Annotated in this window: 56 protein-coding genes and 5 pseudogenes (2 of these 61 cut by a window edge); 60 read left to right on the forward strand and 1 reads right to left on the reverse strand. The window is 29.7% G+C overall.

Going from position 1 to position 57671, the window contains the following annotated elements:
* The 60 genes and pseudogenes from fliM to OW763_RS05000 all read left to right on the forward strand — a co-directional run.
* Positions 1 to 333: the 3' portion of a flagellar motor switch protein FliM gene (gene fliM, locus OW763_RS04705; protein ID WP_268039927.1), read on the forward strand. Its footprint begins 663 nt before the window's first position; 333 of the gene's 996 nt are visible here — the last part of the coding sequence; its start codon lies beyond the left edge, outside the window; the stop codon is at positions 331 to 333.
* On the forward strand, positions 326 to 1540 hold the full coding sequence (fliY, locus tag OW763_RS04710; RefSeq protein WP_268039928.1) for a flagellar motor switch phosphatase FliY: 1215 nt from the start codon (positions 326 to 328) through the stop codon (positions 1538 to 1540). Before fliM ends, fliY begins: the two co-directional genes overlap by 8 nt.
* A gap of 482 nt (positions 1541 to 2022) precedes the next feature.
* Entirely contained in the window at positions 2023 to 2301 is a 279-nt protein-coding gene (gene flgM / locus OW763_RS04715; RefSeq protein WP_268039929.1) for a flagellar biosynthesis anti-sigma factor FlgM, read from the forward strand.
* 143 nt (positions 2302 to 2444) lie between these two features.
* Positions 2445 to 2909 (forward strand): flagellar protein FlgN, encoded by a 465-nt coding sequence (locus OW763_RS04720; RefSeq protein ID WP_268039930.1) that lies wholly within the window; start codon positions 2445 to 2447, stop codon positions 2907 to 2909.
* A gap of 20 nt (positions 2910 to 2929) precedes the next feature.
* Positions 2930 to 5941: a flagellar hook-associated protein FlgK gene (flgK, locus tag OW763_RS04725; RefSeq protein WP_268039931.1), complete on the forward strand. Its 3012-nt coding sequence runs from the start codon at positions 2930 to 2932 to the stop codon at positions 5939 to 5941.
* 36 nt (positions 5942 to 5977) lie between these two features.
* Positions 5978 to 7369: a flagellar hook-associated protein FlgL gene (gene flgL, locus OW763_RS04730; protein WP_268039932.1), complete on the forward strand. Its 1392-nt coding sequence runs from the start codon at positions 5978 to 5980 to the stop codon at positions 7367 to 7369.
* Positions 7370 to 7523: 154 nt separating this feature from the next.
* Complete coding sequence (gene fliW, locus OW763_RS04735; protein WP_268039933.1) at positions 7524 to 7955, forward strand: flagellar assembly protein FliW; 432 nt, start codon at positions 7524 to 7526, stop codon at positions 7953 to 7955.
* A complete protein-coding gene (gene csrA / locus OW763_RS04740; RefSeq protein WP_268039934.1) occupies positions 7955 to 8176 on the forward strand; it encodes a carbon storage regulator CsrA in 222 nt (73 codons plus the stop codon). Before fliW ends, csrA begins: the two co-directional genes overlap by 1 nt.
* A 51-nt stretch (positions 8177 to 8227) precedes the next feature.
* Positions 8228 to 8626 (forward strand): flagellar protein FlaG, encoded by a 399-nt coding sequence (locus OW763_RS04745; protein WP_268039935.1) that lies wholly within the window; start codon positions 8228 to 8230, stop codon positions 8624 to 8626.
* A gap of 35 nt (positions 8627 to 8661) precedes the next feature.
* Positions 8662 to 8940 carry a hypothetical protein gene (locus tag OW763_RS04750; RefSeq protein WP_268039936.1) on the forward strand — a complete coding sequence of 93 codons (279 nt, stop codon included), beginning with the start codon at positions 8662 to 8664 and terminating at the stop codon, positions 8938 to 8940.
* Between the two features lie 214 nt (positions 8941 to 9154).
* On the forward strand, positions 9155 to 9541 hold the full coding sequence (gene fliS, locus OW763_RS04755; protein WP_268039938.1) for a flagellar export chaperone FliS: 387 nt from the start codon (positions 9155 to 9157) through the stop codon (positions 9539 to 9541).
* Between the two features lie 28 nt (positions 9542 to 9569).
* Entirely contained in the window at positions 9570 to 11246 is a 1677-nt protein-coding gene (gene fliD / locus OW763_RS04760) for a flagellar filament capping protein FliD (protein WP_268040630.1), read from the forward strand.
* A 24-nt stretch (positions 11247 to 11270) separates the two neighbouring features.
* A complete protein-coding gene (locus tag OW763_RS04765; protein ID WP_268039939.1) occupies positions 11271 to 11615 on the forward strand; it encodes a flagellar protein FliT in 345 nt (114 codons plus the stop codon).
* Between the two features lie 229 nt (positions 11616 to 11844).
* Positions 11845 to 12265: pseudogene (locus OW763_RS04770) on the forward strand (flagellin N-terminal helical domain-containing protein); the annotation flags it as partial.
* A gap of 1517 nt (positions 12266 to 13782) precedes the next feature.
* Positions 13783 to 14181: a flagellin gene (locus OW763_RS04775; RefSeq protein ID WP_272507360.1), complete on the forward strand. Its 399-nt coding sequence runs from the start codon at positions 13783 to 13785 to the stop codon at positions 14179 to 14181.
* Positions 14182 to 14517: 336 nt separating this feature from the next.
* Positions 14518 to 15984 (forward strand): annotated as a pseudogene (locus OW763_RS04780) (flagellinolysin); the annotation flags it as partial.
* A gap of 1707 nt (positions 15985 to 17691) precedes the next feature.
* A pseudogene (locus tag OW763_RS04785) lies at positions 17692 to 17964 on the forward strand (flagellin); the annotation flags it as partial.
* Positions 17965 to 18079: 115 nt separating this feature from the next.
* A complete protein-coding gene (gene fliB, locus OW763_RS04790; RefSeq protein ID WP_268039940.1) occupies positions 18080 to 19321 on the forward strand; it encodes a flagellin lysine-N-methylase in 1242 nt (413 codons plus the stop codon).
* A gap of 252 nt (positions 19322 to 19573) precedes the next feature.
* Positions 19574 to 19729: a carbon storage regulator gene (locus OW763_RS04795; protein WP_268039941.1), complete on the forward strand. Its 156-nt coding sequence runs from the start codon at positions 19574 to 19576 to the stop codon at positions 19727 to 19729.
* Between the two features lie 509 nt (positions 19730 to 20238).
* Entirely contained in the window at positions 20239 to 20394 is a 156-nt protein-coding gene (locus OW763_RS04800; RefSeq protein ID WP_268039942.1) for a carbon storage regulator, read from the forward strand.
* A 198-nt stretch (positions 20395 to 20592) separates the two neighbouring features.
* Positions 20593 to 20793 (forward strand): annotated as a pseudogene (locus OW763_RS04805) (four helix bundle protein); the annotation flags it as partial.
* Positions 20794 to 21017: 224 nt separating this feature from the next.
* Positions 21018 to 22241, forward strand: coding sequence for a flagellin N-terminal helical domain-containing protein (locus tag OW763_RS04810; RefSeq protein ID WP_268039943.1), 1224 nt, complete (start codon positions 21018 to 21020; stop codon positions 22239 to 22241).
* Between the two features lie 166 nt (positions 22242 to 22407).
* On the forward strand, positions 22408 to 22659 hold the full coding sequence (locus OW763_RS04815) for a hypothetical protein (protein ID WP_268039944.1): 252 nt from the start codon (positions 22408 to 22410) through the stop codon (positions 22657 to 22659).
* Positions 22660 to 22662: 3 nt separating this feature from the next.
* Positions 22663 to 24471: a motility associated factor glycosyltransferase family protein gene (locus tag OW763_RS04820; protein ID WP_268039945.1), complete on the forward strand. Its 1809-nt coding sequence runs from the start codon at positions 22663 to 22665 to the stop codon at positions 24469 to 24471.
* Between the two features lie 35 nt (positions 24472 to 24506).
* Positions 24507 to 25193, forward strand: coding sequence for an acylneuraminate cytidylyltransferase family protein (locus OW763_RS04825; protein ID WP_268039946.1), 687 nt, complete (start codon positions 24507 to 24509; stop codon positions 25191 to 25193).
* Positions 25194 to 25204: 11 nt separating this feature from the next.
* Positions 25205 to 26809, forward strand: a complete 1605-nt coding sequence (locus OW763_RS04830) for an aldolase catalytic domain-containing protein (protein WP_268039947.1) — start codon at positions 25205 to 25207, stop codon at positions 26807 to 26809.
* A 146-nt stretch (positions 26810 to 26955) separates the two neighbouring features.
* Positions 26956 to 27999, forward strand: coding sequence for a glycosyltransferase family 2 protein (locus OW763_RS04835; RefSeq protein WP_268039948.1), 1044 nt, complete (start codon positions 26956 to 26958; stop codon positions 27997 to 27999).
* Positions 28000 to 28249: 250 nt separating this feature from the next.
* Entirely contained in the window at positions 28250 to 30109 is a 1860-nt protein-coding gene (locus OW763_RS04840; protein ID WP_268039949.1) for a flagellinolysin, read from the forward strand.
* Positions 30110 to 30414: 305 nt separating this feature from the next.
* Complete coding sequence (locus tag OW763_RS04845; protein ID WP_268039950.1) at positions 30415 to 30666, forward strand: hypothetical protein; 252 nt, start codon at positions 30415 to 30417, stop codon at positions 30664 to 30666.
* A 136-nt stretch (positions 30667 to 30802) separates the two neighbouring features.
* Positions 30803 to 31702 carry a flagellin N-terminal helical domain-containing protein gene (locus tag OW763_RS04850; protein WP_268039951.1) on the forward strand — a complete coding sequence of 300 codons (900 nt, stop codon included), beginning with the start codon at positions 30803 to 30805 and terminating at the stop codon, positions 31700 to 31702.
* Positions 31703 to 32255: 553 nt separating this feature from the next.
* A complete protein-coding gene (gene flgB / locus OW763_RS04855; protein ID WP_268039952.1) occupies positions 32256 to 32663 on the forward strand; it encodes a flagellar basal body rod protein FlgB in 408 nt (135 codons plus the stop codon).
* 1 nt (position 32664) lies between these two features.
* Positions 32665 to 33096 (forward strand): flagellar basal body rod protein FlgC, encoded by a 432-nt coding sequence (flgC, locus tag OW763_RS04860; protein ID WP_268039953.1) that lies wholly within the window; start codon positions 32665 to 32667, stop codon positions 33094 to 33096.
* Positions 33097 to 33107: 11 nt separating this feature from the next.
* Positions 33108 to 33407: a flagellar hook-basal body complex protein FliE gene (gene fliE / locus OW763_RS04865; protein WP_268039954.1), complete on the forward strand. Its 300-nt coding sequence runs from the start codon at positions 33108 to 33110 to the stop codon at positions 33405 to 33407.
* A gap of 17 nt (positions 33408 to 33424) precedes the next feature.
* Positions 33425 to 34993: a flagellar basal-body MS-ring/collar protein FliF gene (gene fliF / locus OW763_RS04870; RefSeq protein ID WP_268039955.1), complete on the forward strand. Its 1569-nt coding sequence runs from the start codon at positions 33425 to 33427 to the stop codon at positions 34991 to 34993.
* Positions 34994 to 34999: 6 nt separating this feature from the next.
* On the forward strand, positions 35000 to 36013 hold the full coding sequence (fliG, locus tag OW763_RS04875) for a flagellar motor switch protein FliG (protein WP_268039956.1): 1014 nt from the start codon (positions 35000 to 35002) through the stop codon (positions 36011 to 36013).
* On the forward strand, positions 35997 to 36764 hold the full coding sequence (locus tag OW763_RS04880) for a fliH protein (protein ID WP_268039957.1): 768 nt from the start codon (positions 35997 to 35999) through the stop codon (positions 36762 to 36764). The genes fliG and OW763_RS04880 overlap by 17 nt, the downstream gene beginning before the upstream one ends.
* Before the next feature lie 91 nt (positions 36765 to 36855).
* Positions 36856 to 38166, forward strand: coding sequence for a flagellar protein export ATPase FliI (gene fliI, locus OW763_RS04885; RefSeq protein ID WP_268039958.1), 1311 nt, complete (start codon positions 36856 to 36858; stop codon positions 38164 to 38166).
* An 83-nt stretch (positions 38167 to 38249) separates the two neighbouring features.
* Positions 38250 to 38687, forward strand: a complete 438-nt coding sequence (gene fliJ / locus OW763_RS04890; protein ID WP_268040632.1) for a flagellar export protein FliJ — start codon at positions 38250 to 38252, stop codon at positions 38685 to 38687.
* A gap of 20 nt (positions 38688 to 38707) precedes the next feature.
* Positions 38708 to 40183 carry a flagellar hook-length control protein FliK gene (locus OW763_RS04895; protein ID WP_268039959.1) on the forward strand — a complete coding sequence of 492 codons (1476 nt, stop codon included), beginning with the start codon at positions 38708 to 38710 and terminating at the stop codon, positions 40181 to 40183.
* A gap of 12 nt (positions 40184 to 40195) precedes the next feature.
* Positions 40196 to 40912: a flagellar hook capping FlgD N-terminal domain-containing protein gene (locus OW763_RS04900; protein WP_268039960.1), complete on the forward strand. Its 717-nt coding sequence runs from the start codon at positions 40196 to 40198 to the stop codon at positions 40910 to 40912.
* Between the two features lie 86 nt (positions 40913 to 40998).
* A complete protein-coding gene (locus tag OW763_RS04905) occupies positions 40999 to 41391 on the forward strand; it encodes a TIGR02530 family flagellar biosynthesis protein (protein WP_268039961.1) in 393 nt (130 codons plus the stop codon).
* Positions 41392 to 41478: 87 nt separating this feature from the next.
* Positions 41479 to 42696, forward strand: coding sequence for a flagellar hook-basal body complex protein (locus OW763_RS04910; RefSeq protein WP_268039962.1), 1218 nt, complete (start codon positions 41479 to 41481; stop codon positions 42694 to 42696).
* 228 nt (positions 42697 to 42924) lie between these two features.
* Complete coding sequence (locus tag OW763_RS04915; protein ID WP_268039963.1) at positions 42925 to 43116, forward strand: flagellar FlbD family protein; 192 nt, start codon at positions 42925 to 42927, stop codon at positions 43114 to 43116.
* Between the two features lie 12 nt (positions 43117 to 43128).
* Entirely contained in the window at positions 43129 to 43935 is an 807-nt protein-coding gene (locus OW763_RS04920; RefSeq protein ID WP_268039964.1) for a motility protein A, read from the forward strand.
* On the forward strand, positions 43928 to 44659 hold the full coding sequence (locus tag OW763_RS04925) for a flagellar motor protein MotB (RefSeq protein WP_268039965.1): 732 nt from the start codon (positions 43928 to 43930) through the stop codon (positions 44657 to 44659). Before OW763_RS04920 ends, OW763_RS04925 begins: the two co-directional genes overlap by 8 nt.
* A 1-nt stretch (position 44660) precedes the next feature.
* Positions 44661 to 45140, forward strand: coding sequence for a flagellar basal body-associated FliL family protein (locus OW763_RS04930; RefSeq protein ID WP_268039966.1), 480 nt, complete (start codon positions 44661 to 44663; stop codon positions 45138 to 45140).
* Between the two features lie 12 nt (positions 45141 to 45152).
* Positions 45153 to 45506: a flagellar biosynthetic protein FliO gene (gene fliO, locus OW763_RS04935; RefSeq protein WP_268039967.1), complete on the forward strand. Its 354-nt coding sequence runs from the start codon at positions 45153 to 45155 to the stop codon at positions 45504 to 45506.
* Complete coding sequence (gene fliP / locus OW763_RS04940) at positions 45506 to 46276, forward strand: flagellar type III secretion system pore protein FliP (RefSeq protein ID WP_268039968.1); 771 nt, start codon at positions 45506 to 45508, stop codon at positions 46274 to 46276. Before fliO ends, fliP begins: the two co-directional genes overlap by 1 nt.
* A 10-nt stretch (positions 46277 to 46286) precedes the next feature.
* Positions 46287 to 46556: a flagellar biosynthesis protein FliQ gene (gene fliQ, locus OW763_RS04945; RefSeq protein WP_268039969.1), complete on the forward strand. Its 270-nt coding sequence runs from the start codon at positions 46287 to 46289 to the stop codon at positions 46554 to 46556.
* Positions 46557 to 46569: 13 nt separating this feature from the next.
* Positions 46570 to 48414 carry a fused FliR family export protein/FlhB family type III secretion system protein gene (locus OW763_RS04950; RefSeq protein ID WP_268039970.1) on the forward strand — a complete coding sequence of 615 codons (1845 nt, stop codon included), beginning with the start codon at positions 46570 to 46572 and terminating at the stop codon, positions 48412 to 48414.
* A gap of 20 nt (positions 48415 to 48434) precedes the next feature.
* Positions 48435 to 50507, forward strand: a pseudogene (gene flhA, locus OW763_RS04955) (flagellar biosynthesis protein FlhA).
* On the forward strand, positions 50504 to 51670 hold the full coding sequence (flhF, locus tag OW763_RS04960; RefSeq protein WP_268039971.1) for a flagellar biosynthesis GTPase FlhF: 1167 nt from the start codon (positions 50504 to 50506) through the stop codon (positions 51668 to 51670). The pseudogene flhA and the gene flhF overlap by 4 nt, the downstream one beginning before the upstream one ends.
* Complete coding sequence (locus OW763_RS04965; protein WP_268039972.1) at positions 51667 to 52542, forward strand: MinD/ParA family protein; 876 nt, start codon at positions 51667 to 51669, stop codon at positions 52540 to 52542. Before flhF ends, OW763_RS04965 begins: the two co-directional genes overlap by 4 nt.
* Before the next feature lie 12 nt (positions 52543 to 52554).
* Positions 52555 to 53211 (forward strand): flagellar brake protein, encoded by a 657-nt coding sequence (locus OW763_RS04970; RefSeq protein ID WP_268039973.1) that lies wholly within the window; start codon positions 52555 to 52557, stop codon positions 53209 to 53211.
* Between the two features lie 2 nt (positions 53212 to 53213).
* A complete protein-coding gene (locus OW763_RS04975) occupies positions 53214 to 53942 on the forward strand; it encodes a FliA/WhiG family RNA polymerase sigma factor (protein ID WP_268039975.1) in 729 nt (242 codons plus the stop codon).
* 81 nt (positions 53943 to 54023) lie between these two features.
* On the forward strand, positions 54024 to 54506 hold the full coding sequence (locus OW763_RS04980; protein WP_268039976.1) for a hypothetical protein: 483 nt from the start codon (positions 54024 to 54026) through the stop codon (positions 54504 to 54506).
* Between the two features lie 77 nt (positions 54507 to 54583).
* Positions 54584 to 54751 carry a hypothetical protein gene (locus OW763_RS04985; RefSeq protein WP_268039978.1) on the forward strand — a complete coding sequence of 56 codons (168 nt, stop codon included), beginning with the start codon at positions 54584 to 54586 and terminating at the stop codon, positions 54749 to 54751.
* A gap of 1 nt (position 54752) precedes the next feature.
* Positions 54753 to 55529, forward strand: a complete 777-nt coding sequence (locus OW763_RS04990) for a flagellar hook-basal body complex protein (RefSeq protein WP_268039979.1) — start codon at positions 54753 to 54755, stop codon at positions 55527 to 55529.
* A 39-nt stretch (positions 55530 to 55568) separates the two neighbouring features.
* Complete coding sequence (locus OW763_RS04995; protein ID WP_268039980.1) at positions 55569 to 56408, forward strand: flagellar hook-basal body complex protein; 840 nt, start codon at positions 55569 to 55571, stop codon at positions 56406 to 56408.
* A 111-nt stretch (positions 56409 to 56519) separates the two neighbouring features.
* Positions 56520 to 57197 (forward strand): hypothetical protein, encoded by a 678-nt coding sequence (locus OW763_RS05000; RefSeq protein WP_268039981.1) that lies wholly within the window; start codon positions 56520 to 56522, stop codon positions 57195 to 57197.
* Positions 57198 to 57394: 197 nt separating this feature from the next.
* On the opposite strand, the gene OW763_RS05005 is transcribed toward OW763_RS05000, so the two are convergent.
* Positions 57395 to 57671, reverse strand: the 3' portion of a protein-coding gene (locus tag OW763_RS05005; RefSeq protein ID WP_268039982.1) for a putative manganese-dependent inorganic diphosphatase. The gene runs 1367 nt beyond the window's last position; the window shows 277 of its 1644 coding nt (coding positions 1368-1644); its start codon lies beyond the right edge, outside the window — the gene reads right to left on this strand; it ends in the stop codon at positions 57395 to 57397.

Raw genomic sequence — 57671 nt, forward strand, 5'->3', positions numbered from 1 at the left:
ATAGAAAAAATTCTTGATAAGCTAGTTGTTCAATATTGGTTTAGAGAAAATGATTTAGATATAATAAAGGAATCTAAAGAAAAGCTCAGAAATAGAATAGATGCTGTTGAATTGAATTTAACAGCGATGCTAGGGTCTGCAAGTGTAACTGTAGAGGATTTCTTGAAGTTATCTATTGGTGATATAGTAACTTTAGATACTGTGACTACAGATGCTATTAAAGTTAACGTAGAAGATCAACCTTATTTATATGCTAAGCCTGGAATTATTGGCAAGAATAAGGGCGTTCATATACTGGATATTATTAATAAGGATGTGGAAAAAGATGAATAGTGATAATGGATTTCTTTCTCAAGAGGAAATAGATGCACTATTAAATGGAGGAAGCAGCTCTGAATCTATAGAAGAATCAAGTGATTCTAATAGTGGAACTAATGTTACAACAGAAAATGCATATAATGAAAATAGCATCAACACTGCTACAAATAATTCAGTGGGTGGAGTTGTATCTAACATAGAAAAAGATTTGTTAGGCGAAATAGGAAATATTTCTATGGGTTCAGCTTCAACAGCACTTTCTACAGTGATTGGTCAACCTGTAAATATAACAACACCTAAAGTTGAGGTTACAACTTTAAAGGAATTAAAAGGTACTTTTGAAGTACCTAATATAGCTCTAGAAGTAGAATATACAAGTGGAATAGTTGGTCAAAATTTACTTATAATGAAAATTCCTGATGCTGCTATAATTGCTGATTTAATGATGGGTGGAGATGGAAAGCCAGATTCATCAAAGGAACTTACAGAAATAGAAGAAAGTGCTGTTTCGGAAGCTATGAATCAAATGATAGGCTCAGCAGCTACATCAATGGCTACTATGTTTGCTCGTGAAGTTAATATATCGCCTCCTAAATTTAAAATTTGGGAAGATGTTACATTTCCATTAACTGAGGATATATCTGAAGATGAAGATGTAATAAGAGTATCATTTAACATGAAGATTGGTAATTTAGTGGATAGTACTATTATGCAAATTTTACCACAAAAAACTGCTAAAAAAATAGTATCAATAATGATGGGGCAGGAAGAGGTTCCTCAAAATACTCAACCACAGCAACAACTTCATGAAGAAATAGCTCCCAAACCTCAAGTACAGCCTAAACCACCAGAAATTCATTATGAACAGCCAACGTATAATTCTGTACCTCAACCGGAAATCAATGTACAGAAGGCTTCATTCCAACCACTTAAAGAGGTGGCGGTTAATGAATTGCCTAAAAATATTGATTTGATACTTGATGTACCACTTGAAATTTCAGTGGTGCTAGGAAAAGCTAAAATGAATATAAAAGATGTGTTAAATCTTGGAAACGGTTCTCTTGTTGAGTTAGATAGATTAGCTGAGGAGCCAGTAGAAATTTTAGTTAATGGCAAAAAAGTTGCTTATGGAGAAGTGGTTGTTGTAGATGAAAATTTTGGTGTGAGAATAGTTAATATAGTAAGCGGTGAGGAAAGAGTTAGAACTCTTGGGGGAAAATAGCTAATTTTAGTGTTTAGATGTCGAGAATAATGTTATAGGTTCTTAAATGTTGAAAAATATAATGTTTTTTATAAATAGCAATACAAAAAAGGTAATTAGTTTTTCTAATTACCTTTTTGTATTACTATTGTAAAATATTAAATAGATATACAACGAAACTTAAAGGGTAGTTTTAAGTAAAGCTAATATTTGAAGTCCTTTGTATATAATTGTTAAGGAAAATAAATGCAAATTTGAGTATATAAAACTGCATTTTATTAATGTTTTCAACTTTAATTTTAAAAATGCACTTATGCTGTCTACTTTACTTCATAAGCTATGGAAGAATTTTAAATAAAATTTTAATACAGTACAAATATAAATTTAAAATGAATTTTTTCCTGCAATTTGCTTATTTTTTATTAAATTTGTATAAACTTTAATATATCTAAATCGATAATATTAACATAGAAATTAGTGAGAAGTATTAAGGAGTGTAAAATATGAAGGTTACAGGAGCAAGTGGAAGTAAAATTATAAATATATATGGAAAAAATAGCAATAGGATTCAAAAAAACCATAAAAGTTCGGTTAAAAAAGATTCTTTAGAAATTTCTAATGTAGCTAGAAGTCTTAGTTCTTTGGTAGATAACGAAAAAAATTTAATTTCAAAGAAAAGATTAGAAGAAATAAAAAACCAAATATCAAAGGGAACATATAATGTAGATTCTAAATTAATTGCAAAAAAAATGTTAGACATTATGAAAGGAAAAGATGTTTAAATAATAAATTTTGAAATTTAAAACTTATTTTCTTAATTTTATATTAAAATATCTATAAATAAGTTTGGGTTTAAATATATAGTATATTAAGTTAAAGAGTATAAATTTAAGTTGACTATTAATTAGAAAAGAGGATGGGGAAAATGTATAATGAACAATCAGTAAAAACTAATGAAGAATTAATTAATAATCAGCAATTCAAGACAGAATTAGAGGAAGTAATGAAAGGGCAGTTTAAGTCGCTAGAACAACTTCTATTGGTTTTGGAACAGCAGCATGAATATATAGTAAAAAATGATGTTTTTAATATGGAATCTTGTGTAAAAAAAGTGCAAGAATGTAGTAAAAAAGTGGCTAAAGTAGAATTGAAACGAAGGGACTTAATTCAAGGGCAAAATATGGGTAAATTAATTAAAAAAATGAACGATAAAGAACTAGATGAAAGTTTTAGAGAGTTACAAATGCTTTTAAATGAAGTTAAACTTCAAAAGGATACTAATGAATTGCTTATAAAGCATGGACTTAGTTATGTGAATAAAATGCTTGGAGTATTAAATCCAGATAGACAGGCAAAAACATATAATTCATATGGAAACATGAGAAGATAAAAAAGAATGAGGTGAATAGAATGCCAGGGTTATTTTCGACATTTAATATAGGAAGAAGAGGGTTAACAGCTCAACAGGCAGCTATAGAGGTAACGGCACACAATATATCTAACGCTAATACTGAAGGATATACAAGACAAAGAGTTACTTTAGAAACTACTAGACCATATTGTAATCCTTCAATGAACAGTGCTGTGGGACCAGGGCAGATTGGTACTGGAGTAGAAGTAGCTGCAATTACTCGTGTAAAAAATAAATTTATGGATTATCAAGTAAGAAGAGAAACAAGTACCCTTGGACAATATGAAGCAAGAGATAAATTTTTAAGTGAAATAGAAAGTATATTTAATGAACCATCAGATACGGGATTATCAACTTTGATAGGAAAATTTTTCGATTCGTGGCAGCAGTTATCAAAACAGCCTCAAAGTTCAAATGCAAGAACTGTAGTAGCACAACAAGCAGCAGCCTTTGCAAATGAATTGAATCATGAATATAATCAACTTAAAACCATGAAGGGCAATGTTCATGAGGTTATAAGTGATACTGTATTTAATGCGAATAATATATTGAATCAGATAAGTCAATTAAATCAAGAAATAGTTAGTGTTAAAGTTTCAGGAATGGAACCAAATGACCTAATGGACAGAAGAGATTTACTTATAGATAAATTAAGTAAGAATTTTAATTTGGATATTAGTCCGGATGATTATAATTCACTTAATTTAACACCAGTAGATACAGCTGCATCTGATGATGTTGCAGGGGTATTTGAATATACATTTGATGGAACAACAAACTTAACTGAGGGACAAACAATTGTAATCGATGGTGAAACATGGACAGCTAAATCTATATCAGCAATTCCACCAGCAGATTCTTCAAACAAAGAGTTTGAAATAGGGTCAGATTTAAATGATACTTTAGGAAAATTAAAAGATTTAATGAATGATTCTACAAATGGTTCTAATAACTATATAGCGGAATATGATGTTGTTACTAATAAATTAACATTAACACAGAAAACACCAGAGAGTGTGGCAATAGCACCTAAAATTACAGGAACTTATATGGATGATAATAAAATTACAGAAATAAATGTTGATGTTACTGTAAAAGGAAAGGCTGAAAGTAGTACCAATGGTGTATTTGAATATACGCTTAATGGAGAAAATTTGAGCCCTGATCAAACAATTGTAATTGATGGTGAAACATGGATAGCTAAAGATACAGCAGCAATTCCAGCAGCAAATCCTGCAAACAAAGAATTTGTAATAGGAGCAGATTTAAATGATACTTTAAATAACTTAAAAGATTTAATGAATAATTCTACAAATGGTTCTGCTAAATATACAGCAGAATATGATGCTAATAAATTAACATTAACACAGAAAACACCATCTAATGCAGCAATAGCACCAGAAATTACAGGAACTTATATGAATGCTAATAAAATGACAGAAGTAAATGTTAATGTTGCTGTAGAAGGAACGTTTGATAGTGGTACTAAGGCTATATTTGAATGTACATTTGATGGAATAACAAACTTAACTGATGGAAAAACAATTGAAATTAATGGTGAAACATGGACAGCTAAAACTGCACCAGTAGATGCTTCAAACAAAGAATTTGAAATAGGTGGAACATTAAATGATACTTTAAATAACTTAAAAGATTTAATGAATGATCCTGATTCTACAAAGGGTTCTGCTAAATATACAGCAGAATATGATGCTACTACTAATAAATTAATATTAACACAGAAAACACCAGCAGATGTAGTTTTAGCACCACCGATTACTGGAACTTATATAGGGGTATCTTCTAATGTTGTTGCAGAAGGAGTTAATGTTGAAAAATCTTTTGTTAAAGCTAAATATCCTGATACCGCAAGTAGACTTTCTTATATAACTAGCGTAGAACATGATTCTGATTATGAAACAATAACTGTTAGGTATGCAAAAAATGGAGATATAAATAATGAAGGAAAAGAAATAAAACTAGATTTAAGGTCTATAACAGATAAGTCAAAACGTCAAGAAATGTTTGCAGAAATAGATCAAACTAGAGTAATTTGGGCCCAAAATGATGGAACAACGTATGGTGAAGATGAAGATATTGATCCTACTTCAATTAATATAAAAATTGAGGAACAAGCTGATTTGAATGAAAAACTTCATTTGTTTAGACCATCTAGCGGTGAACTTAAAGGATATATGTCTGTACAGAAAGATGCAGATAAATACATAAATCAACTTAATAATTTAGCAAAAGGATTTGCATTTGCTGTTAATACTATTCATAGTGGAGTATCAGATGTTTCAGAGGTACCAACAACAGATCCTTTAACGAGTCCTAATACGGATTATATGCCTTTTTTTGTAAATTCGGATGCGGCTGAAGGTCAATATACAAATCATGAAATTACAGATAATACAGCACTAAAAAATATTTTAGATGGTGAAGCTGAAATAACAGCAGGAAATATATCAATAAATGAGCAAATATTAAATGATGTTATGCAGATAAAAACAAGGACTAATGATAATAAATATGCTTATGCAGGAGAGAACAATGAGGATGGAGAGGTTGATGGAAATAGAGCACTTGCTATAGCACAGCTTAGAGATACATTACTTGAAACTCAGCATATGAAAACTGACACAACAAGAAAAACTTTTATAGAAAGTATGACAGGTGGAGATTCTTTAAAAAATGGTGGACTAGTAATGTCTGAAGAATTAGGACTTTATACAATTAAAAGTAATACAAATGGAATGAACATGGATAATTATTTTAAAAGTACAGTAGATAATCTTGGTATAGGAGAACAAGAAGCAAGAAGAATGGTTAAAAACCAACATACAATGCTTGCAGGATTTGAGGAAAGAAGAGCTTCTATTTCAGGAGTATCACTAGATGAAGAAATGTCCAATTTGGTTCAATATCAGCATGGATATCAAGCAAATGCTAAAGTGATTTCTACAGTAGATGAACTTTTAGACGTACTAATCAATGGTTTAAAGAGATAGCACCTAAAACTTAAAAATGAACGGAGTGAGTTTAAAATGCGTGTAACAAATAAAATGCTTTCTAATAGCTTTTTAAATGATATGAGGACTAATCTTGAACATATGAAAACACTTCAAGAACAGTTAACATCAGGGAAACAGATTAGAAAACCTTCAGATGATCCATTTAAGGTTGCAAGGACAATGCAGCTTCATACAGAAATAGATGCCAATAAACAGTATAATGAAAACATTAGCGATACTATAAATTGGCTTGATACAACAGATACAGCAATAGGTCAATTAGGAGACGTAGTTCACAGAGTAAGAGAGCTTTTAATATCAGCTGGAAATGCAGGATATAGTAAAAATGAAAGAAGAGCTATCAAAGATGAGATAAATGAAAAAATAGGTGAATTTTCACAAATAATGAATACTTCTTTTGACGGTAAATATCTTTTTGGTGGAAGTCGTGCTACTACTAAGCCTGTGGATGTTAAAGGCGGAGTTGAATATAAGGGTGCTTTAAAGGTAAATATAAATATCTCAGATTTAAATGAAACTCTTAAGAGTAAAGATGTTGAAATTAAATTAAATGATGGAAGTGCATCAAGTCAAACTATTACTTTAACTAAAGATACTACTGGTAAAAAATTTAAAGATATATCTGCACTAGCAAGTGAAATTAATAAGCAATTAAATGAAGATAACAAACCATTTAAAGGTAAACTAAAGGCTGTTCCTATCATAAGTGAAAGCTCAATAACTTTTGTTTATGATGAAGCTAAAGTGGATGCAAGTACTGATCCAACTGAAATTAACGTTAAGGCAGATAATATTAGTGGGTTAGATGGAAAAGTAATTAATAAAGCAACGGTGAATGACTCGGGAAATGCTGAATTAGTTTACTACAAAAAAGGTGGCGCACAATTAGAAACGGTAGAAGATAGCGATACTGATGATGGTAAACAATATAATATGTTAAATCAAAAGCTAAAAACAGAAATATCTCAAGGTGTTATTATGGATTACAATGTAACAGCTCCAGAAATATTGAAATTTAAGAATTCAGAAAATAAAGAGTTAGATTTAAAAGAAATATTTGAAGCTATAACTAATCATCTTGATGGAAAAGATTCAAAAGGTACAGAGTTAGATGATGATGCAATAGGTAAATTAGTAAAAGAAGATCTCCAAAATATAACAGATGCTATGGATAATATTTTAAAGGTTCGTTCAGAAGTAGGTGCAAAACAAAACAGAATGGAAAGTGCAAAGCAAGTAAATGTGGATAGAAATTTCAATATGACGGAAATACTATCTAAAACAGAAGATATAGATATAACAGAAAAAACAATGGAATTTGCTACAATGCAGACGGTATATATAGCGTCACTTCAAACAAGTGCAAAAGTACTACAGCCGTCACTTATGGACTATCTTAGATAATTTAAAAGCAATTGATAATTGACAGTTGACAATGGATAATGAAGGATGTTTTTCTTGCAGAAAAATTAAAATACAAGTTTGATAACATAGTTTTGCATTAGCAAAACATCTATAACTGTCAATTTTTAATTAAAGAAAGTGGGAGAATGATAGCATGGAGCTAAAAACTAAATGTCATGGAATACATCAGTATGAAGAAAAAGATATAATAACTTTTAAAAATGGATTTCCAGGGTTTAAAGATTTGAAAAAATTTATAATGTTTCCTGTTGAAGATAATACTATGTTTAGTATATTGCATGCTATAGAAGATGAACAAATTGGATTTATAGTAGTATCACCTTTTGATGTTATGAAGGATTATGAACTGAATTTAGATGATGAAATTATAGAAAAATTAAAAATAAAAAATTCAGAAGCGGTTATGATAGTTAATACTGTTACTTTAAGTTCTAAAATTGAAGATATAACCACTAACTTAAGAGCTCCTATAGTTATTAATACAAAAGAAATGTTAGGGGAACAATTAATATTAAATAATGAAAATTATTTAATAAAATATCCGTTATTTAAGGGTGATGCTTAATGTTGGTTATAAAGAGAAAAAAAGGTGAATCTCTATTAATAGGAGAAAATATAGAAGTAACAGTAATAAGTATAGAGAACGGAGCAGTTAAACTAGCAATCAATGCACCTAAAACTGTATCAATACTTAGAAATGAATTGTATAAAGAAGTAACAGAAGAAAACAAAAAAGCAGCAATAGGAGATATGTCTTTACTAAAGAAGCTAAAAAAAGATAAATGATTTTATTATAGATGACAATTGTCATCTACGGAACTATTAGGGGGGGATAGCATGGAGGTTAATGGAATAAGTCAAGGAAGGCAAATAAGAATAAGTACATATAATAATTTAAATAACAGTGGAGATTCTCAGGTAGCTGATGTGGTTGAGGTGCAGCCAGTTAGAAAAAATGAAAATGCTAGTAAAGAATTTGAGCATGGACAGGCACAGCAAAAAAATGCAGAAGAAAAAGATATAAAAAAAGCTGTAGATAAATTAAATAAATTTCTTGAAGGTGAAAAAACTCATGTTGAATATGAAAGACATGATAAATTTAAAAACGAGTTCATAATAAAGATAATAAATAATAAAACAAAAGAAGTTATAAAAGAAATACCACCTAAAAAAATATTAGATATGGTTGCTGAAATGTGTAAGCTTGCAGGAGTTATATTTGATAAAAAAGCTTAAAATACAATTTTTAACTGAATTTTAGGGGTGATTTTATGGAGTATAAACTAAATAAAATTGATATTGAACTTCGTCAAAGGGTTCATGATGCTACTAAAAAAGGAAAAATTCATGGTAATAAAGATTTAAACAAGATTGATAAGGATAAAAGAGAACATAAGAAGGAAGAAAGAGAAGGAAATTTTAAAGAGAAATTAGCTAAGCAAAAGAAGAAAAAGAAAATTACGGTAGATGCAGTTAAGGCGGAAAATGTAAATATAGAAGCATTTAAAGAAGAAGTATCAGCAGGAAAATTTTTGAACATTAAAAAATAAATATTGATTGAGAAAATTGCATAATTTTAAGATTATATAGTTGTGTGTAAATTTTAATTATGCAATTTTTTCAATTATATATGGTGAATATTTGTTATAAGTTATGCAGTTACATTTGCAGAGTAGCTTTTATTTACTAATTGTAAAGTTCCTAAAATTAATTACGATAATCTCATTAAGATAGAAAATCATGGATGATGCAGGAGGGAAACATATGTACGCTAATAATGCATATAATGCTTATAAACAAAACAGTATAAATTATGCTTCTAAAGAACAGTTATTGTTAATGCTTGTGGATGGAGCAGTAAAATATGCAAAAATAGGTAGACAAGCTCTAGTAGATAAAGATGTTCAAAAATCTCATAACAGCATAACAAGAACTCAGGATATATTTTATGAGCTTATGGCAACTCTAGATGTAGAACATGCTGGAGAATGGGGACAACAGCTTATGAACATATATGAATTTATAACAAGAAGACTTGGAGAAGCGAATATAAAAAAAAGTATAGAAATTATGGACGAGGTTATTCCATTGATAGAAGATATAAGAAACACATGGTATGAAGCAGAAAAATTATCTAAAGGAAAAAGATAAAAAGTAGGAGGTCTTTAAAGTGAGTTATATGGGTGTAAATCCTGCTAACCAATTGAGAATTACAGGAATGGCAACAGGACTAGATACTGATGAGTATGTAAAAAAGATGACGTTAGCTCAGCAAGCTAAAATTGATAAAGCAAATCAGGATAAACAGTTTACAACATGGAAACAGGAAGCTTATGTAGACGTAATTAAGGATTTAAAAACATTAACCAATGATTATCTAACAATGTCAGGTAGTAAAAGTATAGTGAAAAGTTCTGCTTATGTAGGTTCTAAAGTAACTAGTGATAATGAATCAGTAGCAACGGCTACAGCATTAGCAGGAGCAGTTAATGGTAATTATAAAATAAATGTTACACAGTTAGCTAAAAGCGCTTCGATAAAAAGTGATGCATTAAAGACAACAGAAGGTACTGCTTCAAAAAGTACGGTTTTGTCGGATTTGTCAGGAGTGGTATTAGGTGATGATCCATTTAAGGTTAAATTGAGTGTTAAGATTGATGGGAAAATGGTTGATTCCCACGATATATCTATAGGTAAAACTGATAAAATAGAAGATGTTATGGATAACATAAATAATACAACAATCACATTGACTAGTGATGATGGTAAAACTACAGATAAGCTTTTAAAAGATTATGTTAAGGTAAGTTTTAGTGAATTAACAGGAAAATTAACTATTGAAACTCGTGAAACAGGGAAAGATTCACAATTGGAAATAACAGATACTGCTAGTAAAGATTTTGCAAATTTATTTGGAATTAATGATGGAGATCTTGTTAATCAGAGTGGATTAGAAGCTGTAGTTAAGATAACGCCACCAGGTGAAACTATTGCAACTACAGTAATAAAACATACTAATTCCTTTACTATTGATGGGATTACATATAATCCTAAAGAAGTGGGTGATGCAACTTTAACTGTTAAAGCAGATGCTTCAGAATCAGTGGAGAAAATAAGTGATTTTATAAAAGAATATAATAAAATTGTAGCTAAAGTTAATGAAAAGCTAAAAGAAAAGAAGAGTTATGACTATAAACCATTAACAGAAGCACAGAAAAAAGATATGAAGGAAGACGAGATAAAAACATGGGAAGAAAAAGCTAAAAAGGGACTATTAAAAAATGATAACAATCTTGAAAATATGCTTTCAGCTATGAGAAGGTCATTTTTTGATGGTGTAACAGATGCAGGATTAAATTTATCAGATTTAGGACTTAGTACATCTAGAGATACTCAAAATAAAAGTGGTCAGATTGTGTTTGTAGACTCAAATGGGTATGAAAATGAAGCAGTAGGCAAGGAAAAGTTAAAAAATGCTCTAGAAACCAATGGGGATCAGGTTATGGAATTTTTTAATAAAAGTGCTAGTTCTACATACAGTTCAACTATGAGTTTAACAGAAAGAGAAACAAGATATAGTCAGCAAGGTGTTTTCCAGAAAATTAAAGATATTCTACAGGATTATACTGGAGTCGATGGTGCTTTAGTTAAAAAAGCAGGATATGAAAATTCTAGATGGGTAATAAATAATGACTTGAGTAAAAAAATTGAGGATCAAAATAAACAAATAAAAGAATTAACTAGGAAGTTGTATACTAAACAGGACTATTATTATAAAATGTTTTCAAAACTTGAAACTGCTATGAATCAGATGAATTCTCAGCAAGACTGGTTGGCGTCTCAAATGGGTCAGTAGTGGTAAAAGAACGGAGTTTTTAGGATGAATGATAATTTGAAAGAAAAATTCAACTTATATAAAACTGCTACAAATAATATAATTAATAATTTAGAGCAAGATGATTATGAAAGCTTAAATCATTTGTTCGATAGTAGACAGAAAATTATAGATGAAATAGACAAAATGAAATATTTAAAAGAAGATTTAAAAGCTATAATTGATGAGTTAAAAATACTTATGCTTGAAGAGAAATTAACCAAACTTATGAATGAAAAAAAAGATTGTTTAAGAAGAAAAATAAAGAACATTTCTGTTAAAAGGAATGCAAACAATGTATATAATAAAGGATTTTATTCAAATATAAGTTTTGTTAATAAAAAAGTGTAAAATGTAAAGATATAAAATAATATTAAGACAAATTCAGACAATAATAATTTAATTTATAGTTTAAAATAAAATTTAAATAAAAAATATTAAAAAAGTATAAAGTTACTAAATAATGTTACGACAATAAAAGTATGAACATTTAAAAATTTTAATGATGATTAAAAAGCTATAGCTTTTTAATAATAAAAAGGGCATGGATGCCCTGGTAAAATTCAAGGAGGAATTTTTTATGATTATCAATCACAATATGAATGCGTTAAACGCTCACAGAAACATGATGAACAATGTAGGTAGAGCAGGAAAATCTATGGAAAAATTATCTTCAGGTTTAAGAATCAACAGAGCTGGAGATGACGCAGCAGGTCTTGCAATCTCAGAAAAAATGAGAGGTCAAATCAGAGGTTTAGACCAAGCCTCTAGAAATGCTCAAGATGGCATATCTTTAATTCAAACTGCGGAAGGTGCTTTAAATGAAACTCATTCAATTCTTCAAAGAATGAGAGAACTTGCAACACAAGCATCTAATGATACAAATACAGGAGAAGACCGTGGTCAAATACAAAAAGAAATTAATCAATTGAGTTCAGAAATTAACAGAATAGGAAATACTACAGAATTTAACAAAAAAGCATTATTAAAAGGAGACTTCGATTTTGGAGCAGCAACTTCTGGAGTTACTAAAGCTAGTATAGCTTTAAATGGTTCTACAACAATAACAAATACAGATACTAAAGGAAGTGCTATTGGAGGAACTTATGGTACTGCTGGAGTTAGAGCGCCAAAAGCAACTGCAGCAAGTGCAACAGGTACTATAGATGCTGATGCAATAGCTATAACAGCTTCTAATAATGAATTGAGTATAAAAGTTGATGGAGTAGACCAACACATAGTATTTACTGCTACAGCTGTAGCTGGAAATGATGTTATAGATCAAATTAATACTGGCCTTACAGGTGCTACTGCGTCTTTTGATGCTACAAGTGGAAAGTTAACTATTAAATCTGATACATTAGGTTCAGGTGGTTCTATAGAAGTTCTTGGTGGTAATTTTGCACATGATTTCTTAGATAATAGTCTTAGTAATATAACTAATACTCAAGGTACAGATGCAAATGATGTATGGGTACATGGAGATGTTGGAGCAGAAGTTACAGGTAGTATAGCTGTAGATGATACTACACTTGCAGGTGGTGGTTCTATTACAGTTGATGCAACTCATAATGAGTTAACATTAAATATTAATGGTACAGAAAAGACAATTACATTAGCTGATAAAGTATATGATGCAGCAGATGCAACTCATGATATGGCTACATTAGTTACAGATATTGAAACAGCTATAAATGCTGGTGGTGCGTTTGGTGCCGGTGCAGTGGAAGTATCAGTGGATTCAAGTAATAAGTTGGTTATAACATCTCAAGATTCAACTGTAGCAAGTGGTGTTGAAATAAAAGGTGGAAATCTTGCAGATACACTATTTGGAGCAGTTGGAACTAGAGTAACTCAAGAAAGACAAGCTGCCAATAATACATTAACATTTAAAGTAGATGGAGCAGACCAAACTGTTGCTATTGCAGATAAAACTTATCAAGATTTAGATGATTTTGTTACTACAAATGAAGCCGCATTTACTGGAAAGGGAGTTACTATAAGTAATGAAGGTGGTAAGCTAAAATTAACAAGCAATGCTACTGGAACAAGTAGTTCAATTACTGATTTTACAGACAGCGATTTAACTAAACAATTAGGATTAGTTAAAACTGATGGTGCGGTATTGGATACAGGTAACTTTGTTCAAGGTGCAAATGGAAATACAACTTTAAATGTAACAGTTGATGGAGAAACAGTAGATGCTGTTATCCAAGAAGGAGATTATACAGATAAAAACGTTCTTGCATCAGCTATAGAAAGTGCTATTAATACTGCAACAACAACTGCAGATGATGTAAGCGTATCAGTGAATGCTAACGGTGAGTTAGAAATAACAAGTGGTTCAACAGGTTCAACATCAGACGTAACAATTGGTGCACATGCTACTAAAGATGCAGCTGGTATCTTAGGTTTAACAACAAATACTGTAGTTACTGGAAATGATCAACAAAATACAGAACTTCAATTCCAAATTGGAGCAAATGAAAAGCAATCAATGGGACTTAAGATTTCTGATATGCGTGCAAGTGCATTAAAAATTACAGGAACAGGCGCAGGATTTACAGCTGATACGGGAGTTACTAATGGTAAAGACAGCAATGGAATAGAAAGTGGATTAGATGTTTCTAATTTCGAAAATGCATCAAAAGCAATTACTACTCTTGATGAAGCAATAAACACAGTATCTGATGAAAGATCAAAACTTGGAGCTTATCAAAATAGATTAGAACATACTATAAACAACTTAAGTACTTCTTCAGAAAACTTAACATCAGCAGAATCAAGAATTAGAGATGTTGATATGGCAAAAGAGATGATGACATTCTCTAAAGAAAATATTCTTCAACAAGCAGCTCAAGCAATGCTTGCACAAGCTAAACAACAACCTCAAGGAGTTCTTCAATTACTTAGATAAGCATAAGCAGATAGCTAAAATCTTAAGTAGAGAACCTAAATCGTTGATTTAGTGTGAATCACTTACGCAGAGTGATGATTTTCAGCTAGTCGCTTAGTTAAAAGTTTTTAACTTTTAACTTCATTAACCAATAATTGAAAACTGAGAATGGAGAATTGTTAATATACAATTTCTCAAAATTATATATTAATAAGAATGGTTATATATCAATAGTCGGGGGAGAAATCTTCTCCGGCTATTTTTAAAATAGTTATTTTTAAATTTCCACTCTAAATTTTCAACTAAAAAAACTAGTGTGAAGGGAATCGCACTAAGGATTTTCAAGGAGGAAAACATATGATAATTAATCATAATATGAATGCTATCAATGCTCATAGAAACATGATGAATAATGTAAACAAAGCAGGAAAAGCTATGGGGAAATTATCTTCTGGTATGAGAATTAATACAGCTGGAGATGATGCAGCAGGACTTGCTATTTCAGAAAAAATGAGAGGGCAAATTAGAGGACTTGAACAAGCAGCTAGAAATGCTCAAGATACTGTTTCTTTGATTCAGACAGCAGAAGGTGGTTTAAATGAAACACATTCAATGTTACAAAGAATGAGAGAACTTGCAACACAAGCATCAAATGATACAAATACAGCAGAAGATCGTGGTCAAATACAAAAAGAAATTAATCAGTTGACTTCAGAAATAAATAGAGTAGGTAATACTACAGAATTCAATAAAACAAAACTTCTAAATGGGAATGCGGGGTCACAAATTACGGTACCAACACCAACACCGGGACCAGCTCCGGCACCAGCTCCGGGACCAGCTCCGGGTCCAGTGCCAGGCCCAGGACCAGCGCCAGGCCCTGTTCCTTTAACAGAAACTCAAGAAGATATGGCAACTATAATTAAAGGATTGAAGTCATGGTGGCTTGGTGGTGGAGCTGATATTGTAAAAGATAGTTATGGATTGGAAGTTCCTCCAGGAACAGATATAAAGATTGAGTTTGGTTCGGATTTAGGGGATACATTAGCAAGAGTAGAAGCAATGTATTTAGCAGATCCAAGCAGTTCAACTGGTGCAACAGGAAAAGGAATGGATTTAAAGCTTAGAATTAATCTTGCTAAATTTCAAGATTTAGATTTAGCAACAGATCAAAATGGTGGTACATCTCCTAATTATTTAGACCGTACAATGATTCATGAAATGACTCATGCTGTTATGTCTCAAACAATGAATTTTGGAGAACTTAATACATGGTTTAAGGAAGGAACAGCTGAATTTGCTCATGGTGCTGATGAGAGAGTAAGAGGAAGCATAGCTAATCTTGGAACTGTTGAAAATGTGGTTGCAAAAATTGGAGATGGTATAACTTGGGGCGGCGATAGTGATAGCTACTCAGCGGGATATATAGCTGTAAGATATATGGACAAACAACTTGATGATGCTGGACAAGGTGGAATTAAAGCTGTTATGGATTATTTAAAAGATCCAACAAATCAAGATAAAACTTTAAGTGATGCTTTGAATTCTGTAAGTGGAGGCACGTGGGTTGATGAAGCTGCTTTTATTACTGCATTAAAAAATGATGTTAAAACAGAATCAGATTTATTAAATGAGTGCGGTATAGTATTAGATGGAGCAGGACCAGAAGTTGATACTGGATCTGTACTTGGAAGTAGTAATGGTGGAGCAGTTGACCTTAATTCAGAAGATGTTTTAAAAGAAACTACAGCAGCAGTTTCGGATATTCCAACAGGAACTGAAAGAATTTCAAATTTTGATGTGACTTGGACAGATATTTATACAGAGATGCCAAGTGGTGGGTCTGGAAGTTCAATGGTTATAATAAATGATCTTAGTGAACTAAATTCTATAAATGAAAATGTAGTTGGAACAGGGGATTATGGAGTAACAACTGGAAATATGACTCTACAGAATACTACCAATATTACTAGCACAGATACTAAAGGATATGTTGTAGGTGAAACTTATGGTACTGCTGGAGCCACAGCTGCAAAAGCAGTTGCTGCAGGAGCAAAGGGGAATATAGATGTAAGTGCAGTGGCTATAACTTCAGGAACAAATAATGAGTTATCTTTAAAGATTGATGGTGTAGAAAAACATATAGTATTCAATGATGCAGTTGCGGGCAGTGCTGCTCTTACAGAAATTAATAATAAGTTAAATACAATAGGTGCACACATTAGTACTGAGAATAATAAATTAGTTATTCAATCTAACACATTAGGTTCTACAGGTTCTATTGAAATACTTGGTGGAGGATTTGCCACATCTTTCTTAAGTAATGATTTATCAACTATAACTAATATAGCAGGTACAGATGCAGGAGATGTATGGGTACACGGAGATGTTGGAGCTGAAGTTACAGGAAATATAGATTTATCAAAGCTTAATATTACTCCTATTGTAGTTGATGGAGCTGGGGGCATGAATGAGTTAACATTAAACGTAAATGGTACAGAAAAGACAATTACGTTAGCTGATAAAATTTATAATAATGCAGATGGTACCCATGATATGAACACATTGGCTTCAGATCTTCAAACAGCTGTAAATGGAGCGGGACTTTCTGCAAAAGTATCAATAGATTCAAGTAATAAGTTAGTTATAACATCTACAGATACAAGTGGGACAAGTAAAGTTGAAGTAAAAGGTGGAGGTCTTGCAGATAAATTATTTGGAACTGTTGATACTAGAGTTACTCAAGAAAGACAGGCATCTAACAATACACTAACATTTAAAGTAGATGGACAAGATAAAACAGTAAATATTAAAGAAAAAATTTATCAGGATTTAGATGATTTTGTTGAAACGAATAAAGCTGCATTTGCTACAGAAGGAGTTAGTATAAGTAATGAAGGTGGCAAGTTAAAATTAACAAGCAATACTGAAGGAACAACTAGTAGAATTAATGGCTTTACAGATAGTGATTTAACTAGACAGTTAGGAGTGGTTGAAACTGATGGTTCATCATTAGATGGAGGCAACTTTGTTAGAGGTGCAAATGGAAATACAACTTTAAAAGTAACTGTTGATGGAGAAACTGTAGATGCTGTAATTCAAGAAGGAAATTATACAGATAAAAAACTTCTTGCAGCAGCTATAAAAAGTGCTATTAATAACGCTACAACAATTGCAGCAGATGTAAGTGTATCAGTGACTAATGATGGTAAGTTAGAAATAACAAGTGGTAAAGAAGGTACAGGATCTGAAATTACAATAAGTGCTCATGCTACTAAAGATGCTGCTGGTATTTTAGGTTTAATAACAAATACTAAGATTGTAGGTCAAGATAAACAACAATCACAACTTAGATTCCAAATAGGAGCAAACACAAACCAATCTATAGCTTTAGAAATAGGTGATATGCGGGCAAAAGCATTAGGACTTACAGGAACAGGTGCAGAATTTACAGTGGATGCAGGAGTTACTGATGGTACGGATAGTAGTGGAGTAGAAAATGGATTAGATGTTTCTAATTTCGAAAATGCATCAAAAGCAATTACTACTCTTGATGAAGCAATAAATACAGTGTCCGATGAAAGATCAAAACTTGGAGCTTATCAAAATAGATTAGAACATACTATAAACAACTTAAGTACTTCTTCAGAAAACTTAACATCAGCAGAATCAAGAATTAGAGATGTTGATATGGCAAAAGAGATGATGACATTCTCTAAAGAAAATATTCTTCAACAAGCAGCTCAAGCAATGCTTGCACAAGCTAAACAACAACCACAAGGTGTTTTGCAATTATTGAGATAAGCAGTTTTAATATGTTGAATATGTTAAGAGTTTGAGAAGGTAATTTTTCTAACTCTTTTCCTTGAAAAAGTGATTTTAATATTTGTAGAAACTACATACGGCGAGGTGAATATAAGTGAATAAAGAGAAAAAAATGCTTGTTCCCCAATATATGCATGAATTCAAATGCATAGGTTCTAATTGTGAAGATAGTTGCTGTATTGGGTGGAGAATAAGTATAGATAAAAATACGTATACAAAATATAGAAAGTGTAAAAACAAAGAATTAAAAGAACTATTTGATAAAAGTGTAAAACGTAATCGTTCAAATTCTTCAGAGTATAACTATGCCAAAATAAAAATAAATAATGATGAATTTTGTCCATTTTTAACTGAAGAAAAATTGTGTAGAATTCATTCTGGTTTAGGTGAGGAATATCTTTCAGTTACCTGTACAACATATCCTAGAATGACCAATGTTGTAAATGGTGTTTTAGAAAAATCAGCGACTATGTCTTGTCCAGAAGCTGTACGTTTAGCTTTGTTAAATCCTGAACCTATGCAATTTGATTATATTGAAGTTGATAAAAACACAGAGAATAAAATTGGTAACAATGTAAATACTCATCAAATTTCTGCAGCTAACAAACCGGAAAAATATTTTTGGGAGCTTCGTATTTTTACAATTCAGCTTCTTCAAAATAGGGATTATGAGTTATGGGAAAGACTTATTATTTTAGGAATGTTTTATGAAAAATTAAATAAATACATTAAAGAAGGAAAAGTTAATGAAACACTAAACCTTATTGCCGGTTATACAAAAAATATAGAACAAGGAATTTTCCATGAATATTTAAATGAAATTCCTTCCTATAAAACTGTTCAAATGATGATACTAAAAGAACTAGCTGATGAAAGAATATTAGGGGGTACGAAAAATCAAAGGTATTTAAAGTGTTTTGTAGAATTTATGAAGGGAATTGAATTTACTGTTGAAGCTACAAAAGAAGAAATATCTGAGCACTATGAAAAAGCTTATATTGACTATTATAAACCATACATGGAAAAGCATGAATATATATTAGAAAATTATTTAGTTAATTATGTATTCAAAAATTTATTTCCTGTAAAAGGTGAAAAAGAAATTTTTGATAACTATATGATGTTAGTTATACATTATTCTATGATAAAGATGCATCTTATCGGTATGGCTGGAGTGCATAAAGAAAAATTTTGTATTGAACATATTGTTAAGCTTATTCAATCTTTTTCCAAAGTTGTAGAACATAATAAGATGTTTTTAAAATATATGCATGATACTCTTAAGAAAAATGAAATTGCAAATATGGCTTATATGGCTATTTTAATTAAAAACTAAATGATCTTAATAATGGAGTATAAAGGATTCAAATTATGATGTTAAGCCAATAGACTAAACAAAGTCTATTGGCTTAATTTTTTTAAAGGATTTACAAAATTATTGCAAATGTAGATACTATGATTTTACATTATCATATGGTATAATTATAAAAGTTTTACAAAACTGTAGTTTAAATTGAAAAATGTGTATATAATAGAAAACTTACACCTTTTGTTTTTTTGTAACAAATTATTCAGGGAGGAAATCAAGATGTTAGTATTAGGCAGGAAGCTGGGAGAGTATGTAATAATTGATGAGAATATAAAAGTAGAAGTTATAAAAAGTGAAAAAGGAGATTTAAGACTTGCTATTGATGCTCCAAGAGAAGTGGAGATAGTGAGAGGAGAAATCTGGGAAAATAAATAGAATAGTTGAGAGTTGACAGAGGACAATTGATAGTGAAGGAGGTTATTTTTCATTATATGAAAAATAACAGAAATATGAATTAAACAATTAATATTTAATTGAATATAATAAGTTTAATAAAGAGTTAATTAATTTAGCTAATTACAGGGTGTAATGGATGAATTAATTAACTCTTTTGTTTGTATAGATATTAGAAATGAGATTAAGAATTAGCAATAAAATTTTTTACAAAAAAATTTATAAAAAACTATAAAGAATTAAAAAACAACAACGATAAATGTATTAGTTGGAAAGTAAAGGAGTTACTTACAACCAATAAATATTTTGATAAAAGTATATAAAATGTGTAAAGCTTACTAATTTATATACGAAACATAAAGTATGATAATTAAATAATGAATAATCAAGGATGATTAATAAACCTATTTGATTCTGCAGGAGGCAGAAAGTGAAATGGGCTTATTAATCATCCTTTTTATATTTTGTAATTATTTTGAGGAGGGAACCAAATGTTAGTATTAGGCAGGAAGCCAGGAGAATATATAGTAATTGATGGAAAAATAAAAGTTGAAGTTGTGAAAAGTGCAAAAGGAGATTTAAGACTTGCTATTGATGCTCCAAGAGAGATTGAGATAGTGAGAGGGGAAATTTGGGAAAACAAATAAAATAGTTGAGAGTTGACAGAGGACAATTGACAGTGAAGGAGGTTATTTTTCACTGTGTGAAAAATAACAACAACTTAATAAAAAGACAAGCTCAAGGAGGAGTTAATTAATTCATCAAACCTACAGGAAGTGGGGAAGGGTGGATTGGGTAGCTCTTCTTTTTATTTTATAAAAACTAAAAAAGAGGGTATTTAAGTTCAGAGTAAAAAAGACTTTTTATCTAAGATGAATATATCACTTAAAGAAGCTTCAGAAACTGAATACTGGCTAGAACTTTTAATAGCAACTGATTACATGGATGCTGTTGCATCAAAACATTTGCTTGTTGAATGTAAAGAAATAAATAGAATGTTAAATTCAATTGTTAAAACAACAAAGAAAAACTTAAATATTTTGTAAGTGTGATAATTGATACAGCCTAACGGCTTGCAGCAAAGCTGCTGTTAGAGGATAAAAACAAGTTAGAGCTTTTCTGACATAAGGAAGAAAAGCATCCATAACTGTCCACTGTCCTCTGTCAATTGTCAACTGATTAAAGTGTTATTAGGCTTTATAGCTTGATATAAATAAAAAAGGTGAGCAAGGAAGTTCACCTAAAACAAAATTCAAGGAGGTTTTTTATAATGATAATTAATCACAATATGAACGCGTTAAACGCACACAGAAGCATGATGAGCAATGTAAACAGAGCAGGAAAATCTATGGAAAAATTATCTTCAGGTTTAAGAATCAACAGAGCTGGAGATGACGCTGCAGGATTAGCTATTTCTGAAAAAATGAGAGGGCAAATTAGAGGATTAGACCAAGCTGGAAGAAACTCTCAAGATGGTATTTCTATGATTCAAACAGCTGAAGGTGCTTTAAATGAAACTCACTCAATTCTTCAAAGAATGAGAGAACTTGCAACTCAAGCATCTAATGACACTAATACAAGTGTTGATAGAGGAGAAATCCAAAAAGAAATTAACCAATTAACTTCTGAAATCAACAGAGTTGGTAACACAACTGAGTTTAATACTCAAAAACTATTAAATGGAGATAGAGCAAAAAAGGCATCAGTAGCAGCCACTCAAGGTGAATATAATATCAGTGCAATAGCTGCTGGAACTCTCACAATAGATGGAGAGGATATAACTATAGGTGCAACTGTAACTGCTGCTGCTATACAAACTCTTGTTAATAGTAATACTGCTCTTGCAGCTAAATATACTGTAGGTACAGGTACTGCTAGTGGAACAGTAAAACTTACTCAAAAAACTGGTTCTGATACAGAACCATCAGTAAATGGGGGAACGTTAGCTACTGCTACAACAGGTGTGTCAGCAAAAGATGCAAGTGATGGAGTTACATTCCAAGTAGGTGCTAATGCTGGCCAAAGCATGGTTATTACAATCAATGATATGAGAGCTACTTCAACAGGAACAAATGGATTAAAAATAGCTTCAGAATCAGGAACTTCAGTAACTTCAAATTCAGGTAAAACAGCAAAATATACTACTACTGCAGTAGTTACAGATGGAACAGATAATACTGCTAGATATAAAGCTCTTGATGTATCAACTAACGAAAATGCTAGTGCAGCTATTGATGTTTTAAATGATTCTATTCAATCAGTATCTGCTGAACGTTCTAAGTTAGGTGCATACCAAAATAGATTAGAACATACAATTAATAACTTAGGAACATCTTCAGAAAACTTACAAGCAGCAGAATCAAGAGTTAGAGATGTTGACATGGCTAAAGAAATGATGACATTCTCTAAAGAAAATATTCTTCAACAAGCTGCTCAAGCTATGCTTGCTCAAGCTAAACAACAACCACAAGGAGTACTTCAATTATTAAGATAATTTAGAGGTACAATTATAGCTCTGATATTTTTATCAGGGCTATTTTTATGAGGGCTATTTTTATGAGGGCTATTTAAAAAATATAATATATAAATTTTCTAAATATAATATGTTTGCTATAATATGTTATGTTTAGAAAATTTATATGAAAGAGTGGGGAAAAAGTTTGATTTTAGAAGAAGGAATTAAACAAATCAGAGAAAATATTTTTGATTATAGAGTAGATGAGTTTATCAATGATACAGTTAGTCTCATTGATGAATTGAGTAAAGACTTAAAAAATTTAATTAATGAAGATGAAGTAAAGTTTAATGAAATTATAAATTATATAAATATAAGTTTACAGAATAAAGATTATTTATTGTTAGCTGACATATTAAAGTATGAATTAGCACCATTACTAAAGAAAGAGGTATAATACATGATGTTATATGAAAAAAATCTTGCGTTTTTTAAGGATAAAAGTAAACAAGTTTATAATATTTTATCAAAAGATATACCATTGTATAATTGTAACTTAGAAAAGGTTGAAGGAACTTATAACTATATTCTTGAAAATGATAATAATAGATGTTTTATACATAGTATATACAATATTGAAGATGAGATGAAAATGATGTTTAAAGATACACCAAAGGATATTGAGACAATAGTTCTATTCGGGCTTGGATGTGGATATGCATTGGATTATATGACAGATAATTTTCCAAAACTTAGGAATTTGATAATAATTGAACCATCTCTTCAAATGTTTAAAACTTTGGTAAATTATATAGATATTGAAGAGTATTGTTTAAAAATAAACGCTATTACTTTTGTTGTAAATCAAAGTCCTGATTTTGCATTAAATCTTGTTGCTGAGAATTTATTTAATAATCTAAACATGGATATAGTTTATAATTTGTCATACAGAACTTTATTTAAGGATTATTATGAAACCATCGCTAGTGAAATTTTGAAAAATATTGCTATAAAGAGAACGGATATTGCAACTGTTGTATATGCTGCACATGATTGGTTTATTAATGCAATAAAGAATTTTAAGCAAGAATGTATACCTATTGAAAATATTTTTTCAATTTTCAAAGGTAAGCCTGCAGTACTTGTATCAGCAGGACCATCTTTGAATAAAAATATCCATCTTATTAAAGAATTAAGTAAGAAGGCAATTATTGTAGCAGTAGGTTCTGCTATAAAAATATTAGATCATCATGGAATAGAACCACATTTTAGAATGGCTGTTGATGGAAAAGAGCATGAAAAGAAAATGATTTTAGATGGAGTAAACATTCAACATATACCATTACTTTTTGGAAATAAATTATATAGAGGTATACTTCCGAAATATAAAGGGAATAAAATTCGTTTTATTGAGCATACAGATTATATTGGTAAGTATATATATGAAAAAGCTCAAATACCATATACAGAAATACGTATAGGTTCGTCAATTGCCAATGGTACATTAAGCTTATTTTGTATAGCAGGCTGCAGCAAAGTGATATTTCTTGGACAAGACTTATGTTACACTGATGGAGAATTACATGCAAAAGGAGCATATAACAATGCTTATGAGGAATTAGGTGGAAATTTAAGTGAGTTTATAAAAACAAAAGATATATTTGCAAATGAAGTTTATACTAAAACGGCATTTTTATCAGTAAAATACATGCTTGAAGAGGTTTTAAGCTGTTATCCTGGTATCCAATTTATTAATGCCACTGAAGGTGGAATTGGAATTGATGGAACAGAAATAAAAACTCTTAAACAAGTGCTGGATGAGGATTTGAAAGAAAATTTAAATATTAATATAAACGAATCTGTTAATGAATTTTTCAAAAACAAAGAAGGATATATGCGTAAAATTAAAGAAACAGTTGATGAAATGGAAAAATATATTTTAGAAGTTTTAGAAGTAAATGAACAAAGAAGTAAATATTTAGAAAAAATAAAGAAGAATATAAACAAAAACGTGAATGTAAATAGAATTTTAAATGATTTTAATTATTTAAATACATTTGAAAATAAATTAAATGAAAATAAGCTTTATACGAATGTTTTATTGATGTCAATTTTAGAAATTATTAAATCAATAGAACTGACTTTTAGATATAATGGTGAAGATAAGAAAAAGCAAGCAGAGGCTATGTACAAGATATCATCAAGTGTATTTATGGTTGTAAAACAATATGGTAATCTCGTAAAAGAAACAATAGAATCTATTAAGTAAAAATATAAAATGAGGTTTAAGGAGATGGTTTAATTATGGATAAGAAAATAGTCGCATTACTTCCAATTAAAACTTATTCAGAAAGAGTAAAAAAGAAGAATTTTAGGGAGTTTTGTGGTAAACCCCTTTATACATGGGTTCTTGATAAGTTATTGAAATCTAAATATATTAGCAAAATAGTAATAGATACGGATAGTAAGTATTTATTAGAAATATTGGATAAAAAGGATGATAAGATTTTTCTTATTGAAAGACCGGATAATTTAAGAGGTGGATTAGTACCTATGAATCAAATTATACATTATGATATTTTACAGTGTGAAGAGAAGTGTTTTTTACAAACTCACTGTACTAATCCTTTACTAAGTACAGAAACAATTGATAAAACCATAGAGACATATTTTAATAATTTATTAGAATATGATTCTTTGTTTACTGTTAACAAAATACAAAAAAGACTTTACAATATAAATTTACAACCAATTAATCATAATCCCAATGAGTTATTAAGAACTCAAGATTTAGAACCTATATATGAAGAAAACTCTAATATATTCATTTTTTCAAAAGCGTCATTTGAAAATAATAACAATAATAGAATAGGAAAAAAGCCTTATTTATTTGAGCAAAACTATTTAGAATCCCTTGATATAGATACAGAAGAAGATTTTATTATTGCAGAATCTGTGTATCAGAGTACTAGTATTAATTTTGAATGTTAAGGAGGAACTATATGAATAATATAGAAATTTTAGATTCTACACTAAGAGATGGAGGATACGTAAATAATTGGAGGTTTAATTCTTATACGGCATCTAAAATAGTAAAATCATTAAATCAAGCTAACATTGATATAGTAGAGTTAGGTTATGTTAATGATACAAAAGGAGCCTCAATAGATTCTACGTTATTTAGTAATATAGAAGATATAAAAAAGATCTTATATACAAACAATACCAGTAGATATGTAGTAATGATTAATTATGGAGATGTAAATATAGAAAAGGTACAATATAATCAAGAGATATTTGGTATAAGGTTAGCATTTCATAAAAAAAATTGGAAAAAAGCTCTAATTGATGCTAAAAACTTAATAGAATTAGGATATAATGTGCTTATACAACCAATGCTTACTATAAATTACTCTGATATAGAGTTATTACAATTAATTAATGAATGTAATAAACTTAATATATATGCATTTTATATAGTAGATAGTTTTGGTTCAATGAGACAAGAGGAAGTTTTAAGATTAGCTTATTTAATAGATAATAATTTGAATAAAGAAGTAAGAATTGGATTACATTGTCATAATAATTTGCAACTTGCCTACTCTAATTCGATAAAGTTTATTGAATCAATTTATAATAGAAACTTAATAGTTGATACTTCTGTTTTGGGAATGGGTAGAGGTGCTGGTAATTTAAACACTGAACTTTTTGCTGACTATTTAATTCGAGTTTGTGGAAAAAATTATAAAATACAACCCTTGTTAGACATTATAGATAGCAACTTGAGTATTATATATAGGGATAATTATTGGGGGTATTCTGTTGGTCATTACATTTCAGCTATATATAATTGTCATCCTAATTATGCAACTTATTTAGTGGAAAAGAAGACTTTATCGATTAATAAGATTGAACAAATAGTTAAAGCAATTAAAGATGAAAAAAGAGCAAATTACGATAAGAAATATATAGAAAATTTATATACAAAATATAATTCTCAAACTGATACAGTAAAAAGTATGATTAAAAATCTTGAAAATTATATAAAAGATAATGAGGTATTATTGATAGCACCTGGAAAAAGCCTATTAGATTATAAAGAAAAAATAAAATCATTTATGAATAGCAGAAATCTCATAGGAATATCAGTAAATCATATTTCTGATATAGTTAATACGGATTTTTACTTTTTTAGTAATGAAAAAAGATATAATGAGTATATTAATCAAATAAATCAATTAAAAATAGATAATAAAATAATTACAACATCTAATTTAAAAGATTTTAACTCAATATTAGTAAATTATAAAGAGTTGTTAGGAATTACACATGAAGCTAAAGATAATTCAAGTATTATGCTATTAAATTTATTGAACAAATTAAAAGTAAAAAAAGTATATATTGCGGGAATTGATGGCTATGATTATAGTGAAAATAGCTATATATCAAACAATATGGAGTTAGCGTATAGTAAAGAAAGAGTTAAAAATTTAAATAAAGATATTAAGTTAGAACTATTTAATATAAAAAATAATTTGGAGATTGAGTTTATAACACCATCAAGATTTGATTTGCCTACATATATGAAAGAAGTAGCCGTAGATTAGAGTGTGAAATTATATTTAATTTTTTACTAGATTACGAAAATTTGTAAATAGATTAATGAGTATAATAAGTAAAATTATTATTTTTAGCAACAACTCTTATTAAGTAGATATATTTATAATTATTTAAAACTTTAAAGGAGCATGACATGTTAAGCTTATGTATGATAGTAAAAAATGAAGAAGAAAATTTAAAAGAGTGCCTAGAAAAATTAGAATTATACATAGATGATATAGTGATTATAGATACAGGTTCTACTGACAAAACAAAAGAAATAGCAGCTGAATTTACAGATGAAATTTATGATTTTAAGTGGTGTAATGATTTTGCTGCGGCAAGAAATTTCTCGCTTTCAAAGGCATCAAATGATTGGATATTAGTAATAGATGCAGATGAAATTCTCACTGAGTTTTGTTTACAGAGAATTATAAAATTTATTGAGAATAAAAATAATCAACGAACAGTAGGAAGAATAAAAATAGTTAATTTATTTGAAGAAAAAATAGGAATAGAAAGAGTTAGTAGGATTTTTAATAGAAATTACTATCATTATGAAGGAATTGTTCATGAGCAGGTTACATCTTTAAATAGTAAGAATTATAAAACAGCAGATGTAGATATTATTGTAGAACATATGGGATATACACAAGAAATGGTTCACAGAAAAGATAAAATTAAAAGAAATATTACACTTTTGAATAAGATATTAATGGACAATCCAGATGATTCTTACATATATTATCAGTTAGGTAAAGCTTACTATATGGAAAAAGATTATACTGAAGCTTGTAATAATTTTATTAAGGCACTAAATTTACTATCAAATTATGCATATGAATATGTAGAAGATTTAGTAGAAAGTTATGGTTATGCTTTAACAAATTGTGGAAGATTTAACGATGCACTTGTAATACAACAATATGGTATATATTATGATACTTCACCCGATTATAATTTTCTAATGGGACTTATATATATGAACAATGCAAAATTTGCTTTAGCTGTAGAAAGTTTTATAAAATGCATTGGAAATAATGAAGGAAAAATATACGGTATTAATTCTTATTTACCTAATTATAATATAGGTATCATTTTTGAGTGTTTAGGATATAGGGAAGAATGCTTAGAATATTATAGAAAATGTGATGACTATCAACCAGCAGTAAAAAGAATAAAGACATTGTTAAACTAAAAATTGTTTGTAATTAATTAAAATAAATTAAATATGAAGGTTCAGGATGAGTCGTTATTTTCTTTCAAATATCAGGATGATATGAAAGAAGGTAACGACTTTTCTTTGTATATATTTAACAAATCAGGAAGGCGGGTGGTGTAAAAGGGTGCTAAGGCACATGTGAAGGGGAATTTATTATTTAAGTAATAAGAATCAACAGATAGAAAGGGAAGTCTATCTGTAAAGTATTTCAAGGAGGTAAAAACATATGATAATTAATCACAATATGAATGCATTAAATGCTCATAGAAATATGATGAACAATGTAGGCAGAGCAGGAAAAACTATGGAAAAATTATCTTCAGGTTTAAGAATAAACAGAGCTGGAGATGACGCAGCAGGACTTGCTATTTCTGAAAAAATGAGAGGTCAAATTAGAGGGCTTGACCAAGCATCAAGAAATGCTCAAGATGGTATTTCAATGATTCAAACTGCTGAAGGTGCTTTAAATGAAACACACTCAATTCTTCAAAGAATGAGAGAGTTAGCAACTCAAGCGGGTAGCGATACTAACAATGATGATGATAGAGGTCAAATCCAAAATGAAATAAACCAATTAACTTCTGAAATCAACAGAATAGGTAACACTACTGAGTTTAATACTAAAAAGCTTTTAAGTTCAGGTGTATCTAATGAAGTTAAAGATAATATTTTAACTGGGCTTAAAAGTGGATGGCTTGAAGCAGCAGAACAACTTATTGGAGATAAGTTTGGTTTAACAGGCAAAGATACTACACAGTTGAAAATTGTTTTAGAACCTAAGGCTGAATATGGCGAACTTGCTCATGTAGGTGGAACTTCATCAGTATTAGAATTAAATATAGATACTACTGATTTTACACCAGGTGATGGAGAAAACGGTACTAATATTCATGGTGAATTATTTAATGACCGTATTATAGCTCATGAAATGACACATGCTGTTATGGACGATGCTCTTGGCATAAATAAAATGAATGATCTTCATGCTAATAATAAGGTTTGGTTTATAGAAGGTACTGCTGAATTTATACCTGGTGCCGATGACAGACTAAAATCAGTTGTAGGAACAGCAGGATCCATAGATGATACTAAAGTAACAAATCTAGTAAATAGAGCTAAAGATTTATTAGATGGAGCAAATTGGACAGGCAGTGATGAAGATTATGCAGCTGGATATGTTATTACTAAATTTTTAGATAACAAATTAGAAGCTAATGGTAAAACTATGGCAGATCTTATGGGTGACATAAAGACTTCAGCATCAGGTGGTAGTGCTGCATTAGAGACGGCTATTGTAGGTAATACAGTTTTTACATCTTTTGCTGATTTTAAAGCAGGCTTTGAAACTGATGCAGCTAAGTATATAAAGAAACAAGGGACTTATTCAGGAAATGGTATTACTTTAAATTTTGGAACAACTGAAAATGATATGGGTTCTGTTGCTGGTTCTGATCACAGAGGGGCAACTGACTTAAATGCAGCAGGTGTAGTTGATGAAACAGGACTTACATCTACAGAACAACCACTTCAGCATTTTGAAGTTATATGGCCTGATGAAAATTCTTCTTCTGGAGAAGTAACACTTCAAATAGGGGCAAATCAAGGACAAAGCTTTAACCTTCAACTAAAAGATATGCGTGCAGCTGCTCTTAAAATAAGTGGAGGAGCAGGCAAGGAAGTAACATCTAAGGATGGAAGTGCTACTGCTAAATTTACTAAAATAGATAATGATGACGCAAGTAAAGGTGTTACAAATGGAACAGAAAGTAAAGTGGTAGAGTATGCATTAGATGTTTCAACTCACGAAAATGCAACAGCTGCTATTGAAATTTATGATGATGCTATAAATCAAGTATCTACATTTAGATCATCTTTAGGTGCTGCACAAAATAGATTAGAACATACTATTAATAACCTTAATAATACAAGTGAAAACTTAACAGCAGCAGAATCAAGAGTTAGAGATGTTGACATGGCTAAAGCAATGATGGAATTCTCTAAAGATAACATTCTTCAACAAGCTGCTCAGGCAATGCTTGCACAAGCTAAACAAGCTCCACAAGGGGTTCTTCAATTACTTAGGTAATTGAGGTAAGCAGTGACTTAAGGAACGGAATTTCTTTACTGATTTTTTAAAATTATATACTAGAGTGTAATTTTAATTTAAGTAAAATGTAAACTACAGAGCTAGACTTTGTAGTTTCTTTTATGTTTAAAGGAAGTGAAATGTGGTAAAATAAGTCTTAAGAAGAGGTGAAAAAATGGAGAAAAATTTAATGTGACTGGAAATTGTATGCCAAATAAATATTTTATGGTTGGTATATAAAAAAATAATAATATTATGGAATTTATAGAAGAAAAATAGAAAAAATCAAAATAGGAGGTGTTTGCATGAATGAAAGAGAAGAATTAATAGAAGAGCTATTGCAAGAGTTTAAGCTTGTAAAGTATAGACAGAAGATGCTGGATATCATGGAGAAAAAGTTGTTCCAAATGAGATGTTTAGCAAAGCAAGTTAAGCAGGAAAACCTTACTGAAAAAGAGATACAAGTATTAAATGCTAGGGTAAATAACTTAGCACAGCAGGTTAGAGCATTAGATGGTGAAAGTAGAAGAAAAGAAGATAAAAGAATACTTGAATGAGCATCAGTGGTAAGGCAGTAGCTGATGGTGCTTTATATTTTTGCTTGGGTAATTACATATATAAATGGTACTAAAGTATTAAATTATAAATACGATAATATCTTTAGAGTATAATGATTAAAATGGAGTTGATAATATGAGATTAAGTCATAACCTAGCTTCTCTTAATATATATAGAGAATATAATAAAGCGTTGCAAAGACAGAGTGGTGCTTTAAATAGAATATCATCTGGATACAAGATAAATAGTGCAAAGGATAATCCTAATGCTATAGCAAACAGCGAAAGAATGAGGATGCAGTTAAGAGGACTTCAAGCAGCTCAAAAAAATGCTCAAGATGGTGTTAGTATGCTTCAGACAGCGGATGGAGGAATTAGCAATATAACATCTATGCTTCAAAGAGTAAGAGAACTTACTGTAAAAGCGGGTAGTGGTGCTAATAATTCTGAAGATGTAGAGATTATCCAAAAAGAAATTAATCAAATGATAGAAGGTATTGATGATATAGCTAAAAATACAGAATTTAATGGGGTAGCTTTATTAAATGCAGAAAAAAATCCAAATGTTATTTATGATAATAATAGTCCGAGTAAAATATTGAGTATGCCTATAGGTGCTAATGTTGGTGAAAAAGTGGATATACCAATGTATGATATATCTAGCAATAATATAGGTGGCGAAAACAATTCATTAAATAAATTAAATACTAATGCTGATGCTTCAGGAGGAATTTTAAATTTAGGCGTAGATGAAGCATTATCTGTAATAGATGGAGCAATAGATGGTGTGTTAGGGGTACAAAGCAAATATGGTGCGTTAGAAAACAGATTTGAAAGTACCTATAATAAAACAGGAGAAATACATGATAATATACAAGGAGCAGAAAGTAAAATAAGAGATGCAGATATAGCCGAAGAAATGATAGAATTTACTAGAAATAATATTTTGAGTGAAGCGGGAAATGCAATGATGGTACAGTCAAATAAGTTTCCACAGGATATTTTAAGAATATTAGAAAATGTAAGGTCCAGATAAGCTGTTATGGTTTGTCTGGATATTTTTATTGAAAAAATTGAAATTTACAGCAAAATATTGTAAAATAATAATGGTATTAAAACTGAGTATAAAGTGAAAATAGTAGCTAGCATGATATATAGAATGGGAATTATTTTGTTAGATATAAACCAGTATAATTAGTTATTGATGCTTTGAGTATTACCAAGTAGTTAATAATTAGTTGTTCTGGTTTTTGTTTTTAATAATAGAAAAATATAGGCATTAATACATGAAAATTTTAATACTAATAAAATTTGAATTAAAGTATGCGTGATTTAATTTAAAATTTAATTTTATATAAAAAATATTTAAAACTATTTAAAAATATTTAATGATGTTATATAATATTAGAAGAAGACATATTTGTATAGAAACAACTAATTAATGTAAAAAATATGTTGTGTAATGTTAGAAAATGCTAAATGGTTTTAACAAATGATAAAATCAGACATAAAAATAAGAAAAAATGTATGTCAAGAAGGAATTTAGTAGTTTTTTGTATAATATATATAGTAACAAAGGGGAGGATTTAATGAACATAGGAAATATATCTGAAAGTCAAAAAACATATGACATTTTAAAAAGAGGTTTAGATGCTTCGGCAACTAGAGAAAAAGTTATAGTTAATAATATAGCTAACGTTAATACTAAAGGTTATAAAAAAAATTATGTTACATTTGAAGATACGTTAAAAGAATCTAAGAATGAACTTGAATTGAAAAAAACCAATAGAAAACACATTAGTAATAACGATAGTGATTATGGCGAAATTAACATAAAAAGAGATGAAAGTACAAGTATGAAAAAAGATGGTAATAATGTAGACATAGATAATGAGATGGTTAACTTAGCAGCTAATAATCTTAAATATAATGCGTTGGTAACTGAATTAAATTCGAGAATGTCAATGACAAAATATGTAATAACAGGAGGAAGGTAATATGAGTTGTTTCAATTCTCTTAGAATAAGTGCTAGCGGACTTTCAGCTGAGAGGCTTAGGATGGATACTGTTGCGTCTAATATAGCAAATGTTTCCACAACAAGAGGCGAAAATGGACAACCTTATAGAAGGAAAGTTGCTGTTTTTGAAGAAAATTTGAGTAATGAATTAAACAAATCTACAAATTCTTATGAATCTAAGTTAAAAGGGGTCAGGGCTGTAGGAATTGAAGAAGATCAATCGCCTTTAAGAAGAGTTTATGATCCTTCACACCCAGATGCAGATGAAGAAGGATATGTTCTAATGCCTAATGTCAATATCTTAAATGAGATGGCGGACATGATGGTGGCATATCGTGCCTTTGAAGCGAATGTTACTGCAATGAATTCAGAAAAAAGTATGTTTATGAAAGCACTTCAAATAGGTAGATAGGAGAGAATATTATGAAGATTAACGGATTTATTCCAAACACTAAGATATATTCAAAAAATGAAACAAAAGAAAAAAGTAAATTATCCAATGGTTCAGGATTTGCAAATGTTTTAAAGGAAAAATTAGATGAAGTTAATAATAAACAGTTGACCGCAGAAAAAACAACTGAAGCTTTTGTAAAGGGTGAAGATGTAGATATTCATGAAGTTATGGTGAAAACTGCAGAGGCAGATATGGCATTGAAACTTACTGTACAGATAAGAAATAAACTTGTAGAGGGCTATCAAGAGCTGAATAGAATGCAGGTGTAATAGGGAGTGCTAAGTAAATGGACAAAATAAAACAACATATAAAGAAACTGGCAGAGAGTTTCAAAGGACTTAGCAAAGGGAAAAAAATAGCTTATAGTGTACTTACAGTAGGAGTAATTACTTCAATTATATTTTTAACTGTTTATCTTAATGCTACTAATTATGTCGTGCTGTTTAGGGAGATGGATCCTAATGATGCACAAACAGTACTTGCTAAGCTTAATGAGAAGAAAATTCAATATACTGTTAAAAATAATACCATAAGGGTACCAGAAGATAAGGTGGCAGAATTAAGAATGGATCTTGTTCCACAGCTTACTAATGGAAATCGAGGATATGAAATACTTGATGAGGGAAGTAAGTTTGGAATGACAGATAAGGAAAGAGCAACAAAATACAAAATTGCTATTGAAGGAGAACTTGCTAAGACTATAAGAACATTTCCAGAAGTTAAACAAGCCAAAGTTCAATTAGTTATGCAAGAAGAAAGTAACTTTTTTAGAGAATCAGAGGATGCCACAGCTTCTGTAACTTTGGAAGTTACTCCAGGCAAAAACATAGCAAAAGACCAAATCAAGGCTATAGTTTCATTGGTTACGGGAAGTGTTAGAAATCTTCCAAAAGAAAATGTTAAGGTTATTGGAATTATAAATGGAGTTACCAAAGAGTTAAGCGAGAATTTATTTGAAAATGAAGAAAATGTAGATTTAGGAACAGCTACAACAAGACAAAGAGAATATGAAAAAGATTTAGAAAAAGAATATGAAAAGAAAATAGTATCGTTATTATCATCTACATATATAAAGGGAGTACAAGTTGCTGTTGATGTAGAAGTGGATTTTGATGCAGCAGAAAAAACTTCTGTTATCTGGGACAAAAATCCAGTTGTGATAAGTGAAGAATCAAAAAAAGATATTAATACTTCAAGCTCTGAAAAAGAGAATAGAAGTCCAATAGACGATAATATGTCTAATACATATACTGATGAAAATGGAAATGTAATAAGTTCAAGTCATGAAGAATATAAGAAAAATTATGAAGTTGGTAAAATTGAAGAAAAAGTGGTATCATCCCCAGGTAAAATTAAAAGAATAGCGGCTTCTGTAATAGTTAATGATAAGGATTTAAATGAAGAAGAAAAAGATAAAATAAAAAACACAATTGCTGCTGCTATTTCTTATGATCAATCAAGAGGAGATATTATAAGTATTGAAGGAATGAAGTTTAACAGTGGAATCAGTGAAGCGGCAATAGAACAGGAAGCTAAAGCAGCAGAGGAAGAAGAAAACAGAAAGAAGATGCTTATGTATAAATATATAGGAGCTGGTGCTGCAGCGCTTATAATGTTACTTGTGATATTAATATCACTTAAAAAGTCAAAAAAAGTGAAGAAAGAAGAAAAAATTCAAGGTATGGATGTTGTTATCGATGATAATATACAGCCAAAAGAAACACTGGAACCAATTGATTTTGAGGAAGATAATGAAAGAAATCATGTGGAAAATGAAATTAAGAGATATGCTTCTGAAAAACCAGAACAGGTTGCTGAAATTATAAAATCTTGGATGGCAGAGGATGAAAGGTGATAGCATATGGTAAAAGAAAATAAATTAACTGGTGTTCAAAAAGCTGCCATTCTATTTATAACTCTTGGACCAGAAGCAGCTTCAGGTATTATCAAAAAATTACCGGATTCAGAAATTCAAAAAATAACTTATGAAATAGCTAATATAACATCGGTTAAACAGGAGCAAAGAGGCGAAATCTTAGAAGAATTTATAGAAATAAATAAAGCAAAAGATTATATTTTGGAAGGCGGTTTTGAGTATGCGAAGAATCTTTTAAGCAAAGCGCTTGGTACTCAAAGGGCTAGAGAAATTTTGGACAAGGTTACAGAAGCTACTCAACAATATAGACCTTTTGCTATTGCTAGAAAGGCGGATGCTCATCAATTATTAAATGTTATTTCTAACGAACATCCTCAAACGATAGCTCTTATATTATGTTATCTTCAGCCAGATAAATCAGGACAAATAATGGCAGAACTTCCAGAAGATATACAAACGGATGTAGCATTTAGAGTTGCAACTATGGATACTACTTCACCTATGGTAATTAAAGAAATTGAAAAGGTACTAAATAGTAAATTATCATCAGTTGTAAGAACTGATACAACTTCTATTGGTGGAGTAGAAACAATTGTTGATATATTAAATCAGGTTGATAGAACAACAGAAAAGAATATTACAGAAGGTTTAGAGAGAGAAGATCCAGAATTAGCAGAAAAAATCAAACAATCTATGTTTGTATTTGAAGATATTCTTACATTGGATGATGTATCTATACAAAGAGTTCTTCGTGAAGTGGAATCAAAGGAGCTTGCGCTTGCATTAAAAGGATGTTCAGAAGGTGTTGCAGATGCAATATTCAGGAACCAATCAAAGAGAGCAGCTACTTCATTGAAGGAAGATATAGAATTCTTAGGACCTGTAAGACTTATGGATGTTGAGAAATCTCAACAGAAAGTTGTTAGTATAATAAGAAGGTTAGAAGATGCAGGTGAAATAATTATTTCAAGAGGTGGAGAGGATGCTATCATCGTATAAGGTTATAAAGAACAGAAGCGTTGTTGAAACTGGAGAGAAAAAAATAGATACAGATTATGGTATTCAAAAAAAGAAAGAATTATCAGAAAAAAATGCTAAGGATTTTATAGAAAACTATGAGGTTTTAGCAAAAACTATGCTGGAAAATGCTAGAAAACAAAGTGATAATCTCTTAGCTAAAGCATATCAGGAAGCTAGAATTATAGAAGAAGAAGCTTACAAAAAAGCTTATGAAAAGGGAGAAAAAGAAGGATATCAGAATGGATATGAAAAAGGTGCTGCTGAAGCTGATGTATATTGTACTATGGTCAAAAGCAGAGCTGAAAATGAAGTGAGAACTTTAAATAATAATGCTGAAGCACTGTTGCATGAAGCTAAGAAAGAATATGTAAAATATTTAGATGAAAAAAAAGAAGAAATAAAAAGTCTTATACTTACTATTATTGAAAATGTTTTTAAAAGAGAAATCAAGGATGAAAATGCTGTAAGTAGTATGCTTATTGATGCAATGGAAATGGCGGTTAAGTCTAAAACTGTAATTATTAAATGTAGAAGTAATTATGTGGAAGATATAAAATCTACAATAGATATCTGGAAACAGGGAGTTGTATTCAAGGGAGAAATTTTTATAGTACCAGATGATAATCTACAAGAAGGTAGTGCAATAATTCAAAGAGAAAATGGGAAAATTGAAATAAACATAAATGATGCCCTGGACAAGATTAAAGAAATAATTGAGAATGAAGCCTAACTAGGTACTAGATTTTAGATATTAGGAGAGATGTTTTAGTACCTAGTACCTGATTCCTAGCACCTAAATAATAAAAGAGGATTGGTTAGCTTTGAGTATTTCACTAGATTTTGCGGGATTAGAAAAAAAAATAAAAGAATATGATTTTAAATATGTAGAGGGAATGGTTAAACAGGTTATTGGACTTACCATAGAAGCAGAAGGAATCAAAGCTTTTGTTGGAGAGGTATGTACTATATACAATGAAAAAAATAAACCTATTATTTGTGAAGTTGTAGGATTTAAAGAAAAAAATATAATTTTAATGCCTTTGGGTGAATTAAATGGAATTGCGCCAGGATGCAAGGTGGTTTCTTCTAAAAAACCTTTAAGTGTAAAATGTTCTGAAGAACTGTTTGGGAGAGTTCTTGATGGCCTTGGAAGACCATTAAGAGGTGAAGAAATTAAGAATGGAGTTGAATATCCACTAGATACAGCTCCACCAGATCCTCTTAAGAGAAGAAGAATAAAAGATGTTATTGCAACAGGTGTAAGAGCTGTGGATGGTTTTTTAACTTGTGGTGAAGGTCAAAGAATAGGGATTTTTGCAGGAAGTGGTGTTGGTAAGAGTACTACTCTTGGAATGATTGCAAGAGAAGCTAAAGCAGATGTAAATGTAATATCTCTTATAGGTGAAAGAGGAAGAGAAGTTTTAGAATTTGTAGAAAAAGATTTAGGCGCAGAAGGATTAAAAAAATCAATAATAGTTTGTGCAACTTCTGATCAACCTGCTCTTGTAAGACTTAAAGGAGCTTTTACAGCTACTGCTATAGCAGAGTATTTTAGAGATAAGGGTAAAAAAGTTATCCTTATGATGGATTCAGTAACAAGATTTGCTATGGCACAAAGAGAAATTGGACTTGCTATTGGAGAACCACCTGCTACTAAAGGATATACTCCTTCTGTATTTGCTATGATGCCGAGGCTTATGGAAAGATCAGGCATGTCAGAAAAAGGCTCAATTACGGCATTTTATACAGTATTAGTGGATGGAGATGATTTTAACGAACCTATTGCAGATGCAGTAAGAGGTATTTTGGATGGACACATAGTCTTATCTAGAAATTTAGCAGCAAAAAACCATTATCCAGCTATTGATGTGTTAAGTAGTGTTAGCAGACTTATGTCTCAAATAGCAGATGAAGAGCATAAAAATGCAGCATCTTTTGCAAGAGACTTAATGGCTACTTATAATAATTCAGAAGACTTAATAAATATAGGTGCTTATGTAAAAGGAAGTAATGAAAAAGTAGATTTAGCTATTAAATATATTGATTCTATAACTAACTATTTAAAACAGGGAATAGATGAACATTGTAGTTTTAATGAAAGTATTGAAAGAATTAAAAGTATGTTTAAATAAATTTCCTAAATAAGTAGTATAGTAAGTAAAGCAATAAAATATTGAAATAATCCCAATGTGTTAACTTTTATTAAGTAGGTGATATTATGGCTTTTAATTTTAGACTTCAAAAATTACTTGATATAAGATGTGATAAAGAAGAAGAAAGTAAGAGAATATTTAAAAAATCTCAAGAAGAAAAAATTAAAGTTGAGAATAGATTAGAAGAGTTGAAAAAAAATTATAATAAATATTCAAAAATTGATTTTAACTGTAGTGGGTTACAGAGAAAGATAAGACTAAATTATTCCAATGCATTGGCTCTTAACATAAATGATACGTCAGTAGAACTTGAAAATAAAATTAGAGTTTTAGAACAAAAGAGAGAAGAGTTAAAGCAGAGGCAGATAGAAAGAAAAACTGTTGAAATCCTTAAGGATAAACAACAACAAGCTTATATTAAGGAGCAAAAGTTAATAGAACAAAAAAACAATGATGAATTTGCTCTTTATGGTTTTATAAGAAATTTAAAAAACAAGTAATTTGAAAGGAGGTGAAAAGAATGAATGGTGCTGTTATAAACGCTGTGAAAAATATTAAAACTGCTTCAACAAGAACTAATACAAAAACTTTAAAAAACGATTCAACACAAAAGAAAAGTGAGTTTGGTGAAGTGTTTTCTAATATTGCTAATAAAGAAATAAAATCACAACAAATTAAGGATGAAAATTTAAAAACAGAATTGCAAAATAATGACGATAAAACTGTTAAAGATAATAATCAAAGCTTAAGTAAAACAGAGTTAAAAAAATCCGAAATTAATGATGATAAAGCTGAAGATTTAACTGATAGTGAAAAAGTTGATGAGAAATTATTGACTTTGCTTCAGAAATTTTTAAATGGTAAAATTACTTTAAATGAATTGCTACTAAAGGCTGATGAAAATTCGTATACTTCAGAGGAATTTATAGATGCATTAAGTGATGATATATCAAAGTTGGTTTTTACAGATATGCCAGAAAAAGGTGATCTTAAAAATGATATAGCTGAAGTGCTAAAGAAAAACTTTTCAGATATTCTAGGAGAAAAATCTGCTTTGAATGATACAGATGCTAATAAGCTTATGCTGTACAAGCTTTTACAAAACGCTGATAAGGATATTTCAAGTAATCTAAAAAATGAAATAATTGAGGCAGTAAAGAAAAACTTAGATTCCATGAAGCTAAACAACAATATGGATAGCAAAGTTGAAGAGCAAATATTGAAAGAAATAAAGAGTAAGTTATTTGAATTAGAAGATGGACAACCATCTAATATGGAAGAAAGTTTTAAGATGGATATAGCTCAACTAAGACGTGCTAAAATTAACCAAAATACAAATGTGGTTCAGCAGGAAATCAAATCTCAAAATGCAGTAGGTAGTTTACAAAATTCTGAAAGTGATGACTTGTTTAATCAAAATAATAATGATGATAGTAAGTTATTAAAAGAATTATTATCTGACAACAAAAATGATGGAAGTTCTAAAATTAATAAAGCAGTTAACTTTATGACTCAATTTAACAAAATTAATCAGAGTGATTCTGTATCATTTAGACCACAAAATATGGTGGTTAATAGAAGTAACTTTATAAATGATGTGATTAAAAACGTTAAATATATTGAATTGAACAATATGAAAGAAATGACAGTAAAAGTTATGCCAGAAGGATTAGGAGAATTAACAATAAAGCTTACTATGGAAAGTGGATTGATGAAAGCACATATTACTGCTTCAAATAAAGAAGCTTATAATTTACTTAATTCAAATATTCAAGATTTAAGTGATAAGCTTGGTGATCAACAAATTAAAATTCAAAGTTTTGCTGTAGATATTAATAATGGTAATGACCATTTCAATAACGAATCAGCAAGTCAAAATAATCAACAAAATAAAGGTAGCAGAAATAGATTGATTTCAGCTATTGATGATGAAGATGATTCTAATATATCTGAATCAGAAATTTTAGATATCAGAAATTTAAATATGTTCGCCTAAGGGGGTAAAACAATGGCAGGTGTAGATGGTATTTATGGTGGGCAAAATGTTACAGAAAATGGAACAAGAATAGTAAAAAGCAGTCAGGAAATGGACAAAAACGCCTTTTTCAAAATTTTGGCTGCTGAGTTAAGAAATCAGGACCCAACTAATGCAAAAGATGGAACAGAATTTATTTCTCAAATGGCACAGTTTTCATCTTTAGAGCAAATGGCGAATTTAAACAATACAATGAGCTTTAATGCTGCGAGTTCTTTAATTGGAGGGAAAGTCAAGCTGAACAATTATGATATGGATGGACTACCATATGAAGGAATTGTTACTGGAGTAAAAAAACAAGGAAGCTCTATGAAGGTAGAGGTTAGAGTTATAAAAGAAAACATAAAGAATGGTGCAGTAAGCTATGAAAACAAAGAGTTTGATTATAAAGATGTAGTTCATGCAACAGGAGCTTCACCAAAAGACATTATTACTGATGAAGATTTAGCAACATCTATTTTACTTATTGGAGAACTTGTTGAATTCAAAATTGAAAAAGATGGGGAACAAGTATATGGAAGAGGCTTTGTTAAATCAGTAACTAAAGATTCCGAAGGTATTAAATTAACTGTGGATATAGGTGATAAGAAGGAAGAATTGATAAATATTAAGTATGAAGAACTTATTGGTAATAGTGATGATAATACTGATAATGGTGATACTAGTGATAATGAAAATACAGAATCATAAAGTATTTGTACATTCTAGATAATTTATCGATTTGAAAGTATGGATAACAAATAAGAAATATTAGAATAAAAAGTTTGGTGATGTATATGGGATATAGAGTTGTAAATGGAAAACTGTATCCTGTTGGTGATTTTCCGCAGGCTTATGATAGTCAGAAAAAAGCCAATAAGATAACAAAAGAAAACAGTTTTGATGAAATACTAAAAGGTAAATTAAATAAAGATGAAAGTTTTACTATATCAAAGCATGCAGCTCAAAGGCTTAAAGAGAGAAATATTAGATTTAATGAAGTTGATATGAAGAGTATAAATGAAGGTATTAACAAAGCTAAAGAAAAAGGAGCAAAGGAAGCCTTGATTCTATATAAAAATGCAGCTTTGGTTACAAGTATAAAAAATCGAACAGTAATAACTGCTGTTGATAGTGAAGAAAGTAAAGGAAATGTATTTACTAATATTGATAGCGTAGTTTTATTATAAGGCTGGACCGAAAGGAAGCCCATTCTCTGCTGAATGATGGAAGCAGAGAAAATACAATTGTTAATTAAAAAATGGAGGTTTTAAAATATGTTAAGATCAATGTCATCAGTTATAAGTGGATTAAATTTGAATCAAACAACTTTAGATATTATAGGTAATAACATAGCCAATATGGGTACTACAGGATATAAAGCTCAAACAGTAAGCTTTGCAGATAATTTAAGTCAGAGTATGACAGATGCTTCATCTCCAACTCCAACTCGTGGAGGTAGTAACCCAATTCAGGTAGGTCTTGGTGCTTCTATAGTAGGAGTAGATACTGTTTTGACTCAGGGAAATTTTCAGCCTACAAACAGAAATCTTGATTGTGCTATAGATGGAGATGGGTATTTTGTTGTATCAGAGGGACCGACATTGTTTAATGATGGTGCGGATAAAAGTGGTGATAATAAGGAAGTAGGAAAAGAAACAATAAAAGTTGATTCAGATACACACAAAATGGTTGATAATCCAAGAGAGGCTAATGTTTTATATACAAGAGATGGTTCATTCAAGCTTGACAAAGAAGGAAATTTGATTACTTCTGCAGGGTACAGAGCACTTGGATATTCTTTAGTTGATAATAAGGCTGAAAAATATGGTACAGATGGTGCAGATAAAAACACAATTCAAAGTATGGATGATAGTGGAAAGATTAATTTTGTTGACGCAAACTCTATAGATGCTGAGAAATTTAGTGCAATAAGAGTAGCTACTAACAAAGTTGATAAAGACGGAGGAACATCAACTAATTATCAAAATGAGCTTAAAACTATAAAAATTCCTGAAATGATAAAATGTCCTAAAGAAGATGGAACTTTTGATCCTGATGATCCTAAAAAGTGCAGAGAGGTGCGAGTTAAAAATTTTTCTATAGATAAAAATGGATTAATTAAAGCAACTTTAGATGATGGTAGTACTTCTGTAATAGGTCAATTAGCTATGGCTTCATTTACTAACCCTGGAGGTCTACAAAAGATTGGTGGAAACTGTGTAAAGGAATCACCAAACTCCGGTGATCCTTTACTTAAAAGTGGATATATTGGACATTATGATAGTGGCGATGGTTTTGATCAAAACGCAAAAGCTGTAGATAATTCTAAGTCATTTGGTACTGTAGTAAATGGATGTCTTGAAATGTCAAATGTAGATATTGCAGAACAGTTTACTAAGATGATAGAAGCAACAAGGTCATTCCAAGCAAATGGAAAGATGATTAGTACTGGTGACGAAATTCTTCAAGACCTTGTAAATCTTAAAAGATAGTTAATATAGTTGAGAGTTGATATGCTGTGTCAATAAATTGACATTAGCAGTTAAGAGTATCATAAAAATTAAGAATTAACAATTATTGTTGTTTTGCTTAATGTAAAACTTAGATTAATAAAAATATAATTATAGTTTTTCTGAAAGAAAAACATATATCATTGTTAATTCTTAACTCTTAATTCTTAACTCGTAATTGTTAACTGAAAAAAAGTTGGGGGTTTTAACATGATAAATGTTACTGGGTTGAACAATAAGACAATGATTTTGAATGCAGATCATATAGAAAAAGTTGAAGAAATGCCTGAAACGTTAATTACATTAACTAATGGGAAAAAATATATTGTACTTGAATCTACAAAGGAAGTAGTAGAAAAAATTATTGAGTACAAGAGAAAAATCTTTACAATGTATTCATAGGAGGCAGTTGTGATGAAAAGACAGGATATGCTCACGCTTATAGGTATGATAGCCGGTGTTGGTATGATTATTTTTGGAATGGTAAATGGAGGAACAGTAGGAATGTTCATTGATCCATCATCCATAGCTATAACCGTGGGAGGTTCATTTTGTGCATTATTAATTAACTACCCGATAACTGAGTTTAAAAGGCTTGTAAAGGTAGTTGCACAAGCTTTTAAAGAAACAAGTATGGGTGGAGTTGAGATTTTAGATAGTTTTTCAGAACTCTCAAAAAAAGCAAGAAGAGAAGGATTATTATCTCTTGAGGATGATATTGAAAAAGTAGATGATGACTTTCTAAAAAAAGGGCTTCAGATGGTAGTTGATGGTATTGAACCTGAAACAATAAAAGATATTCTTGAACTTGAAATTGGAGAAATGGAAAAAAGGCATAAAGATGGTGCTGATATGTTAAAAGCTTGGGGTGGGTACGCACCAGCTTTTGGTATGCTTGGTACTCTTATTGGACTTATTCAAATGCTTGCAAACCTTAATGACCCATCAAGTCTTGGACCAGGAATGAGTAAAGCACTTATAACAACATTTTATGGTTCGCTATTGGCAAGTTTAGTATTGAATCCTATGAGTGCTAACTTAATGTATAAAAGTGGTCAGGAAATAACTGTAAAAGAAATGATGCTTGAAGGTGTACTTGCCATTCAGTCTGGCGTTAATCCGAGAGTAGTTGAAGAAAAACTTGTATCTTACTTAAATCCAGATGATAAACAAAAATATTATCAAAGTCAATCAGCTGGTGAGGTGGGAGAAGATGTCTAGAAGAAAAAAAAATCAACCAGAACAAGGTGGAGGTGAAGAATGGCTGCAGACTTATGCAGACACTATAACTTTAGTATTAACGTTCTTCGTTTTACTCTATTCATTTTCAACAGTTGATGCAGCAAAATTCCAGCAATTAACAAATTCACTTCAATCGATAATGGCTGGGAAAAGCAGTAATGGAATTTTAGAGTTTAGTTTACATGATGGAGAAGTGCCCATTGTAGGACAACCAGTTGAACTTGGACCTAAAAATCCTGGTAATAGTAATGAAATGTATAATAAAGTAAAAGGTTTTATAGAGGAAAATGATTTGAATGGAACAGTTCAAATAAAGCGAGACAGCAGAGGAATAATTATGGAGCTTAAGGATAATGTTCTATTTGATATTGGAAAGGCAGAAATAAAGGAGCAGAGTAAGGAAATCTTAAATAAAATAAATAAGCTTATATCTTCTATTCCAAATGAGATTATAGTTGAAGGGCATACAGACAATGTGCCTATCCATAATTACAGATATCCCAGCAACTGGGAACTATCTACTCAAAGAGCTGTTAATGTTTTAAAATATTTTGTTCAAATAAAAGGACAAAACCCTGGAATGTTTCAAGCTGCTGGCTATGGAGAGTATCGTCCTATAGCACAAAATAATACATATGAAAATAGGGCCAAAAATAGACGTGTAAATATATTAATAACAGCAAGTAAAAAGGAGAAGAAGTAGTATGAGCGAAATTCAAAGCAAATCAGAAAAAAAAGCAAATGTTTTAAAAATAGTAATAATTGTTTTGTTAACAGCTATTCTTGTAGGCGGAGGAGCTTTTGCTGGATATTATTTTGCAAGTGGAAATAAACAAAAAGCTGCTAATTCAGATAGTGCTAAGGTAATGTTGGATCAAAAAACATTTTCATTAGATGAATTTATAGTTAATCTAAAAAGTAAAACAGCTGCAAAATATTTAAAAACAACTATTTATATTGGATATGCTAATATAAAAGAAAATAAACAATTAGAGGTTGAATTGAAGGATAAAAAGCCTATTATGCGAGATGCTGTAAATGCAGTTTTAAGAAGTAAAACTAATGAAGATTTTGATAAAGATGGAGTAAAAAAGTTAAAGGAAGAAATTAAAAACAAAGTAAATCCACTACTCCAAAAAGGAAAAATAGCAGATGTTTATTTTTCAGAAATTATAGTTCAATAAGGAAGTTGATATATGGGAACAAAAGAAACAATTGATATGTTTATAAAGGTTGCAGTGTTTTTACCATTTATAATATTTTTAATATATTTATTTTTTAAATTTGGTGGAGAAAAACTGCAAAATATACAAAATGGAAAATATATGAAGGTAATTGATAGAATGCCTTTATCTAAAGAAAATTATCTTTTCATAATTAAAATTGGTGAAAAAGGATATGTTATGTCCTCAACTCAGGGTAGTATTGAAATACTAAAAGAATTAGATGATAAGGAATTGATAAAGATTGAAGAATCTAAAAATATTTCTGAATGCGTAAATATGAAAGAAATGATTACGAAACTTAAGACTAAAAAGGAAGATAAATAATGAAAAAGAAAAATGTTTTAATAATGATATTAGCACTAATATGTGTTCTGTTTACAATAAAGACAAATGTATATGCAGAACCTAATACTATACCTGTACCTAATATAGATATTTCAATAGATAAAGCAAGCACACCAAAGGATTATGTTGATAATATTAAATTGCTTATAATATTAACAATGCTTACTGTATTACCTTCTTTTATAGTAATGATGACTAGTTTTACAAGAACTATTGTTGTGCTTGGGTTTATGAGAAGTGCAATGGGAACTCAACAAGCGCCACCTAATCAGGTGTTAGTTGGACTTGCTTTGTTTTTAACTATCTTTATTATGTCACCAACGTACAATAAAATTAACAATGAAGCTATACAGCCATTTCTTGAAAATAAAATAAATCAAGAACAGGCTTTTGAAATAGGTTCTAAGCCTATAAGGGAGTTCATGCTAAGGCAAACGAGAAAAAAAGATTTAGAGTTATTTTTGGATATTTCAAGGATAGACAAATCCGAAATAACTGAGAATAATGTGCCGCTTCATATAGCTGTTCCAGCCTTTATAATTAGTGAGCTTAAAACCGCTTTTAAAATAGGATTTTTAATTTATATACCATTTTTAATTATCGATATTGTAGTAGCAAGTGTTCTTATGTCTATGGGAATGTTTATGTTGCCACCTGTAATGATATCTCTGCCGTTTAAAATATTATTATTTGTTATGGTAGATGGATGGTATCTTTTAGTTAAATCTTTAATTATGAGTTATTCGTGAGGTGTTTTAAATGAGTGAAGATATGGTAATTGGTATATTAAAGGATGCGATAACTACAGCACTTAAAGCTGGAGCCCCTATTCTACTTGTATCTATAGCTGTAGGACTTATAATAAGTGTATTTCAAGCAACGACTCAAATTCAGGAACAGACTTTGACTTTTGTTCCTAAATTGATTACTGTAGCTTTAGTCGGACTTGTTGGAGCTAAATTTATGGGACAGACAGTTATGAGTTTTACAGAAAGAATATTTGAAATTATCGCAAACATAACACAATAGGTGGGATGAAATTTTGATTAATACAGTTTATTTTACAGCCTTTATACTTGTATTTTTAAGAATATCTGCTTTTTTCATGGTTGTACCAGTATTTTTCCCAAAAGGAACTCCTAAGATTATAAAGGGTATTCTTCCTGCTAGTATAGCATTTATGCTTTTGCCAGGAATTGATTATTCAAGTGTAAATTTAATAAATAGCAATTTTCAATTAATGGTGTTTGGTATTACTGAAATTACAACTGGTTTAACCTTAGGATTTATTACAACCTTATGTTTTTATTGTATTAGGTATGCAGGAAGCATGATGGATATGCAAGTTGGATTTGCAATGCTGTCTATGTTTGATCCAAGTGCCAACAGTAATGTTACATTGATAGAGCGAATATTATATTGGCTTAGTTTAATTATATTTTTAATTATAGATGGACATCATATGTTGATAAAAACTTTAGTAGAAACTTTTGATGTTATACATATTGGAAAATTCATTTTATCACAAAAAAGTGCTATGCACGTTATAGAAGTTTTTATAAAATATTTTGAATTAGGTTTGAGAATAGCAATACCGATAGTATTGATTATTATATTAACTGATTTAACTATGGGATTAGTTGCAAGAACTGTTCCACAGTTAAATGTGATGATTTTAGGTATGCCTGTAAAGATTTTATTAGGATTAACTGTAGTTTCACTTTCACTTCCTATGTTTTGTAAAATTATCATCAGTGGATTTGACAATATACCATATACTATAAGGCAAATATATAAAATGATACCTCTTATAGTAATTTTTGCGGCAGATGATGGTGGAGAAAAAACGGAAGAAGCAACACCACATAAATTAAACGAAGCTAAGAAAAAGGGACAAATTGCTAAAAGTAAGGAAATAACATCAGCACTTACTTTATTAGCATCGGCTATTATTTTGATAACTTTAGGGGAATATGTGATAAATTCTTTTAGAAGCAATATAATTCAATTTTTAGGAAGTAATTTTAATATAGAACTTAATTATAGTAGTTTGCAGGGAATATGGATAACTGTTTTGTTAAGAATTTCAATGGTTTTTTTACCGGTTGTAGTACCTATAATGCTAATAGGTACTATGGGCAGTTTTATGCAATCGGGTGTTATTAATACCACAGAAACTTTAAAACCAGATATCAAGAAATTAAATCCTTTAAGTGGCTTTAAAAAGATGTTTTCTTTAAGAACTGTAGTAGAACTTTTTAAGGATATTGCTGTAATTACAGTGGTAGGTTATATAGGATATAAATTTTTAAAGAATAATCTTTTTCAAGTTTTAAATATGGGCAACTTAAAAATTTATGCTATTGTAATAGAATTTCTTAAGTTAGTCGCTGATATATTTTTTAGAATTGCATTAGCTATGATAGTTATATCTATAATAGATTTTGTATATCAAAAATATCAATTTAAAAAAGAGATGAAAATGTCAAAGCAAGAAATAAAAGAAGAATTTAAACAGCAAGAAGGAGACCCTCAAGTAAAGGGTAAGATAAAACAGAAGCAAAGAGAAATGGCTATGGGCAGAATGATGCAGCAAGTTCCAGATGCTTCAGTTATTATAACTAACCCTACTCATATAGCAGTAGCTTTAAAGTATGAGGATGGAAGTGGAAGTGCACCTATGCTTGTAGCAAAAGGAAGCGGTTATCTTGCAATAAAGATCAAGGAAATAGCAAAAGAAAATGAGGTGCCTATTATTGAAAACAAGCCTCTTGCTAGAATTATATTTAAACAGGTCGATTTGGATAAAGAAATTCCTGAAGAAATGTATCAAGCAGTGGCAGAAATTTTGGCATTAGTACATAAACTTAAAAGGACAAGAAAGTAATATAGTAAAGGGTGAGTGCTTTGGAAAAAAGGGGAAACCTAAATGAAAAACTTAAAAATAGTTCGGATATATTAGTAGCTTTTGGTGTTATAGGAATAGTACTTATGATAATTATTCCTATGCCAACACTCCTTTTAGATATTTTTATAGCTCTGAATATTACAGTTGGAACAGTTATTATTTTGTTAACTATGTTTACCACAGAAGTTCTACAATTCTCAGTATTTCCTACAATGCTTTTAGTTACAACACTTTTTAGATTAGGACTAAATATATCTTCTACAAGATTAATACTTAGAGATCATTATGCTGGAGATATAATTGAGACCTTTGGAACATTTGTTGTAGGTGGGAATTTTGTAGTTGGTATAATAATATTTTTAATTATAGTTATTATCCAATTTGTTGTAATTACAAATGGTGCTGGTAGGGTATCGGAAGTTTCAGCAAGATTTACATTAGATGCTATGCCTGGTAAATAAATGAGTATTGATGCTGATTTAAATGCAGGGTTAATATCTGAAATTGAAGCAAGAGAGAGAAGAGAAAAGATTCAACAAGAAGCTGGTTTTTATGGAGCTATGGATGGAGCATCTAAGTTCGTAAAAGGAGATGCTATTGCTGGAATAGTAATTACTATTATAAACATAATTGCTGGAATAATAATAGGAGTTGTAATTGAAAAAATGCCAGCAGGTCAAGCAGTTACTACATATGTAAGACTTACAATTGGTGATGGACTAGTGAGTCAGGTTCCAGCACTATTGATTTCTACAGCTTCAGGTATATTAGTAACTAGGTCTTCTACTAATGAAAATTTTGGTAATTTACTTATTAAACAGTTAACTGGATTTCCAAAAGTTTTAGCTATAGCATCTGTTATTTTAATGATTTTAGGTTTTATTCCAGGGTTTCCTAAGTTTGCGTTTTTTGTGTTAGCAGCTGCAAATGGAATTAGTGCTTATTTCCTTTATAAAGAAGAAAAAGAAAAGGTTATTATGCAAATTCAAACGGAAGAGGAAGAATTAATTGAAACCGAAAAAAGAGAACCTGAAAATGTTACTAGTTTAATTTCGGTAGAACCTATGGATATAGAAATAGGTTACGGTCTTATACCACTTGCTGATGAAGGAACAGGAGGAGATTTGCTTCAGAGAATTGCTTCTGTAAGAAGACAGTGTGCAATTGAAATGGGAGTAATTGTACAGCCTATTAGAATCAGAGATAATCTTCAACTAAAAACTAATGAATATATAATTAAGATTAGAGGTACTGCTATTGTAAAAGGTGAACTTATGCCTAATATGCTTATGTGTATGGATCCAAGTGGAGAAGAAATTGAACTTGAAGGTATTAGGACTATAGAGCCTACATTTGGACTTCCAGCTCTATGGATAAATAATGATCAAAGAGAAGAAGCTGAAATTAAAGGATTTACTGTTGTTGATCCAACTACAATTATGGTTACTCATTTAACAGAAACTATTAAGGCTCATTCATATGAATTGTTAGGAAGACAGGAAACTAAAATGATAATAGACAGTGTAAATGAAAAATACAGTACAGTTGTTCAAGAATTGATACCTGATTTAATGACAATTGGAGAGGTTCAAAAAGTACTCCAAAACCTTTTAAAAGAAAAAATTTCTATAAAGGATATGGTAACAATATTAGAAGCTTTAGCAGATAATTCAACAACTACTAAAGATATTGAACTCTTAACTGAATATGTGAGGTTTGCACTTGCAAGAACAATATGCAATCCATTAGTAGATGAAAGTGGGAGGATTACGGTTGCAGTATTAGCTCCAGAACTTGAACAGATAATTGGAAACAATATTCAAAAATCTATGCAGGGATCTTTTCCAGCGATTAATCCGGAAATTACAACTAGGATATTTGATTCTATAAAAAATGTTTTGGATACTGTACATTTTTACAATAATCAACCTGTAATTTTAGTATCACCTAAAATTAGACCCGCTTTAAGGAAGCTCATTGAAATGGCATTTTCAAATGTTAATATATTATCTTTGAATGAAATACCTAATGATATAGAGATTAGAACCGAAGGAGTTGTTACTCACCAATGATTATAAAGAAATACATAGTTAACAGTATGAATGAAGCTATGGAGAGAATAAGATATGAATTAGGAAAAGATGCTGTAATAATAAGTCAGAGAAAAATTAGAAAATCAGGAGTTAAAGGATGGTTTTCATCTAAAGCTATAGAAGTTACAGCTGCTGTGGATAATAATAAAAACAAAGTTAATGATTCTATGAAAGAAAGTATTGATATTATAAAAAAAGCTATAAAAAACAAGACACCTAATATACAAAGCAAAGAAAAAATAAATTTAAAGGAAGAAATAAAAGAAAAAAAACCAATAGAAAAAAAAGAAGAAATTAATTCGAAAATAAATGATGAAATGCTAAAAGAAATGCAGGAAATGAAGGCCGTGATAAATGATTTAGTAAACAAAACTGAAAAAAATGGCGGCAGAAAAAGTAAGATAAGAATTAAACTTGAGAAAAATGATTTAAATGATAGAACTATTAAAAAAATATTGGCTAGAGCAAGAAGTTTAGATAAAAATATAGATGAATATGAAAGAGTTAGGATTTCAATAAAAAAGATGATAAAAGCATCTGATGATAAATTCAAAAATACTGTTGTTTTAGTAGGACCAACTGGAGTTGGTAAAACAACTACTGTTGCAAAGCTTGCAGGAAAATTTGCATTAATAGAAAAGAAAAAGGTAGGACTTATAACTATTGATACATATAGAATAGGGGCGGTGGAGCAATTGAAAGCGTATGCAAATATTATGAGCATACCCTTTGAAATGGTAATTACATTAGAAGATATGGAAAATGCATTAAAAAGTATGGAAGATTGCGATATAGTTCTAATTGATACAACAGGAAGAAGCAGTAAGAATGAATCACAAATAGCTGAACTTAATACTTTTATACAAAAAACTAATACAGATAATATATATTTGGTAGTGAGTTCTACGACAAAGGATAAGGATGTTGAGGCTATTATTGAAGGATATAAAGTACTGAATTTTAACAATGTAATCATTACTAAGTTGGATGAAACAACAACTTATGGATCTATATTGAATATTTTAGATATAGCTAATAAACCTCTCAGCTTTGTTACTACAGGGCAAAATGTACCAGATGATTTAAAAAGATTAAGCGACGAAGAAATTTGCAAACTTGTTTTAGGAGAGAAAGTTATATGATAGACCAAGCACAGAGATTAAGGGAGTTAGTTAAAGAAAAAAGTTTACATAAAGGTTTAGATTATAATGATGAAAAAGCAAAAATTATTACAGTTACATCTGGAAAAGGTGGAGTTGGAAAAAGTAATTTTGTTGTAAATCTAGGTATTACTCTTCAGAAAATGGGTAAGTCTGTATTAATATTTGATGCAGATGTAGGAATGGGAAACGATGATGTGTTAATGGGCTTTTTACCAAAATACAATATTTATGATATAATATTGTATGGAAAAGAAATTGATGATGTAGTAATTGAAGGACCCTTTGGGATAAGGCTTCTTCCAGGTGGATCAGGTTTAAATAAAATTGATGAAATAGATGATAATAAGAGAAAAATTTTTTTAGAAAAATTAAGTTCTCTTAAAGGATTTGATTTTATAATTATGGATACAGGAGCAGGAATAAATAAGACTGTTTTAGGATTCATATATTGTTGTCAAGAACTTATAGTAATTACTACTCCAGAACCTACTTCTTTAACAGATGCTTACAGTCTTGTTAAAGCGGTTACCCATTTTAAAATCAAGTCAACAGCAAAAGTTATTATAAATAGAGTACTGGATTACAAGGAAGGCGATATGACTTTTAAAAAGTTTAATAATGCTGTACTAAAATTTTTAAATATTAAGCTTGAACATTTAGGAAATATATCTGAAGATAGAAAGCTTATAAAAGCAGTTAGAAATCAAAAACCATTTGTGATTGATTACCCCAATTGTGAGGCTGCTCAAGATATAAAAAACATAGCATTAAAACTATGCGGAGATGTTAATAGTAACACTGGTACAGGAATACAGAGTCTATTTAAGAAAATATTTAGTGTTTTTTCATAATGGAGGTTAGGTGTGAGTAATTTGAATTTTAAGATAAATAATAAGATAGATATAATTTATAATAATGAATTTTATAATTGTGATATTCAAGATATTAAAAGTGGTTATTTAGCTATAAGTATTCCAATAAAAGAAACTCAATATTTGCCTCTTAGAAAAGATGAAAAAATTGATGTTTTGTATTATGATGAAACTTGTATATATGAGTTTTCATCAGTAGTTGTAAAGAGAGAACAGGCTAATATACCTTTGCTTTGGATAAAGATACCTAAAAAATTTAAAAAAATTCAGAGAAGAAAATTTGTACGTGTATCTGTATTGTTTAATGGAAAGTATGCAGTGATTGAAAAGAAAATGACTATAAATAAGCAAACTATATCAGAAATGAAATTTTTTGATGCTGTTATACTAGACTTAAGTGGCGGCGGAACTAAATTAAGGATTAAAGCTAATATAAAATCAGGAGATTCAATCTTAGTAGTATTACCTATGAAAAAAGGGGCAATGATTGTAAAAGGTAAAGTAATAAGAGCTGTAAAAGATGAATTGAAAAATAGTATTTGTGGTATTAAATTTATTGAATTAAGTATGAATGAACAAGATAGGATAGTGCAATTTGTTTTTTCCATTATGCGTGAACAAATGAAAAAAGGATTAAAGGAGGATTAGGTATGTCCACAGTGAGTAATTTAGAGGTGAGAGAACAAATAGTAAAGCAGTATATTCCATTGGTTAAGTATATTGCTTCTAGAGTTATTATTGGGAAGAGTAAATATATTGAATTTGAAGACTTACTGGGATATGGAATGATTGGGCTTATGGATGCTATTAATAAGTTTGATGAAAGTAAAGGAATGAAATTTTCTACATATGCATCCATAAGAATAAGAGGTTCTATGATAGATGAAATTAGGAAAAATAGTCCTATTTCAAAAGGAGCTATGGACAAGCTTAATCGTTATAATAGTGCAATAGAAAGATTGCAGAAAAGAAATTTAAAAGATCCTACTACAAAAGAAATTGCTGAAGAAATGGGGATAAGCATAAGTAATGTGGGTCAAATAGAAAATTACATAAATTATATAGCTGTTGTTTCATTAGAAGGAATAGTATTTTCAGAAGATGATGATATGTTATTAATTGGTACCATAAGAGATGAAAAAAGTCCTAATCCTGAGAAAAACGTAGAAGACAAAGAAAGACTCGAATATCTAGCAAAAGCGTTGGATATGCTGAAAGAAAAAGATAAAACTGTACTATCTTTATATTATTATGAGGGATTAACGCTAAAAGAAATTGGCGGGATTTTGGGAGTTTCAGAATCAAGAGTTTGCCAACTACACAGTAGGGGCATTGTTAATCTAAGAAAAATGTTGATGAAGCTTAAATATAAAATTTAAATTGATTTAAAATTTATATGTTTTACATATTTGAATGGATTATGGTTTGCACTGATAAATATGGTAAGAAGAGGTGAGTGAATGAGCACAGCTATAATTTTATTAATTGCTGGAATTATATTAATTGTGCTAAATATAAAGGCAATAAATAAAGAAAAAAATTCTTTTAAAGAAGCATTTACTAGTGCTTCAGATAATATGCAGGAATTTCAAGTTGAAATAGGCAAAGTTAGGAGAGAATTTGCTGAAACATTATTAGAACTTCAAACTCAAATAGTAGATATTGAAAATAAAATTAAATTAAATGAAAATATGAATTTTCAAAAAATTGAGAAGATAGAACGATTAGAACAAGAAATAAAATTTGAGGAAAAAAAAGACGTATGCCAAGAAGAAAAAATAGAAAATATTGAAGAAATACATAATAACACAAGTGATAATAGTGTTAAGATAAATGAAATAGACAAACTTATAAAAAAAGGACTAAGTGTTGAACAAATAGCAGATAAACTTAAAATTGGCAAGGGGGAAGTACTATTAATAAAAGAATTATATTTAAAATAAAAAATATAATTGATTTTTTAAGTGACAGAAAAGTACTTGTTGGAATTGGAATAGGTTTAATAATTGGAACTCTTTTAATGATAAATACAAAAATAAAGGTGAATTTATCAAAATATCAAATTGAAATGAAAGCAAGAGAATATGGAATGGAATATAAAGATGAGCAAAAGGTTATTAAAGATAAAAATTTAGAAATGAATAATCAAAATATTTCAATTGAACAAGAAAAAGTAGGGGGGAAATAAAATGATTAGAGGAATATATACTGCAGTTTCAGGACTTATAACACAAGAAGCAAGACAAGATGTTATAAGTAATAATTTAGCAAATGCGAATACTGTTGGGTTTAAAAGTGATAATTTAATAGCTAAAAAATTTGATGATGTTTTACTTGAAAACTATGATAAAGAGATAAATGGCAAGAATGTAAAAAATACTTTAGGAAAATTATCTATGGGTAGTGAAATTGATGAAACTTTTACTAACTATGGTCAAGGAGTTGTTGAGAATACTAATAGAGATACTGATTTTGCTATAAATGGAAGTGGTTTTTTTGCAGTTTCTCGTGAAAATGGATTTAATAAAGAGAATTATTATACTAGAAACGGACACTTTCATATCAATAATGCAGGATATTTAGTAAATGACCAAGGAGATAAGGTTTTAGCGAAAAATATTGAAACAAATAATATAGAGCCTATATATGTTGGAAAGGGAAAAATAAACTGTAATGAATCTGGAGAAATTAGTATAGATAAGTCAATTGCTTATAAACTTTATATTGCAAATTTTAAGGATAACAATTCATTGGAAAAGGTAAGTGAAAATCTTTATAAAGGAGAAAATCCTCTTCAAAGTAACAGTAAAATAAGACAGTATGCTTTAGAAAAATCTAATGTTAATGTTATGAATGAAATGACAAATATGATGATGACTTTAAGAATGTTCGAAAGTAATCAAAAAGCTGTTCAATCGATTGATGCATCATTAGAAAAGACAGTTAATGAAGTTGGAAAAGTATGATAAAAACTGGCTATTAACAATTAAGAGAGGGGGATAAGCATGTTTAGAAGCATATGGAATTCCAAAAGTGGAATGGAAGCGCAAATGAATAAATTAGATGCTATTTCAAATAATTTAGCTAATGTAGGTACTAAAGGATATAAAAAAGTTGATGTAGGATTTGAGGATTTGATGCAGGAAACTTTAAAAAGAGATGGATATCCTGTATCAAATAGTAAGGATGGAGAGAAAAAAGTTTTTACTGGTAGTGGAGTAAAGGCAACAGGAATATACCATAATGATTCACAGGGAGATTTGGTACAAACAAATAAGAAGATGGATTTAGCTATTGATGGTAAAGGATATTTTAAAGTTAATTTATCAAATGGAGAAGAAGCATATACTAGATGTGGTTCTTTTAAAATTGATGCTGAAGGAAGAGTTGTTGACAACAGTGGGAAGAGATTGGTTATTATTGATCAAAATGGACAAAATATAAATTCACAGGGTAGCACAAGGAAGTTTGATGAGAAATATTTTAATGTAGATTCTAAGGGATATGTTAGTGGTGTAATAGATGATAGTGGTAACGTTATTAAAAATAAAATATTTAAAATAAACATATATAATACAATAGGACAAAATTCTATGAAAAGTATAGGACAAAATTTATATGTACCTGAAACTATAAAGGATGAATATGGAAATAACATAAAAGCTGATGTTATTGGAGTAAAGAATTCTAATATAGTACAGGGGTTCCTTGAAAATTCAAATGTAGATTTGGGTAAGGAAATGTCTGATATGATAATAACTCAGAGAGCTTTTCAATTGAATTCTAAAGCGCTTACAACAGCAGATGAAATGTGGGGAATGGTAAATAATTTAAAAGGTAGATAAAACTAAAGGAGTGAAGAACTTGGGATAGGGTATGTAATTGGGTGTTTATTAAGTGTATTATTTTGGAAAATTGATAGACAGGCATTATTCATTAAATTAGATGAGAATTTAATGAGAAAAATTAACAATAGGATTTTAATTCAAATCATTTATATTGGCGCAGTTATATTAATAAGTTTTCTCTTGGAAAAAATTCAATTCAAGGAGTTATATAATGGTCTTACTGCTTTTTTAGTAATTGACATTAGTAATACTGAGAGAAAAAGTCTAGAAAAGAAAGAAAAAATTAATTTTTATAATTCTATTTCTATCATAACAAGATCTCTTGTTTGTGGTTTTACATCTCCATTATTGTATATAATTATTTTTGGAAATTATTTTGCTATTGCATATATGATAATTTATTATATAAGATTTAATGAAGAAAATACTATTCTTATGTGGATTTGGATGATTTTTACTATAATACCTTCATTGTTGGTACAATTATTTTTGTACATTATTTATATATTTAGACATAAGAAGATTAGTATAGAGTTTGAAGGGGATTACTTTAATAGTGTATTTAAAAGACCGCTTCTTAATGTTAATATTTTAGCTGCTTATGTAGAGTCTATAAATTTTTATTTTTATTACAGTAAGGATGACTCAAATTACTTTAAAAGCTATGGGAAATACAAAAAAACTATAGAGTATGAGGATGTTAAAAATTATTTAGGAATAGCATATATTATTTGTATAATTATATTTATATTATTTTTTAGTTTTATTATGGTCAAAGCAAAATAAATATATTTTATGGTTTAGATAATCAGCACTTTTAAATGAGTAGATAAAAATATTTATTAGATATAAAATTTTAAGTTTATAGGTAAATGAAAGACATAAATATAGACAAATTCTATATTTATGTCTTTCATTTTTCTGTATGTATTAATATAATAATTAATAGTTAAGTGGTTATTATAAAGTTGTAACCTATGTTTTTATTTAGATGATTCAACTGCTGATGTAAGTGGTGGAATCACCTGTTTTTTTCTAGATAGTAAATCGGGGATGTAAGCACAGTTATCTTTTAAAGTTACATTAAATGCAATAGGTACTAAATCAGTTTTTTCACCTACTGCTATTAGTTCAGAACCCTCTTGTATAATATCAGTTAACATTAATAAAAGTAAATCATAATTCTCATTTTTACATTTATTATTCATATATTCTAACATTTCATTCTTCATAGGTTCAAAACCATCTAAATCCATTGTG

This window comes from Clostridium aestuarii, assembly GCF_026735135.1.
GTDB classification, from domain to species: Bacteria; Bacillota; Clostridia; order Clostridiales; family Clostridiaceae; genus Clostridium_H; species Clostridium_H aestuarii.

What these genes read in the sequence shown, in the direction of transcription:
- fliY (WP_268039928.1), top strand. Translation starts at nt 326, where the DNA reads ATGAATAGTGATAATGGATTTCTTTCTCAAGAGGAAATAGATGCACTA.
- flgM (WP_268039929.1), top strand. Translation starts at nt 2,023, where the DNA reads ATGAAGGTTACAGGAGCAAGTGGAAGTAAAATTATAAATATATATGGA.
- OW763_RS04720 (WP_268039930.1), top strand. Translation starts at nt 2,445, where the DNA reads ATGTATAATGAACAATCAGTAAAAACTAATGAAGAATTAATTAATAAT.
- flgK (WP_268039931.1), top strand. Translation starts at nt 2,930, where the DNA reads ATGCCAGGGTTATTTTCGACATTTAATATAGGAAGAAGAGGGTTAACA.
- flgL (WP_268039932.1), top strand. Translation starts at nt 5,978, where the DNA reads ATGCGTGTAACAAATAAAATGCTTTCTAATAGCTTTTTAAATGATATG.
- fliW (WP_268039933.1), top strand. Translation starts at nt 7,524, where the DNA reads ATGGAGCTAAAAACTAAATGTCATGGAATACATCAGTATGAAGAAAAA.
- csrA (WP_268039934.1), top strand. Translation starts at nt 7,955, where the DNA reads ATGTTGGTTATAAAGAGAAAAAAAGGTGAATCTCTATTAATAGGAGAA.
- OW763_RS04745 (WP_268039935.1), top strand. Translation starts at nt 8,228, where the DNA reads ATGGAGGTTAATGGAATAAGTCAAGGAAGGCAAATAAGAATAAGTACA.
- OW763_RS04750 (WP_268039936.1), top strand. Translation starts at nt 8,662, where the DNA reads ATGGAGTATAAACTAAATAAAATTGATATTGAACTTCGTCAAAGGGTT.
- fliS (WP_268039938.1), top strand. Translation starts at nt 9,155, where the DNA reads ATGTACGCTAATAATGCATATAATGCTTATAAACAAAACAGTATAAAT.
- fliD (WP_268040630.1), top strand. Translation starts at nt 9,570, where the DNA reads ATGGGTGTAAATCCTGCTAACCAATTGAGAATTACAGGAATGGCAACA.
- OW763_RS04765 (WP_268039939.1), top strand. Translation starts at nt 11,271, where the DNA reads ATGAATGATAATTTGAAAGAAAAATTCAACTTATATAAAACTGCTACA.
- OW763_RS04775 (WP_272507360.1), top strand. Translation starts at nt 13,783, where the DNA reads ATGCGTGCAAGTGCATTAAAAATTACAGGAACAGGCGCAGGATTTACA.
- OW763_RS04795 (WP_268039941.1), top strand. Translation starts at nt 19,574, where the DNA reads ATGTTAGTATTAGGCAGGAAGCTGGGAGAGTATGTAATAATTGATGAG.
- OW763_RS04800 (WP_268039942.1), top strand. Translation starts at nt 20,239, where the DNA reads ATGTTAGTATTAGGCAGGAAGCCAGGAGAATATATAGTAATTGATGGA.
- OW763_RS04810 (WP_268039943.1), top strand. Translation starts at nt 21,018, where the DNA reads ATGATAATTAATCACAATATGAACGCGTTAAACGCACACAGAAGCATG.
- OW763_RS04820 (WP_268039945.1), top strand. Translation starts at nt 22,663, where the DNA reads ATGATGTTATATGAAAAAAATCTTGCGTTTTTTAAGGATAAAAGTAAA.
- OW763_RS04825 (WP_268039946.1), top strand. Translation starts at nt 24,507, where the DNA reads ATGGATAAGAAAATAGTCGCATTACTTCCAATTAAAACTTATTCAGAA.
- OW763_RS04830 (WP_268039947.1), top strand. Translation starts at nt 25,205, where the DNA reads ATGAATAATATAGAAATTTTAGATTCTACACTAAGAGATGGAGGATAC.
- OW763_RS04835 (WP_268039948.1), top strand. Translation starts at nt 26,956, where the DNA reads ATGTTAAGCTTATGTATGATAGTAAAAAATGAAGAAGAAAATTTAAAA.
- OW763_RS04840 (WP_268039949.1), top strand. Translation starts at nt 28,250, where the DNA reads ATGATAATTAATCACAATATGAATGCATTAAATGCTCATAGAAATATG.
- OW763_RS04845 (WP_268039950.1), top strand. Translation starts at nt 30,415, where the DNA reads ATGAATGAAAGAGAAGAATTAATAGAAGAGCTATTGCAAGAGTTTAAG.
- OW763_RS04850 (WP_268039951.1), top strand. Translation starts at nt 30,803, where the DNA reads ATGAGATTAAGTCATAACCTAGCTTCTCTTAATATATATAGAGAATAT.
- flgB (WP_268039952.1), top strand. Translation starts at nt 32,256, where the DNA reads ATGAACATAGGAAATATATCTGAAAGTCAAAAAACATATGACATTTTA.
- flgC (WP_268039953.1), top strand. Translation starts at nt 32,665, where the DNA reads ATGAGTTGTTTCAATTCTCTTAGAATAAGTGCTAGCGGACTTTCAGCT.
- fliE (WP_268039954.1), top strand. Translation starts at nt 33,108, where the DNA reads ATGAAGATTAACGGATTTATTCCAAACACTAAGATATATTCAAAAAAT.
- fliF (WP_268039955.1), top strand. Translation starts at nt 33,425, where the DNA reads ATGGACAAAATAAAACAACATATAAAGAAACTGGCAGAGAGTTTCAAA.
- fliG (WP_268039956.1), top strand. Translation starts at nt 35,000, where the DNA reads ATGGTAAAAGAAAATAAATTAACTGGTGTTCAAAAAGCTGCCATTCTA.
- OW763_RS04880 (WP_268039957.1), top strand. Translation starts at nt 35,997, where the DNA reads ATGCTATCATCGTATAAGGTTATAAAGAACAGAAGCGTTGTTGAAACT.
- OW763_RS04895 (WP_268039959.1), top strand. Translation starts at nt 38,708, where the DNA reads ATGAATGGTGCTGTTATAAACGCTGTGAAAAATATTAAAACTGCTTCA.
- OW763_RS04900 (WP_268039960.1), top strand. Translation starts at nt 40,196, where the DNA reads ATGGCAGGTGTAGATGGTATTTATGGTGGGCAAAATGTTACAGAAAAT.
- OW763_RS04905 (WP_268039961.1), top strand. Translation starts at nt 40,999, where the DNA reads ATGGGATATAGAGTTGTAAATGGAAAACTGTATCCTGTTGGTGATTTT.
- OW763_RS04910 (WP_268039962.1), top strand. Translation starts at nt 41,479, where the DNA reads ATGTTAAGATCAATGTCATCAGTTATAAGTGGATTAAATTTGAATCAA.
- OW763_RS04915 (WP_268039963.1), top strand. Translation starts at nt 42,925, where the DNA reads ATGATAAATGTTACTGGGTTGAACAATAAGACAATGATTTTGAATGCA.
- OW763_RS04920 (WP_268039964.1), top strand. Translation starts at nt 43,129, where the DNA reads ATGAAAAGACAGGATATGCTCACGCTTATAGGTATGATAGCCGGTGTT.
- OW763_RS04925 (WP_268039965.1), top strand. Translation starts at nt 43,928, where the DNA reads ATGTCTAGAAGAAAAAAAAATCAACCAGAACAAGGTGGAGGTGAAGAA.
- OW763_RS04930 (WP_268039966.1), top strand. Translation starts at nt 44,661, where the DNA reads ATGAGCGAAATTCAAAGCAAATCAGAAAAAAAAGCAAATGTTTTAAAA.
- fliO (WP_268039967.1), top strand. Translation starts at nt 45,153, where the DNA reads ATGGGAACAAAAGAAACAATTGATATGTTTATAAAGGTTGCAGTGTTT.
- fliP (WP_268039968.1), top strand. Translation starts at nt 45,506, where the DNA reads ATGAAAAAGAAAAATGTTTTAATAATGATATTAGCACTAATATGTGTT.
- fliQ (WP_268039969.1), top strand. Translation starts at nt 46,287, where the DNA reads ATGAGTGAAGATATGGTAATTGGTATATTAAAGGATGCGATAACTACA.
- flhF (WP_268039971.1), top strand. Translation starts at nt 50,504, where the DNA reads ATGATTATAAAGAAATACATAGTTAACAGTATGAATGAAGCTATGGAG.
- OW763_RS04965 (WP_268039972.1), top strand. Translation starts at nt 51,667, where the DNA reads ATGATAGACCAAGCACAGAGATTAAGGGAGTTAGTTAAAGAAAAAAGT.
- OW763_RS04975 (WP_268039975.1), top strand. Translation starts at nt 53,214, where the DNA reads ATGTCCACAGTGAGTAATTTAGAGGTGAGAGAACAAATAGTAAAGCAG.
- OW763_RS04980 (WP_268039976.1), top strand. Translation starts at nt 54,024, where the DNA reads ATGAGCACAGCTATAATTTTATTAATTGCTGGAATTATATTAATTGTG.
- OW763_RS04985 (WP_268039978.1), top strand. Translation starts at nt 54,584, where the DNA reads ATGATAAATACAAAAATAAAGGTGAATTTATCAAAATATCAAATTGAA.
- OW763_RS04990 (WP_268039979.1), top strand. Translation starts at nt 54,753, where the DNA reads ATGATTAGAGGAATATATACTGCAGTTTCAGGACTTATAACACAAGAA.
- OW763_RS04995 (WP_268039980.1), top strand. Translation starts at nt 55,569, where the DNA reads ATGTTTAGAAGCATATGGAATTCCAAAAGTGGAATGGAAGCGCAAATG.
- OW763_RS05000 (WP_268039981.1), top strand. Translation starts at nt 56,520, where the DNA reads ATGAGAAAAATTAACAATAGGATTTTAATTCAAATCATTTATATTGGC.